The organism is Parachlamydia sp. AcF125 (genome assembly GCF_018342475.1).
Taxonomy (GTDB): Bacteria; Chlamydiota; Chlamydiia; order Chlamydiales; family Parachlamydiaceae; genus Parachlamydia.
The window spans coordinates 115,343-173,013 of sequence record NZ_JAEMUD010000005.1 but is presented as its reverse complement, the minus strand read 5'-3'; the positions used below and the strand labels follow the sequence as shown (position 1 = coordinate 173,013).

The following is a 57,671-nucleotide window of genomic DNA, read 5'->3' as shown; positions in this document are numbered from 1 at the left end:
AAGTCAGCAGCTTCCAACTGCGTAAGCTGTCCAATGGTGTCAGGAAGAGCGGTCAGCTGGTTTCCTTGTGCTCTAAGCTCTTTCAGATGAGAAAGGTATCCAATTGTGGGAGGAAGAGCTCTTAGCTGATTTCCCTCCAAGTTAAGCACTACTAGCCGAGTAAGCTGCCCAATTGTGGTAGGAAGAACCGTTAGTTGGTTTTGCGTTAAGATAAGCGCTTTCAAATTGGAAAGCAGCCCAATTTCTGGTGCTAAAAAAGTTAAGCCTAAATTAAATAAATCTAGCGTCGAGACATTCTTCCCATGCTCTTTTATCCACTCTTTAAAAAGCTCTCCTTTTTGCTTTAAAGGCAAAGCTTTAATCTCTGCTTGGCCTAGATAGGCCGCTCCTCCAGGCAGCTTTTGCCAAATTAAGAGGCGGTTAATATTAAGGAGATAAGAGGCATAAGTAGCCAAGGTAAAAGACTCTTTTTTCCGATTTTTATCCTCAAATTCTAAAGGAGAAAGGGATTGGGCCTTTTTAAAGAGGCTCTCAAAGATGGAGGTTACTTTGGCTTCATAAGAAAGGCGGGGATCCAGGTTGTAAATTTTTTCTAAAATGGAGGCTTGTTCTCCCCGATTTTCCTCCTTTTGAGGAAAATGAAAATGAAGGATCCCATCATAAAGGGAGGCCATCGGCTCCGAAGAGGGATTTTGCCCTTCTTTAGCACGGGCGCCAGCTAAAGCAGGCTCAGAAAGAAAACAAAAAGAAGTAGTAATAGAAAGAGAGTTGTGCTGCATTTGCTGCAGCTTTCGCGCAACAAATTGCCTCACTTTTTTACTTTCTCCTAGCAACTTTTCCGTCCATTTAAAACTTTCTTTCTCTTTTGCTGTCAGTTCTTTGCTTTCTTGGTTCATTAACTCTTCGAGCTGGCTTTCTAGCGTTTTTTTTAAAGGCTCGTCCTCTTGAATAGAAGGTTCGTCTAAGAGGTTAAATAAAAGCTCGAGATAATGCTCTTTGGCAAATGGAGAAGAAGATATTTTTTGCTTGCCTTTTTCCAGACCAGGCTCAGGCTTAAGCTCTTCTAGTCCGGCTAGCTTTCTAATAGTGTAATTGGGTGCATGCCCTTCAATAGGCTTCCCATCTAAGGGACAAAAACCATTAAGCTTTAAGGCTATAGTTTTTACATTAAAATTATGGCCGCAAGGAAACAAGGTAACGGCCCTGGTCATCAGCTTTCCTGAGACCGGATCTTTGAGGTTTTCAAAAACGGTAGCTTGAAAGCTTACCTGGTTGCTAGAAGTAACAGTTGGCGGCAACATGCAATCTCCTCAAATTTTACGATAAGTTGATTATCAAGCTTAGGATGGCGTGCATTTTTTAAGGCTTGCCCTAACGCTTTATTCAAAGTATTTATTCTTCTTCTCTTTTAGGCAATTTTTATCTTGCTTGCGGTAAAAGTATGCAAATCGGGACTTTGATTGGCAAAGGGAACAGAGAATTTTGCTAAAAATCATTCCATCAGCTCATTATTTTTTTCATAAATTTTAGGTTAAGAATTTTCGTAAAAACATGGCGAACAATCACTCTGCCAACACTACGCTATTCAGAGCTAAAAACATCTTTCCTTCACCGATGATGTTTATGGGGCTTGGCATCATCTTTTCATGGGCATAATCTGTTCTTATTCACTAGATGCCGGTTCTAGCAACTCTAGTTAATTAAAAGCTACTCATGCAGCAAGCGAGCGAGATAATAAATCCTTCTTCTGGAGCCAGAATCTTACCAGGTGGCCTATCAATAGGAAATAATTTGGTTCATTAAAATATCCTTCAATTTTGAAACAAATGTCCTTTCAAAGCATTTAAAATTCGCATTTACTCCCACTTTAACAAGAGCAACGGCAATTGGCCCTGAATTCCTTTATTGCTGATTGAAGGTGGCCTTTTAGTAGCAATATCGCAAAAATGCAGGCCTTTGCTAGCGACTTCAACAGCTACCATTAGGACAATATCTTCCTAATAAACAAGACATGACAACAGATTTACTCCTTTCACTTACTCTCTTTTAACATGTAAATAATGCCTTCTATTATTTTATTTTGGGCTACCTTGAATGTGAAATTTTATTTTAAAACCATTGAGTGCATAAATAAATTTAGAGTTGAAAGAGCCAAGGGCATAGCTCGCTTTGAGATCCAAAATCGGCTATTTCAGGCCTACTCTAAGTTTCTGGCTCTTCCTCTTCGCCCCACCCAAGATTAAACTCTAAATTTTCCTCCTCTATCCCTTTTTGATCCATAGCTTGCCTTATTTCAGCATGCCTCTGCTCTTCTTCAGCACGTTGCTCTTCTTTGGCAATCCTAGTTTTTAAGTTGTGGAAGTAAGGAATTACGCCTGAATTTTCTTCTTGTGGGGCTTGTACCTCATTTTCCTCAATGATATCCTTCATAGAGGAATAAATTTCCAATAAATCAGAGGGTATTGACACGCTTTGCATCTGGTCTAAAATAAAAGCAAAATCGTTGAGAAGTTCATGAGGGATTTTGAGTATTTTTTCGTAAATTGTTTGTAAATTGTGTCCTCTAAGATAAAGCAAAAATCTAGGATATTGCAATCGGTGGACTGCATGCAGGCGATTGTTTAAGACCAGGTACACTTTTTCACTCTCTTTGCTTTCCCAATCTACGTTGCTTGATTGGTCCATAATTTTTATCTCACGTGCATTTAAACACCTGACTAATTTATTCCACTCTTTTTCAGATTGTTTAGTAGGATTTTTTGCTCGTTTTTCAAAAAACCCCTTTAATTTTTCAGCGATACGCGTTTGATCAGAGTTTTTTCCAAGTAAGTCCTTATTTTTTTTGTTGTTGTCATCAAAAATCAAACAGGCAGAAAGATTAAATACCCCATAATTAGTTGGTTCAATTATTTGTTCAAACTCTCCCTTTAAACCCGATAAATATTCTTTTAAAAAGTGAGTAGCTTTGCTCGGCTTTTGTGAAATATCTACTACGGCATCCATTAATTTCACGATGGGTGAATCACCCTTTAGAATTACTTCACATGCTTCGATTTGCTGCTGAAGAAGTTGGGTTAAGCCACCTAAATTCTCGCCTTGGCTATACTTTTGCATAAGATCTTTCTTTAAATTTTCAAAAAAAACTTTTAAGGTTTCGAAGATACGCTTTTGCTCAGCTTTTTTTTCAGACAAGCCTTTATTTATTTCGCTGTTTTTATTAATAGTTAAGGAAGCTAAAAAATTAGATATAGCCGGATTAACTTGTTCAGCTACTTGCTCGAACTCTTTCCCCAACTTCGTCAAAAGTTCTTTTAAAAATTCGGCTGCCCGGATTGGCTGTTGGGAAATTTTTCCTACAACATTCATTAATTCCACGATGGGTGAAGTACCCTTTATGATTGCTTCGCATGCTTCAATTTGCTGCTGGAGAATTTTATTTAAAATACTTAAATTCTGCTCTCTATGCTGGAAAGCGCTCTCCCATGCTTGACGCACGCGTGCATAAAAAACATCGACGAGTTGTTGGCAAAAATGCCGGTCGCTGAGGAGTTGCTCGATAGGCTGATCAGCTTTAGATAAAGAGGAAACTAAACTTGTAAAAATTTTTATACACTCACTTAGATGAGGTTGAAGGTTAGGATCAGCGCTGACCTCCTGGCGGATGTAGTCAAGGCATAGAAATAAATGGATGGGATCCAACATATAGTTTTCTAAGCTATACCGTTTCAAGGCCTTTAAATTTCTGCTGCCTCCTTCATGGTTAAAGTTATCACCATCTATGAGACCAAACACAAATTGGGATAAGGGTTCGGTCGTTTGCCCTGCAATTTTCTCAATCAGTGATCTAATAGCAGAGCAGCTAGATAGCTCATCGTTATTTCCTGCGCCGTGCACTTTGAAAATCAATTGAGACTCTATCAGACGGCTGTCGTTTAAGCGTTTGGCTAGCATGGAATAAAACTGCTTATCTTTCTCTCCTTCCACAAATACTACGGCAAAGGGTTCATTTACATAGACTAAATTGCCACTTAAAATATTCATGGCTTGTTTTTTGTTGGCCACCGGCTTAATGGAAGGTTCAAAACCGGGGGCTTCATTTTCTAGTATAAATAAACATTTTTTGGGAACGAAACTCACTGTTGTCGGGTGATGGGACGTCATAATTACTTGGATCCCCAATTCGGCAACCAATTTGGTTTTAATAATGTCAATGACTTCCTTCACAGCGCTGGGATTTAAATGGGCATCAGGTTCGTCGAGTAAAATTACTCCTTTCTCTTGCATATGACGTTGGTCAAAGCGCCAAAGAAGAACGAGAAGAATGATTCTTTCTCCTGAGGATAAGCTGGTTAGCCTAATAGGGGTAAACGAGTCTTTCATCCAGCTAGAGTGACAAGCAAAAGTTAGGCAAATGCTTCCCAATTCCCCGTTATTAGCATTCCACGCAAAACTCTCTTCAGATAAAATGTATTTGAACTTACATTTTATTAAGTACTGGTTGATCTCCTCAAAAGTTTTCTTGACAGCCTCGCGCTTCTCGCCTCTTTCGCGCAAATTTTTATCTAGCAATTTATTAAAAGTGAATTTTGCCACTTGCTCAATCGAATTATATTCCATAAGATGCGGCGCAACTGTTTTCTTATATTGGTTTACCAATTCTCGCTCAAAGTCAGGGAAAGAATAACCTCCATCTTTTTTATTCATTTCTTGAAGGGTAGATTCGATCACTTCATCAAATAAGGGCTGGCCGTCTGAAGCATCAACTCCTTTTTGCAATAGCTTATGGAGTGCGTATTTGTTCAAGCGCTTGCATGATTCTTCCATCTCTCTGTCAAATGCTTCTTTAGACTGAGTATCCAAATCATCTCTTAATGAAGTAAGCCGATCTGTATTCTGTAACGAGCAGATCTGAAAGCGGTGCTCACCCAAAACTTTAACCCTTTGGTTACTATTGGCTAAACATCCAAATAAAATCGCCTGCAAAAGATTTGTTTTTCCTGCTCCATTTTTACCGGCTACCACAGAAAACATAGGAATGGCTTCCCAGGTAAAACCAGAAGGAAAATTTTGATACGGTCCCCTGACCTCTAATTTTTTTAAGTACCCTGGCTTTGAGAATTCATCTTCTTCTCGCTCTTGCGTGAGGGACCGTACTGGCATTGTGGGAGAACTAGGTGGAGTTACAATCATACTTGCGCTCTAATAAATAAGTTAAAGTTTTTTTTAAGATTTTAAAATTGTATTTTATAGGCAATAAGCAAAAAATCGTCAAATGCAATTTTCATTCGCACAAGCTTAAATACGCAAATATTTCAACTGGCTTGTTTTTTTTTAAAAATCTTAGGACGCGCGGGCAATCAAGCTCCCCCCTGCTCTATTGCTTAAGAGAAAAGTTTCTTGCCGGCTCGTATGCTGCTAAAGTCAGGTATGACCATCTTATATACAGACAGCCATGGCTATGGGCACTCTGGGGAAAATCGCACAAATTCAGGTAAAGAGGAAGGGTAGCAAAGCTTTGTTAAAATTGGCGCAGAGAAACCGGGCGAATTATTCTATTTTGTGAAGCATGCAAAAGGGCCAGATTCGCGTTGTTGTTTTGCAAAAGCGTAAATCTGGCCCTCTAAATCTAAGCATTAACTGCTGATTTTATTATGGGTTGCTGTCGCTAGACTCAGGAGTAGGAGCTGTGACAGCGGCTGGTGCTGAAGGCACCGCAGTTTGGTTGGAAATACGTTTGTAGTAATATTTTGGTACATATTTGCATTCCCGATCACACACATAACGAGGAACTTTTTTTGTTTCTGTAGTGGTGTAATATTGAGGAACATAACGTACGCAGTCTACTTTGTAGTACTGGGGTACATATCTGACACGTGTCTTTTGGTAAGTTTGAGGAACTTTTTTGCATCTTTTAACTTGATAGCTTTTGGTATCCCACTCACAACGCCATTTATTGCGATATTGGGGTTCATATTTGCAAACTAAACAGTAACACTCACCTGCAAAATATTCTTGACCGGGTTCAGCTGGAACGCCTCCTTCTGCTTGAGCTGCCAAAGAGGTTTCATCTGGCGTGGGAAACACGCATCCCTCAGGTCCGCATTGAGCATATCCATTATTAGAAATAAAAGCACAAAGTGCAAAGAAAAGTATTAAAGAAATTTTTTTCATAGTTACTCTCCTTAACAAAAGGTTAAAGAATTGAAGAGATGCTAGTAGCATCCCTTACTTATGATAGAAAACATCGTTCTTATGGTTGAGTCTCTGTGTTCGGAGACTTGTGAATTTTGCTTTCTTAACTTCAACTTCTTACTTTTCTGAATTAATTTCAAACACTTTTTCAGTTTTTTTAATAAAAAGATTGTTTCACACTGAGTTTCAGACTCTATATTCGTGCAATAAACCACAGACAACGAACTGATTAAAGAGAATTACAAAAAATTACCGGCCAGCAAATATTCTCAACCAATTCCCCTATTTGTTAAGCTTAAATTCAATTGAATAAGTGCGGATTACTTAACCATATGAATGAAAAAAAATATCAATTTTTATTTAAATTGAATTATAACTAAAAGAAAGGATGGCATTCATTTCCTTACAAAACTGAGATATTAAGAAGTTTTCAATAAGCCTTTTCTCCAAACCTCGAGCAAATAGACTGCTTTTTTTTAAGCTTCAAGAGGAAAGTTTTTGAGAAAATGCCTATTTCACTGGGATAAAACAAGCTTGCTAAATATAGGGATACAAGGCTGTTAAACTCCTGAGCACTTGCCATGCCAATTCTTTAAAAGTTGCTTCAAACGTTCTAAGGAGCTGACTCTCAACAATCCCCTCTTATTGTGGAAAAAGTCGCCTGGCCTTGAAGTTGCCCCAGTTTTTTTCTAGGCTATGGGCCATGTATCCCCCCCCTGCCTCTTTAGCCTTGATTTCATTAGATTGCCCTGTGGTTGAAGTTCAGCATTTTAAGCCTTTCCAGATTAGCTATCCTTGCCTTAATTTTACTCTTTCTGGTAGGCGCCACGGCACCTTTATGGCAGCAGATATTCCATCACAGGAAAGTTGAAACTGGGCCCTTTGACTTTCCAGGCAGTGGTGTGAAGTGATCTGCCATCCCAGATGACCATTATTTGTTATCACAAAATTTTCCTCTGGGATCTTCAAGATATAAGAGAAAAGGGCTTTCTGGTTGTTTAGTATCCGTTACTCTTAATACTGGACAGAGCATCCGATCGAGCGATGGGGATCAACTGAACGGATTAGAAGCGATAGTTTCCAAAATAAAAAGGGGAAGGGTTGCATTCCTGTGTAGTGAAAAAGAGCTTCCTTTTACCCTCTCAAAAGCTTTGCGCAGCGAATCCACCCGAGTCCTGTGCAAACGGATTGATCGGCGATGCTGTTTTCCTGAGAAGGCAAATTCGCTAATGGACTCACTTGATAGTCTCATCCTCTGCTTAGGGGATGTTTTCTTTTTACGGTAAATTAATTTTTTTATTTAAATAAAAAAGGGATGCAGCTACATGTTTGTTAATGACCCAAATCGAGACCGTTTTAAGGCAATGCGAGTTAACAGATAAACCCAAAGGAATTTTCGTTCATGCGCAGTCCAACTTCCGTTTATGATCACATGCGAACTTCACTAAACACCCTAGTTCCTTTCTTATTAATCGCCCTATGCCCTCCTTCTGCAATTTTATTTTGGTATACCAATGTCGCTCTTGATGGCTCATTTCTCCAGTTATTTCAACAGATACAGGAACAAGGTTTTTTCAAGTTGCTTTACGAAGTTTGGGCTCCCTTTTTCTGGGGAACAAAAACTGCTTGGTCAATTTTAGCCATTTTCGCAGCTTTGCAACTTTTCTTCATGAAAGCTTTACCTGGAAAAACCTACTTCGGTCCCATCACGCCAAAAGGGAACATTCCGGTTTATAAGGCTAATGGTCCGTTAGCTTATTTTTTAACGCTTGCCTTATTTCTTGCCGGATCCTATGGCTTGCATTGGTTTTCGCCTACAATCCTCTACGATAACCTAGGACCTTTATTAGGAGCCCTCAATATTTTCAGCCTATTGTTTTGTTTATTTTTATATGCCAAAGGACGTATTGCCCCCTCTTCGACAGATGCTGGAGCTTCGGGAAATCCTATTTTTGATTACTACTGGGGAACAGAGCTTTTTCCACGCCTGCTAGGATGGGATGTTAAGATGTTTACAAATTGTCGTTTTGGGATGATGAGCTGGCCCCTACTTCTCCTTTCTTTTGCCGCTAAGCAACAAGAGCTTTATGGGCTAAGCGATTCGATGGTTGTGGCAGTTGCTTTACAACTCATTTATATTACCAAATTTTACTTTTGGGAGACAGGCTATCTCCGTTCCCTAGATATCATGCATGATCGCGCTGGCTACTACATTTGTTGGGGATGCTTAGTTTGGGTTCCCGGAGTGTACACTTCTCCAACTCTTTACCTTGTTAACCATCCTAATCACTTGGGACTCCCATTGGCACTCTTTGTCTTTGCCCTGGGAACAATCTGTATTATGATTAACTATCTTGCCGATAGGCAAAGACAAAAAGTACGGGAAAGCAGCGGAAATTGCACAGTGTGGGGGAAAAAGCCTTTCTTCACTTTAGCGCGTTATATCACAGGCAAAGGAGAACGCAAACAAAATATTTTACTTGCTTCCGGATGGTGGGGAATTTCGCGTCATTTCCATTATATACCAGAAATCCTAGGGGCTTTTTTGTGGAGCGCTCCCGCGTTATTTACCCATTTTCTTCCCTATTTTTATGTCGTTTTCTTAACCATTCTATTAATTGAACGGGCATTTCGGGATGATCGTCGCTGCGCCCTTAAGTATGGAGAGGATTGGGAAGCTTATTGTAAGCATGTCCCTTATAAGATCATTCCTTACATGATATAGGTGGCTATCGGCGGACCGAGTCCGCCATCCCTCTTTTAAGGGTTTCTTTTATCCGAATTTATGGCACAAGAATTTTTTCCTATCCATTGATAAAAAACGCACCAACTTGCTAAAGCTTCATAAAAACAGAACAACGCAAAAGCTAGCATGAGCCAACTGTTAGCCCACCATGCACATGCCAAAAGCACCACGCCAAAAGTTAATCTTATTAATCGATCTTTTGTTCCTATATTTTTTTCAAAGCGCATCTTTACCCCTCCTGCCATCTTAAAGCTTCACAGAGCTTTAGCAATGATTCCAAGCTACTGCCTGAGCTATTTTTTCCTCTATTTTATTTGCATTTTATAAAAAAAAGGTTTAGCTATAGGGAAGAAATCATTTTAAGGAGAGTCCTATGAAATCCTTCTTTCCTACCCTCATGCTTTTACTCTTCTGTTTTTATACAAGCTTAAATGCTACACCAAAAGCTCATTTAAATACGATAACTCCTGGAGTCTTAAGAGTGGGAAGTTCGTTTTCTAATCCCCCTTTCATTAATAGACAAAAAGCCGGTTTAGAGGTCGATTTACTCCATGCAATTTGCAAGCAACTCAAATTAAAATGTGAATGGGTCGAAGTGGCCCCAGATCAAATGATGGCAGGCCTTGAAAACCGTCAATTCGATTTAATAGCCGGCGGTCTAGTTGCAGAACAACCGTCACAGTTTATAGATTTTTCTGTTCCTTACTTAGTCACGCCTTTAAGTTTGGTGGTGAGTAAACTTAAAAATGCGGGGATTAAAACTATCCAAGATTTAAAAGGAAAATCGGTGGGTGTCGTAAACCGTAAAGCCGAAGAAGAAGCTGCGAAACAGCTGCTCAATGACGGGCAAATTGGTAAGCTGGTGATTTATCCTTTTGAAGAGATGAATACCTCTCTTAAAGACCTTGAAAAGGGCCACGTGGATGCCCTTTTGCTTCTCTATCCCCATGCTTATTTACTTGTCAAAGAAAAAAGAAGTTTAAAAATTCTTGGATCTTTGTCCAAACCCCTTCAAAAAGTGGCCTTTGGGTTTAACAAAAAAGATCCCCAGCTTCTCACTCTGTTTAATCAAGCTTTACAACAAACCCAACGAGACGGAACTTATACTAAAATTTACAAAAAATGGTTTCATGAAGTTCCTTCGGAAGAATCCCTAAACCTCACACCTTGAAGCTGAACCGTCACAAGTGTGATTTCCACTCCAATAATTAAAATTATTTATTGATAATATTTAACGTAATTTCATATGGTAAGCTTAAAATGGAGAGCTTAAATTTTTGCTCTCGTTTTAAAGAGGTCACATGCAGCATCCCCTATTTGCCATTTTGTTCGGTATGTTTTTTAGCTTAAGTGGCCTGTTTATACCCCTTTTCTCTCCCCCTATTTTTTTGACAATATGCCCTCTCAAAAATCAAAGCTTACCCCTGAAGAAGCCCTCGCCGATCCCGGGGATATTGTCACTTCCCAATCTGGACAAAATTCTTGAATCCCAATAGCGAGATGAAATAGATGCTTACAAACCAAAATGAGATTGATTTAGATCAGATTGCCTTTCAAGCGATGCTTGACCGCGGTTTTATCCCCGATTTTCCACCCCCGGTTTTAGACGAGCTTGGCAAGATAGGTTCCCCGCCAGCCCCTCATTTTTCTTATCGAGACCTACGGCACCTGTTATGGATTTCGATTGATAATATAGATTCTCAAGATCTTGACCAGTTAACGTTTGCAGAAAAAACCCAAAATGGAACCTATAAACTCTATGTAGCGGTCGCAGACGTTTCGGGAACTGTTCAACCAGACTCTCATAACGATTTGCGCGCCCAAAATAACACCACTTCTATCTATACGCCTACTGTTAACTTTCCCATGCTACACCCTAAACTCTCCACCAATATGACCTCATTAAATGAAAAAGTGGATAGAAATGCGGTCGTAGTAGAAATGGAGATTGATGCAGAGGGAAAATTTGAACTTTTAGAAGTCTATCTGGCGGTCGTTTACAATCATGCCAAACTCGCTTATCCTACGGTCTCTGAATGGCTTGAATACGGTAAGCCGCTGCCTTCCATTTCTGAGGAAGTTCACGACCAACTAAAATTGCAAGACCTTATCTCAAATAAAATTCAACACTACAGGGATCAATTAGGCACTTTAAATTTTGGCACCATCGAAGTTCAACCGATCATTGAAAATCGTGTGCCAGTCGCTTTAACAAAAGTCGTGGCGGATCGCGGCCATAAACTCATTGAAAACTGCATGATCGCCGCCAATTCTTGCCTTTCCAAATACCTGACAAGCCAAAACATTCCTATCCTTAAACGTATCGTAAAGAAACCGCGCCGCTGGGAAAAAATCGTAGAAATTGCTCAAGGTTATAAAGAATTTTTACCCGAACAACCAGATGCTAAAGCGTTACAAAATTTTCTTTTTAAACAAAGTAAAGCAGATCCTCTGAGATTTCCCGACCTATCGTTAACGATCATTAAATTAATCGGCCGGGGAGAATATGCGCCTAGTTATCCTGGAAATGAGGCTCCTGGCCATTTTGATTTAGCCTTGGAAGACTATGCCCATACAACGGCTCCCAATCGACGTTATCCCGATTTGATTATGCAAAGGCTATTAAAGAGCTTTCTACAAGGACAACCATCTCCTTATTCAGATCGTGAGCTACAAGCCCTTGCCCAGCGCTGCACAAAAAAAGAAGGAGATGCGGATAAGGTCGAAAGGCACCTAAAAAAATCGGCTGCCGCCATGGCTTTAAGAGATCAGATTGGAAAAATTTTTTCCGCAATTGTAACAGGTTCAAGCTCAAAAGGTACCTGGGTGCGTTTACTCCATCCTCCTGTGGAAGGCAAGCTAGTGCGTGGGTTTAAGCACCTAGATGTGGGTGATAGAATCGAAGTTGAGCTACTGGAGGTCGATATCGCTCATGGCTATCTCGACTTTGCACGCTATCACTGAGAAGAAAATAAGCTTCAGAAGAACTTGTTAAGGCGATTGTTTATAAAAAATTATAGGGCTTAGCGACCAAGACTCTTCATTAGTTTTAGATGGCCCTGAATGGGTCTGCCTTTTCCCTAAGCTTAAGTATGCCGATCAGGTGACTGCTCAGCCCGTCCCAAAGACGCGTAGAATCCCTCCTAATGACATACCTTTGCAAGCTCTGCTCCTTCTATACCCTGTTTTTCTCCTGATAGCTGCTGAATCGCCATGCCCTTTGTTCCAACCAGTTTCCTTTGCGTCATTTGCAAAGACCCCTAAATTCAAAACTTGGGAGCCCAATGATGGCAGTAAGGTTGCTTTCCAGTTTTTTCATAATAAGATTGGTGATAATCCTCTGCTGGATAAAAAGTTGAGGCAGGCACGAGTTCAGTCATGACCTGGATCCCAAGTTTTTCTAGCTTTCTTTTTAAATTTGCAGCAATTTCTTTTTGCTGTTCGGTGAGGTAGAAAATAGCCGAACGATATTGGCTTCCCACATCTGGCCCTTGCCTTTGCGCTTGAGATGGATCATGGATTTCAAAAAAGTACTTAGCAACCCTTTCATAACTTAATTGATGAGAATCAAATTGCACTTCAACAGCCTCTGCATGCCCTGTTTTACCGGTGCATACTTCTTCGTAGGTGGGATTGACAACCATCCCCCCTATGTATCCAGAGGTCACTTTTACTACACCCGAAAGTTTTTTCATTAAATATTCGACTCCCCAAAAGCAGCCCCCAGCGAATATGGCGCGTTCATACCCTTCTGGTGTAAAAGCCGGAATAAATGACAAAGAGAGAGAATTGACACAATGCCTGATGTTTTTAGAAGTGAAAGCTTCGCCATAAAAAACATGCCCCAAGTGAGCCTGACAAGCGCGACACAGAATCTCTATCCGCTCCCCGTCCGCATCTCGTTTACGCTCTACCGCCCCCAAGATTTCCTCATCAAAGCTCGGCCACCCACAATGAGAAAAAAATTTGTGAGAAGAAAGGTATAGAGGGGCATCGCAACGCTTGCAGGCGTATATTCCCGGCTCAGCATGCTGGTTATATTGCCCTGTACCGGGATATTCCGTCCCTTTTAGACTCATCACCTTCTCTTCTTGCTGAGAAAGCTTATGGTACCTTTTCATTTCTATCTCCTTTATTAAGTTCAAAGGCCGATTTTTAATCGGGGTTCTACCTGCCGAACCTCTTGGTCAAAATAAGCCCTCTTTTTAATCTCGCAAAATGCCCCCTTCATTCCAAAAGGCTCTTTTTTGCTCTGCATACCGCAACAGTTGTCACCGCCAAATGTCCCAAAATTTGTTTTTTGTTTCCTCTTTTTTTTAGATTAAACCATAGGCTATTCTTTCTCTATCTTACATTGGCCTCCTAAGAAAGCCTGTAAAAAAAAGAGAAAGCTATCCTAAGAGAAATTCTCAAGCTCATCCCACCGATTACCCCATCCTCTTATTATTTTTTTTAAATGGTTGACGAAATTTCCAGCATTGAAGATGCTAATATTTATTGCCTACCTGCAGATTTGGGGCCTTTCTCATCTCTGCTTTGTTTAACTTAAAAAAGGGGGATCCACTATGCTACGGCGTTATTTGCATTATTCTTTGTTGTTTTTATTAATGACAGGTGGATGGGGCCACATTGCTTTATGTGACAATCAGACACCAACTGTTAGCCGCGTGTCAAGTTCGGGAGAAAGGCTACCTTTTCAAGTTAAATTGGAGCTAGCAGACTTTTCTTTGCCGCAGGGAATCCAAGCGTTTGTTTCCGCTAAATTTAGCGGAAAATTTATCCTTTTAGCAGGCAGCGCAAATGGGCTTAATGGCTTGAATAGCAGCGAAGCTAGCTTTTCATCAGGCGAGCAAAACACCACGATTTATGTAGTGGATCCTACCGAGAAAACGGTGTATTCCAAATCCTTAAATGACGCCACTTCAGGATTAAGCCAAAGACAAATCGATCTATTATCTGTTACAAATGCTCAGTTTTACCAGCACGATGGCATGCTATATATCGCAGGAGGGTATGGAATAGATACGGCTACTGGGGAATCGAGTATTAAAGACAGCTTAACAGCAATCGATCTGCGGGGTTTGGTCCATTGGGTCCTCAAACCTTATCCCACAGAGACTTTAGCCCATCATATTCGGCAAATCCACGACCCTGTGTTTCAAGTTATGGGCGGCTATATGACACGCACTAGAAAAGGGGATACATGGCTCATGTTTGGGCAAACCACCTACACCTCGGACAATAATGGTCAATACAGTGAGCAAGTCAGACGTTTTAAGGTCCATGATGATGGAAAAAAACTTTCGGTAAAAGTGCACCACGCCCTACCAAAAAAACCTAATCCCCATTTTGCCCGCCAGGATTTAAATGTCGTTCCCATCGTCCATCATGTTTTAGGAGCGCCGGTTCAAGGGTATGGCGCTTTTGGCGGGGTATTTACCCCTACAGGTGGGGCTTGGACTGTTCCTGTTATCATTAATACGAAGGGAAAACCCAAGATGGAAAATCCCGATGATCTAGAAACCTTTAAGCAAGCAATGAATCAATATGCCTGTCCCACTTTGCCCCTCTATTCGAATCATACAGATGAGATGTATATCCTATTCTTTGGAGGGAAAAGTTACGGCTTTTTTGAGAACGGAAAATTTCAAACCGATCCGCAACTTCCTTTTATCAACCAAATTTCAGCCATCCGCTTAAATAAAAAGAAAGAATTCAAGCAATATATTTTGAAACAGCAATACCCTGTTCTTTTATCTACCGAGTCTAATGCAGGAAATCCTCTTTTATTTGGAGCAAGAGGACAATTTATCCCTGTCGATAATTTACCTACTTATGGAAATGGAGTGATTAAATTAGATCAATTGAGCAGAAGATCCACAGTGATTGGATATGTGATAGGAGGCATTCAAAGCACTCTTGCCCATCCATCTACATCCTCTGATTATGCAGCTTCACCCTACATTTTCAAAGTTATTCTGAAAAGGATCGATCGAGATTAATTTTTTGAAGCGAGCCCAAAGTTTTTGCTTTGGGCTCGCTTTTTTAAATCGTCGCAATGGCAGACCAATCGATTAAATTGCTTGGGCTATTCATTGGGATGCGCTGCTTTAAATACGTACGCCGCCGCCGCTCCCCCTAAAAAGTTAGCCACTAAGAAAACCCAAAAATTTGTCCAAGCGCTAATATTCAATAAGGAAATGCCTAAAGCCACCGCCGGATTAAAGGCTGCCCCTGACAACGAGCCAACTGCATAAGCGCCTGCCACGACCGTAAAACCGATTGCCCAGCCGTAGTGGGAATTGCCTTGAGTTGCCCTTGCTATAGCAACGTTCAATACGACATAGCAAAGCGCGAAAGTAAAAAGAAATTCTGCCATCATCGCTTTAGTCGCGTCAATAGCGAGGAAAGTAGCGGAAGATCCCTCTTTAAAATAAGCCGTAAAAAATGCAGCTATCCCGCCCCCTAAAAATTGGGCTGCCCAGTAGAGGCCTAGGTCTTTGGGTGACAGGCGCTCTCTTAGAAAAACAGCTAAAGAAACCGCAGGATTATAATGACCTCCCGATATATGGCCTCCCGCATATACCATAACAGCCAAAATGGCCCCTATAGCAAGAGGAGCGAATGGCCCAGCACCGGGTTCTAGGATTGTCATCCCCACTGTTAATACAAGAAAAAAAGTTCCAATAAATTCATAAAGATATTTCATTTTAAAATCCTCCAATCATGTTTTTTGTATAATAATTCCTATACTAAACATATTGGAGGATTTTTATACAACAAACAAACTATTTATTTAACCTTTTTACCCGATTTACTTTAGGAATGACTGGCACGAATTTTTTCAAGTCGGGCTTAGTAAGTTCCTTTGGAAAAGCGTGCTCTCCTACAGGCAGCCAAGTTTGATTGCGGCCTAAGAAAAAGATTTGCCCCCGTACAATTAAATTCCCATTTTTTGGCCACATTTGGGCATCATAAACTCTTCCATGTTCAGGATCCAAGATTTTGCCATTGGTATATTTTTCTCCATTTTTCTTAAGATTCCACATAATATCCATGCCGGAGAAAAACGGGTTTCCTTGCACCCCTGGAGCGCGTGTTTTGGGAGCTTCTATAGAATCGTCAATTTCTCCATCCGGACCATAGGTGGCAATAATTCGTCCAAAATATTTTCCTTCATATTCATAAATCGCTACAATACTCTGAACTTTTCCTGTTTCGTCATCTACGGTTTTCCAAAATCCCTCTACTTCGTTGCTCCCATAAGCGGAAGTTAGCGTGGCCATCAGAAATAAAAATAAAGTTAGGAACTTTTTCATAGATAGTCCTTTAGGTATAAAAATTAAAACAGAGGTTAAAACTTCACTGTTGCCTTTCTTTTTAAGAAAGTCAACTTTTTTTTAAAAGTTAAGCCTCCTTTTAGGGGAGAGGAAAGTTTTAACGAAAATCACCCTAAAAAATCTGAGGCTTTTTGACTCTGTGACTGGATGTTTATGAGTTCGACAAAAATAAGGGGTAAGATGGGAGGTGCTATTAATTCCCTTTCACAAGCTAAGCGCAGAGGACGGAATCTAGGCCTTTTAGCGGAAGACATTCCTAACATAATGCCTAAGCCTCTTTGCCAACAGATCGTTCCCTGGCGCCAGCTTGTGACAAGGAATTGATAACACCTCCTCTTGTCAGAAATCAGCAACCGAAATAAAAATTAAAACGTTTAGTTTAACTATAGCAATAAATAATTTTATTTGATAATCTCTACAATTTTACTCCTACCCTAAACAACATTTGATAACAATGTGATTTCTCTTTATAATTTCATCTAATCAAAAATAATTAATATTTACAACAGTATAAATCTGTCCTTCACCATTTCGCATGATTAAATTTAAAGGTTAGTTATTTAAGAATTAATCTCTAATTCAAAGGAAACTCAAAATGAACCCCTTTGCCAGCAGAATCGATCACTCTTTTAAGTGGGTGGTAAGCGCTCCCGAAGATACAATTATTAAAAAATTAAATACATCCCCTCAGATTTTAAAGAAAATTATTAAAAATTTACCTTTCCCCCTAAACAAGCAGATTTTTAATAAAATTATCGGATGCGTAAAAAAATCTGTATATAGCCAAATCGATTACAAAACTTTAAGGATATTTCTTCGCCTAATAGACCAGCAAGAGGACATGAAAAAGGAAGATTATTACGAAGCCTTGAAAGAGATCGTTTCTTTTGACAATATCCTGCGTTATTCTTCTCTCGAAACGATTAAGCAATTACGTGTTAAAGATTTTTTCAACAACGTCTCCTTGGAGGCATCTCTAACTAACTTATGTGCTAACCCTCAGGCAAATGCGGATCTGCTCGACCAATTTATTGGAAGCGATGTGAGTCTCCATCAGTTGAATCAATCTCTCTTGATCCAAGCTGCCCAACATAATCCGACACTTATTGAAATTCTTTTAGAGCGGGGCATTCCCCCCTGCGAAATCGCTTTATATAAAGCTTGCGGCAATCCCCATACCGCACCTGCAGTATTGAGCATGTTGATCGAAAAGTTAGCCGCTCAACTGGGAAGTAAAGAGTTTATCAATTCTGCGCGGGAAGAAGGGAATACACCGTTGATCTATGCCTGTAAGAAAGCCCCCCATCTTATCCCCGTTCTCCTGAAACATGGAGCAGATCTTAATAGATGCAATACTCGTTTCCAATATCCCCTTTATTTTCTCTGCGCAAGCGAGTCGATATCAATTGAGTATCTTCAATCATTACTCGCGCCCGAGACCGATAAAGTAAAAATATGCAAGGCTGTATTCTTTCTTTGCACTAATCCTAAAGCAACCCCCGATCTCCTACAGCTCTTGATCGCGCGAGGGGGGGAAGTAAACCTAGAGGATGACCAACAGCTCACTCCCTTAGACGCTGCTTGTGAAGCAAACCCCTCGCTTATCCCATTTCTTTTAGAAAAAGGGGCAATTCCTAATATACAGGACTTTATTTGGGCTTGTGGCAATCCCCATACCCCGCCTGAGGCGTTGGCAATTTTAATCGAAAAGTTGGCCACTCAGCTGGGAAGTAAGAAATTTATCAATTGCACAGTGGAAGAAGGCACTACCCCTTTGATGTATGCATGTAGAAGAGCCTCTCATCTTATCCCTGTTCTCCTGGAACACGGAGCAAATCCTGATATGCGCAATAACCATTTCCACTTTCCCCTTCATTTTCTCTGCTTAAGCGAGTCAATATCGATTGAGCATCTTCAATTATTACTCGCGCACGAAACAGATCAAGCAAAAATCCACAAAGCCTTATTCCTGCTTTGCGCTAATCCAAAAGCAAATCCAGAACTTCTAGAATGCTTGAATGTCCAAAGGGGTAAATTAGACGTAGTGGATACTCAAGGACACACTCTTTTAACGTTTGTCTGTAAAAAAAACCCCCATCTTATCCCCTTTATTTTAGAAAAAGGGGCAACTCCTAGCATAGAAGATATTGAGCTTGCTTGCAGCAATCCACACACTCCCCCTAAAGCGCTGGCAGTCTTGATTAAAAGTTTGGCCACTCAACTGGGGGGCACTGACTTTATCAATTCTCCAGACAATCAAGGCAATACCCCGTTGATGCATGCTTGTATGCATGCTCCGGCGCTGATTCAAACTCTTCTTGTGCATGGGGCAAACCCTAATATTAAAAACCAAAAGGGCCTAGCAGCCATTCATTTTCTTTGCATGAGTTCTTTAGCTGATTTCTCCCATTTTAGATGGCTTATTGAAGCGCGAGCGGATATGGAAGCTTTGGATGCCAACGAAAATTCCATCCTGCACTATTTGTGCAAAGATCCAACCACAACAGCAGAATTTGTGGCCTTTATTTTTTCTGCCCTTTCTCCCCATGAAACTGCAAAAAATTTATTTTTGAATCATACAAACCAAGAAGGGAAAACAGCTCTTAAAACCGCCCTCGAAACACAAGCAAGTGCAGGAGTTATTGAGTTTTTACTGGACAACAAGGCGACCATTCATCCTGAAGACCCTCTTTTGCCTTACGCCTGCTTGCATCCTCACATGACTGTATCCTGTTTAGCAAAGCTCATTGAAGCTGAAAGGTTAGAAAGAGAGGCTTCTGAATACCTTAATGTTCCTTTCAACGGATTAACACCTTTAGAATGGGCCTGCCAGGCCGCTCCTCTCAATCGAAGTGTGATTGATTTCCTATGCAAAAATGGAGCACAAGTGACTAACGGGAGTTTGCTTCATCATCTCTGCAGCAATCCGAATTTAAATCCGCGCCTTTTAAATTACTTTATCGAAAAGTACGCCTTACAAGAAGAAATTAATAGCTTAAACCACGAAGGGTTATCTCCACTTGAAATCGTCTATTTAAACAATCCTCTTAATCGCGCGATTATCCCCCTATTGATCAACCATGTGGCAAAATATATGGAGGGGCATCCTGACAGCGGCATTCCACAATCTCTTTTATTTAAAGCATGCGCAAATCCAGATTTAGCCCCGGAAGATTTAGCTCATCTTATTTCGTGGATTAAACAAAGCGATCCCGATGTGGTCAATTTGCCCAATGAATTGGGAGAAACGGCTCTTAGCATAAGCATACAAGCTTCCTCCTCCCTAGAAAATATCGAATTGCTGCTTCAACACGGGGCGAACGTTTTTATTTCCAATCTTGAAGGCAGCTCTCCCTTACATCTAGCTTGCGCGAATTCTCGTTTAAATCCCCAGATATTAGAACTCTTGCTACAAGCTGCTAGAACACAATGCCCAGAAAAAGACCTTATCAATTCTCAAGACGCTGCAGGTAGAACCGCCCTCCACATCGCTTTATTAAAGGAGGAAATTAAGTTAGAATTCATCGCTATCTTACTGAAATTTGACGCCAATGTTCAAATAACCGATTTTAGAGGCGAATCGCCCCTTCATTTTGTTTGCAAAAATCCTGGCATGACGGTTTTTTGCCTTGAGAAGCTTATCTCAGCAAACTTTGAACACACCACTTTAGGTGCTTATCTCAATTTGAAAAATATTCAAGGCCAAACACCTTTACATTTATTATGCTTAAACTCAGAAGCCTCATTAGCTCAGCTTAATATCTTGCTGGGTAGAGGCGCAATTGTAGAGAATGAAGATATTCATAAAAATACTCCTCTTCATTATGCTTGCAAAAACTTGGCAAAAACTTCAGAAATGATTGCGGCTTTATTGTCCCATAGCCATGATAAGAAAAAACTAGCCCTAAGCCAAAACAATGCCCAACAAACCCCTTTACACATCCTCTGTGCAACTCATTTCGCTTCAGCTGAAATTCTACGCCTCCTCATAAATCAAATAGAGGATATCGCCAGCTATATCGAAGCTCCAGATCATGCAGGCCTAACAGCCATTCAAATCGCTTGCAGAAGCAGCCTGATTAATGAACCTTTGGTTGAGCTTTTAATTGACCTAGGAGCAAATCTTAATCTTTCATACCCCGATGGAGATTCCCTTTTACATGCTCTTTGCTATAAGCAACCTTCCTTACAGCTTCTCTCGAAAATTCTAGAGAAAGCCCCAAGTATTGCTTCAAGGGCAAACCAAGAAGGATTAATTCCGCTTCATCTCGTCTGTAAAGAACGTCCATTTAATCCTGAAATTTTTAAGCTGCTTTCTAAGGAAAAATCGCACCTTGAGATTGTAAACCCTAGAAATCAAACCCCTATCGAACTTTTATTTAAAAATCGCTCTGTCACTCCCCTGGATATTGTAAAAGTATTTGCAAAGGAAACATTGCCACTTTTTGCTTCTCGAAGATTTAATCATGGCGCTACCTTGCTTCACTGGGCTTGTTTAAAAAATACCTCCCTTATTCCCATTCTTTTAGACAATGGTGCTGATGTGCAAGCGCTAAGTGACAATAAATCTTCAGTGCTACATTGTCTTTGTCAAAATTTGGAGGCGTCGCCTTCATCCCTAGGCCAGCTGATAAAGGCCTTTCTTAACCAAGTCTCAGGAAAACTTTCTCTGGAAAAATTTATTAACGTTGAAAATCAAAGCAATGCGACTCCTTTACTTATTGCCTGCCTGTACAATTTTGGCCTCGTTGAAGAGCTTCTAAGGCATGGGGCTAATCCAGCTTACGTCAATTTATCCCAAGTGTGCCTTAACAAAGAGCTCCCTCCGCAGATTTTAAGGCTTTTCCTTGAAGCCTTAAAGGAGTCGCCCGATTTTGAAAGATTAATGGGTGCAAAAGATCCTGAGGGCTTGACTGCTTTACACCGTGCTTGCCGATCTAATCGGGCTTTAATCCTCGAATTACTTAATTATGGGGCTAAAGTTGAGATACTAGATGCCAAAAATTGCAATGCCCTTCATTATGTATTTTTGAAGCGCAAAATTTCGCTCAAACTTCTCTCCCGCCTCCTTGAAAAAAATGCGGTAGCCATTGTCAACCAAAAAAACTTAGAGGGCCTCACACCTTTTCATCTTGCGTGTGAAAATGCTTCATTTAATCACATAAAAGAGCTCTTGCCTTATGCGGAGCTTAGGGAAAAAGATGGTCAGGAGCGCTCCCCCTTTTTCTTGCTTTTTCTCAATAAACGTCTTTCTTTGGAAGAAATCTATGAACTCGTTAAAAAAGATATCCCCCTTGATTCTCTAGATCATCCAGAATTTCCTATCGCTACTTTTTTAGGAATGATGATTCGTTCCAAAGACTGGAGAATTTTAATTTCCGCCATTCAAAATAGAATGAGTATTAGGAAAATCCATGAGACGCTCAATACTTCTAATTATTTTTATGATCATGCCTATTTCTCTTTTATTCGCCCCTACCTATTAACTCTATTAAACTTAGACCCGGGTATTTCCCTCTCCGAAAAAGAGTTTAAGCAAACTATCCATTTTTACCTGTCCGACTTTCTTAAGTCCTCTTCTCTTCCTGAAAGTCTGCTAGAAATTCCCCTCCTATTACAAGATCGGCAATTAATGATTGCCGTAGAAAGAGAGATAGAGAAACAATGGGGAGAATCTGCGCTAGAAACATGGCGTCATGCTTTAAATGCAAAAAATTATGCTCGACATGACCTCCAAAACATGAATTATGAAGTGGATCCCACCCATTTTACTACTACCAGTTCCGAAGATAAAGAGATCCCCCCTGCACCAGAGTTTGACCTTCACGAGTTGGAGGAAAGGTTTTTAGAAATCAACTTTACAGATCCCTCTCTCCCCGGCTTCCGAGATCCCGCTAAACTTACCTGTGATGGCTATCCCACAAGCATCCAAGTCCTCCATTCAGGTTTCCAACTTGATGGGAACGGGGGAATTCAGGGATTAATTAAAAGGATAATCGAAAAACCAAAAGATTTTGCAGGAGTGCCAAAAGAGGAAGCCGAATACAAAAAACATTACGATGATTTTGAGAATATTCTGAAGCACCTCGGCCATCTACTGCGTAGTATGGAGGATGCCGATTCTAAAACTTCCATCCTCCTCGACATAGCGGCTATGGGTTTATTTTGCGGAGGAAGAATCGTCGAAGCAAAAAGGATGTATGCACTTTATTGCACCCCCCTCAAAGGCTTAGAACAAACATTAAAAGTGGCAATTTGTGACCATTTACAGGGCCATCGTCAGGGCATTTTAGAAAATTGGGCGAAAAAAATTCCTGATGCAGTTTTTGAAACACATCGATTTAACCAGCTCATGTACCTGGTGGGAGGCCTATTAAATCTGCCTTTTGCAGAGACATACGCAAGAGATCCTTATTCTAACATTCAATTGGACCAAGAAGAAGTTTATGCAAAATTTCAATATGAATATACCCCCATGGAAATCTTTAAAAATGTTAAAGATTTTCTAGAAGAAGGGTTAAAAAATCCTAGGCTCCGCGATGAGATTTGTGAGTGGTTCGCTGATAATGCTCCCTCCCATTTTTTAGAGGAACCCTACCTCAAAATTTTAAGTAAAATAGAAGAGTTACAAGCTTCGAAGAAATCATGGGAGCAAATTGACGAAACTTTGCTCAAAGAAAAAACTCGCCTTCTAGCAAACAATGATACAATTAAAATAGTTCTAGATTGGTTCAAGGTTGGCACCCCCTCTAACTCTTTAAAAATAAGATTCTTAAAAGCTTTCCAAAAAGTAGAGGAGCTAAAGCTTTCTAAATCTAGAAAGGAAATACGGCAAATTTTGCAACAAGAGGACGAGATTTTTTTAGCGGGAGACCAAACAATCGAAGAAGCCATTGCAATCCACCAAAAACAAGATTATTTAGCCCATTATAAGCCCCTGCCTCTAGAAGAGTGGCAATCTTCTTTCTATCAGCCTCTATTAAATGAGATTCAAGAGAGACAAAAAACAGGCCACAGCCTCGAGAGTATCTACTCTTATTTAAAGGAAAAAGGTATTGATTTAGCAAATTTATATGACAACGACATTCCTTTAGAGGTCACCCCCGAAAAAGCTGTTCTCGAACATCGCAGGCAAACGTATTTTCTCGCTCAACCTAATGAAAGCAATTGGAAAGCCGCTTTTTACAAAGAAATGCTTGACCATACAAAGAAATTGCCCCGTTCAAAGGCTCGACAGTACCTTTTAGAAAAAGAAATAGTACTTAAAAAAGATAGAAAGCTTAAAACTCTTTTAAAACAAGCCTTTGCTTCTGAGTACCTACATACCATGATTCAGTTTGAAGAAAAGACGGAAGTGGACCTTGTGCATGATAAAATGGTGGAGAAAAAGATTCTCACTTACTCTATTCAGGATGAGGCAATTTTTGATCTGCTAAAAAGGATGCAAATTTTGAAATAAATAATTCCAACAGGGGCTTCCAGGAATTTTTCTGCTGCTAGAAGGCTGGCTGTTCAGTCTCCCCTGCACAAAACCCAAAGAGGGGCAAAAATAGGGGAAGAAGAAGTGGATAAGCCCATTGAAGATAACCAAACAGCTGACCTTAACCAGGATGCCCTACGTGTCTAGGGGCAAAGCTCGGCTAAGCGGAGCTTTTTTAATGCTGAATACCCATCTTTAAAATTACCTAAACCCATAAACTTTAGCCCCTTTTATAAAAGCTACTAAAAGGGGTTCATTCGTCTTAGCAGGGGAAAGATAAAACGTTTGGCTAAATAGGGGCTTTTTCTCTAGCTGTAACTTTTAAGTGCTTTAGGGTTTGCAGTGAATAGCTCCTATCTTATCTGCTTTTGCAAACGTCATCCTTCTTTCGCCAAACCTCCTGCCGGCCATCATGTTAAGATTTTCTAGAAGGAGCGGATCTACGCTTTCCTGGTTGTGTTGCTCGTACGGTCGTGCAATATTCGCCATAAAAAGCATTTATAGGGGATTTTGCTCTCGATTCCCCTTTTTTGTATGGGAGTGAATCGACGAAAAGCTCTCGATGATTTAAAATCTCCCCTTTCATTCTAAAAACAGGAAACGACCTCTACAAAATCCGTAAGACAGCGCCGATATTCTCAGGGATTGCCCAATCGGTCAATAAAAAAATCTGGGCGATCGAAAAGGGTTTGCATGGCGCTTTCTAAACCTTGGGTTGCGATTCGATCCCCCATGATGCCGGTTTGAAGAATGAGTGCAGAAGAAATCCCGCATTGATGGGCACCGCGAATGTCTGTTTCAGGGGTATCGCCCACCATCAAAATTTCTGAAAAAGGCAAAATTTCCCTTTCAAAAAAGCGCTCCAAGGCTTTGGCATAGGCAACCGGATAAGGTTTACCTATGTAAAAGACTGTACCCCCTAGCTCTTCGTACATAGCGGCAATACTGCCTTGCCTGACAACTGCTTTGGGGGGGATTCCTTCATGAGCAAATCGATCGGGATTTGCGCACATTAACGTTAATTTTTTCTTCACTACTCTTTGAATTTCATTCCGAAAAATTTCCGGATCTCGTTGATCCTCACCCTCGATATGCGGGACCCCCGCATAAATAAAATCAGCTTCATCGATATTAGAGGTTTCTCGATAACCCGTTCCTTGAAAAATCGATTCATGAGAAGAAAAGGCTGGATGAGCACCTCCCAATACCCAAAATTTTTTATGCAAAGTTTGAATAGGAAAGCTCCCCTTCAAAAAAATTTCACGAGCAATCTCCCCGGAAGTAAGGAGAAAATGGAAGTGTTTGCCTTCGATAATTCCATGGCTTTCTAATTTTTTTATCTCTTTCCAAGCAAGCTGAGTAGAATTTGACAAGACACCTACAATCTTGCCGCTCGCCACCAAATTTTCCATCGCTTCTTTAGCCCCAGGAATGGGTCCCATGTCGTTCCCCCCCCAGAAAACTCCGTAAGCATCTAACAAAATGCCTTTAAAAGGTGAAACGATAGAAGATAAAGTGGGAAAAATGGGAGAATTAACGGAATGCATAGGTAGACCTTCTTCAAATCCCCCATTTTAGCCAGCTCCCTCCTCCGTGGCAAGCCTTTAATTGCCTAAAATTCTTTTCGTTTGCGCATCGATAGGCGCTCACCCTCTTTTTGTAAATTTTGGGCTTTTGCTTCTCTTTTCAACTCCACTTCAGCATTTTGATCTCTTTGCTGTTGAGCTTCAATGCTCGCGCGCTCTTGCTTGTCTACTATCTCAGTAAATAGGGTGCCCTCCCCGACTTTTTTCTGAGGAATAGAAAGCTTTTCTTTTTTGGTTTCTAAATCCTGCTCATCATTTTGTTCTTGGCGTTGTCGCACACGATCGCGCATTTGGTCCAACTTTTTCTGGGAACTCTTGTAACTTTTATCAATCGCGGCTTGTTGTTCCTTTTCCGTCTCTTTTAAGCTTTGCTGGTTCCCTTGAAAAAATTCAGCTAATTCCTCTAAGTCATGTTTTTCGAATGCTCCCATATCCTCTAAAGAATATTTTTCCGTCTGCACAGCATTGCGATAATACCCTTTCGCTTGATTTTCCATTGTCACAGTAAACTCATGGACAGGATGGTCATGGATTAAGCGATTGACTTCTCGAGAGAATTTAAACACAGGAGGATTCGCCTGAGAAGTTTCAATCATCACCGCCGTATTATTTTTAATCGCTTCCATAAATTCCCGTAAATCCTGAGTCAATCGAATTTCTACATGATCCGTTTCTCCCCGCGCAACTTTTTGCAAATTCTCTGGCTTTAAAATCCCTGCTAAAAAGGGAAGGCCCGCCGTTTTTGATTCGCTCATTAATTTGTTAAAAGGGGGAGTTATAGGGGGTTGGTTAAGAGGAATAGAGGAACTTGTAGGATCACTAGGTAAATGGCCATTAATATCCATCCTTATCACTCCTTTTAGGTTTAATTTCATTTTATAAAATATATTTTTAAAAATAAATATAAAGATTTTATGTGTGGCTCTTTACTTTCCATCAAAGCTTGAATAAAAAGAATAACTTTGCTACGAACTACTTAATTAAAAGCTTGGGGAGATAAGAATGTTTTATCGATCTACTTTGTTCACCTTAGTATTTATTTCGGCTTTATTTTCTTTATGGGCTACCGATGAGAAAATAAATAGCCTGATTAAAGCCTTTGAAGAATATGCAGAGGAGCAAAGAATCCTTTGGAAAATCCCGGGAATGGCCATTGCCATCGTGAAAGATGAGCGGGTTATTTTCGAAAAAGGATTTGGGCAGAGAGGAATCAAAAATACAGAGCCTGTTGACCAAGACACCCTTTTTCAAATAGGCTCACTCAGTAAAGCCTTTACTTCCACTTTGCTAGCTATTGCTAATGACCGAGGATTATTAAAGTGGGAAGATAAAGTAATCGATCATTTTCCTTCTTTTCGATTATACGATTCATGGGTGAGTGCGGAATTTCAAATAAACGATTTGTGTAGCCATCGTAGTGGATTGTACCCTTTTGCGGGGGATTATCAAGTACTTTTTGGCTTGTCACCCGAAGAGATTGTCCATCATCTCGCTTATCTTTATCCTGCCACAAGTTTTCGCTCCCGCTATGCTTATCAAAATACCCTTTTCTTAGTTGCTTCTAAAATCTTGGAAAGTAAGCTACTTTTACCCTTTCCCGCTCTACTAAGCAGAGAGATTTTTGAGCCTTTAGAGATGAAAAATTCTAGCGTTTCTCTGGAAGAATTTTTAGCTTTCCCTAATCGCGCAGAGTGGCATAGAGGTTTAAAAGATGGAAATATAGAGGCCTTGCCAGAAGAATTTCCCTTTAATAATTTCACTTACGTTCTCGGGCCTGCCGCGGGTATTAACTCAACCATTAAAGATCTGTCTCATTGGATGATTTTACAAATCAATCAAGGGAAATTTAAAAATAGAGAGATCATCTCCAAAAAAAATATGCAATTTTTAAAGCGGCCTAACATTTATGTCGGGGAAATTGATGGGCAGGACATCTACTATGCCCAAGGTTGGTTTCATATAGATAATTCTCCTTACCCGATTATTTGGCATGATGGAAGGACTTTGGGCGCCTGCAGCATGGCAGGGTTTATTCCTCAAGAAAAGCTAGGAATTGTGATTTTAACAAATGTGGGAAATGCCAGTTTATTACCTTTGGCTCTTGCGCTGCAATTTTTTGATCATTATTTTGACAAACCGGATAGAAATTGGGGCTCCCGCTTTCTAGAACTAACAAAAAATCAAATACTTACACAAACAGAGGCTCTCCCTCAAGAAACCTTTCCTCCTATGCCCCTTCGCTTATATACAGGAACGTACACCAATCCCATCTATGGCGAACTGATTGTCAAAGAAGAAAATCAAACTCTTCTCCTTTCGCTTGGAAAAATTTCCCACTCTTTTTCCCTAAAACATTGGGATCGAGATATTTTTACTTTAGAATTTCCCTTTAACATAAGTCCTCCCTCAAGAGTGTCTTTTGGCTTGGACCCCAAGGGGGAAGTTTTTGCTATTCGCCTTTATTGTTTGTTTTATGAAGGTGCCGGAGATTTTAAAAAACAATAAGTTTAGACAGTATGAAGGAGAAGAAGTATGCCATTTGCTCTAAATAGGCGATCCCAGCAGCAAAAAGGAGCGGGAAATAAACTGATCGCAGCCGGTTTAATTATCCTTTTTGGGCTATTGATGTTCCTGACCCAGAGGCAGGAAAATCCGGTTACAGGTGAAAAGCAGTATGTTTCCCTCTCGCCCGCTCAAGAAATCCGTTTAGGCCTCGAATCTGCCCCTCAAATGGCCCGAGAAATGGGGGGAGAGCTGCCTATGCATGATCCCCGCACCCAAGCGGTTCAAAAAATAGGAAATTGGATTGTCAATCATACTGAAGCCAAAAAAGGTCCTTGGAAGTTCCAATTTCATGTGTTAACGGATGCTGAGACCGTAAATGCTTTTGCTTTGCCTGGGGGACAAGTTTTTATTACCTGGGGATTGCTCAAGCAGCTACAAACAGAGGCTCAGCTTGCCGGGGTCTTGAGTCATGAAATGGGTCATGTGATTGAAAGGCATGCCGCTCAACAAATGTCAAAAAGCCAGCTTGGACAATTCTTCGTTCTTGCTGTCGGCGCAGCAGCGAGTGATTCACAAGATAGCAGTTACCGCGCCTCCATGCTAGCTTCTTTGGTTAATCAGATGCTGCAACTGCGCTATAGCCGACAGGATGAATCGGAGGCAGATCAATGGGGCTTAAAATTAATGCGGCAAACGGGTTATGATCCGAAAGCCATGATTGAAGTGATGGAAATTTTAAAGAAAGCTGGAGGCAAAAGCTCATTACCGGCTATATTTCAAACACACCCTAATCCAGGTCTGCGGATTGCACAAATCCAAGCTTACTTGAAAAAATATCCTCCAGGCGCTGGCGTGACTGAAGGAAAAAACCTAAAAGAGGTATTTCGCCATTCAAACTTATAAGTACAATCACCTCAATCGAATAGGCTAGCCCTTCTTTCATAACTTTAAAGATGATGTTATCATGCTTCCTCCCTTATCTGAACGCTTACGTCCCTCTTCTTTTAAAGAAATTGTGGGGCAACCTCATCTTTTAGGGCCCTCAGGGTTTATTACACGCGCAATCAAGCAAGGAAAACCTCTTTCCATCATTTTATGGGGTCCTGCTGGTACAGGCAAAACATCGATTGCCCGTTTATATGCCCAGGCTTTTGACATCCCTTTTCAATCGTTAAGCGCGATTTTTAGCGGAGTGGCTGATTTGAAAAAAGTGGTGAAAGAAGCTGAAGAGCGCCCTTTATTTAAAGGAACCCTCCTTTTTGTGGACGAAATTCATCGTTTTAACAAAGCTCAACAAGATGCCTTTCTCCCCTTCCTAGAAAAAGGATCCATCATCTTAATTGGAGCAACCGTTGAAAATCCCTCTTTCTATCTGAATGACGCCCTTCTCTCCCGCACGCGCGTCTTAAAACTCAACCCGCTAGATGAGATCGCTTTAGAGCAATTGCTGCAGCGGTATGAAACACGCGTAAAAAAGTTAAATGTGGACGATCAAGCGCGCCGGTATCTGATTCAATTAGCTCAAGGGGACGGCCGCTACTTGTACAATCTTTTAGAGAATATTGAAAATATTGAAAGTGTAGAGCCGCTCGATGTGCACCACTTGCAAACTATCTTGCAAGCTCGCGCCCCTGTTTATGACCGAGCTTCTGATCAGCATTACAATTTGATTTCTGCTCTTCATAAAGCCATTAGGGGGTCTGATCCTGATGCCGCTCTATATTGGTTTGCGCGCATGTTAAATGGGGGTGAAGATCCTCTTTATTTAGCCAGACGACTCATTCGAGTCGCCTCAGAAGATGTGGGACAAGCAGATCCTCAAGCACTTCCACTTACCCTAGCGGCTAAGGATGCTTATCAAATGTTAGGCTCACCAGAAGGAGAGCTAGCTCTTGCTCAGATTGTCATCTATTTGGCTCTAGCTCCTAAGAGTAACGCCACATATACGGCGTTTAAGCAGGCTAAACAGATAGCACAACAAACCTCTCACCTTAATCCTCCTGCAACGATTTTAAATGCCCCGACACGCGTGATGAAAGAGCTAGGTTATGGCCAAGGTTACATCTATGATCATAACACCCCGCAGGGTTTTTCCGGCCAAAACTATTTTCCTGAAGGAATGGAAAGACAAAATTTTTATGAGCCTGTGGAAAGAGGATTCGAGCGGGAGATGAAAAAACGGTTAGAGTACTTTGCTAACTTAAGAAACAAGCTATCCCCTTAAGCAGTTTTTACAATTTTCCAGCATCGATGGATTTTAGGATCGTGAAAATCAAGCGGTAAGGTCTTTGACGATACCTCTAAAATTTTACAAGCAGGAAAGCACGACTCGTCAAAAACAAATTTGCGAGAATTTGTGCTAAAGTAAATGACCCCTTCAGGAAATAGAAGGTTTAAAGACTTGGAAATCAAATAGACATAGTCAACTTGCACATCAAATAACTGATCCATTTTTTTAGATCGAGAAATAGTGGGAGGATCGATCACAATGATGTCATATCTTTCGCCCGCTCGCATTTCTTGGTCCAAAAACTTTAAGCAGTCAGCCCGAACAACGGGATTATTTTTAAGAGAAAGCCTGTTTAACAAAAAGTTTTTCTCTCCCCATGCCGTGTAAGTATTGGACATATCGACGCTTTTAGTGAAGCTTGCCCCAGCCGCGGCTGCCTGCACACTGAATGAGCAAGTGTAAGCAAATAAATTTAGAAGCCTTTTTCCCTGCGCAGCTTTAGCAACTAACTGACGCGTTTCTCGGTGATCGAGGAAAAGACCTGTATCCAGGTAATCGATCAAATTGATTCTAAATTTGACCCCATATTCTAAAACATTAAAAAACTCTCTCGAATCGTCCTCTTTTTCATATTGCCGCGTTTCTTTATGCTTAGCCCTCATTTTCCAAAAAATTTCATCGGGATGAATGGCAAAAATTTTCGATAAAACGCGTGTGGTCTCTTCTTGCAATTCCAGAGGTAAATCTTCTTTTTCACGCGTCCGCGAAAAATAATGCACACAAAAGCGGCCGTCGTAAAAATCAATCGTTAAAGGATATTGAGGAATCTCTCGATCGTAAATGCGAAAGCAATTTGTATGGGTGCGCTTGGCCCATTTGCGAATATGGCGATAATTTTTGCGAATCCGGTTTCCCAAAATAGAGCTTTTATCTTCCCCATCGGCAATATTAGGTAGAGTGACAATTGGTTCGTTCATATTTTACTGAAAGTGTTAGGAGAAAATAGGCTATCACAATAATGGCAAACATACAATAAAAAGAAAAGTCAGTACCCCTAACTAAGCACACAACTTTCCGATGATTTCTCTGCCAAAACGGGATTAAAATAGAGGGATTTAAACTATTTTGCACCCTGTCACGTCCTGTAAGTTCTTCATAAACGTTACCTCTCTCGCTCACATTATCGGAAGTTGCCGTACTGACTTGGCTAGCAATCTTCTTCTCATGCTTACCCGTATCTCCACTAGAGGGAGAACCGCGAATAGGTTGGGGAATATCCAAAATTTTTAACCCTTTTATATCTTTAAGGATTGCATTAAAAGCATTCTCTTTTCCTTTAGCATATCTTTGGCCTTTGATCTCAGTTCTTCTGACTATATGTGCTAGCACGTCTTGATCGTGTTTTGTTAAAAATCTGTGGTTTTTTTCAGCAAATTCATAAACGGTTTTAGCTACTTTTAAGGGAGTTGTTTGAGCGAGATGAATTTTAAAAAGCCAAGCAATCATATCCTTAAACCAGCTGATAATTCTCCCATCCAGCTTTTTGCTACCGGTTAACTTATTCGTCAAATAAAGATTGTCAGCATCGCTAATTGATTGAATACTTATTAACTTTTCATGAAATTCAACAGAACTATCGGCAAATAAAGGTGACATAAAAACCCTCCTGTTAGAAAGCTTATAAATTCAAATTAATAAACATCGGGTTTTACAAAAATAAAAAAAACAACGGCATTATCTCAGAATAAATAGGACTATATCAAGTTATAATTTTAACAAAACTAGAAATTGCAAAATAATTAAACAAGCTATAAATAGCAGGTTTAACCTTGTAAAAAACCAATAAGAACTTTTGAATCATTAAGAATTCAAAAATAAGCTTAAGTAGCCCTTCACAATTAACTTTAAAGAAGGATTAAGGCAACTCAGGGAAATCAATAATCACAGCATCTAAAAAAAAGAAAAAGAAAATTAGCAGGGCTTAAAAACAAGGAAGATAGCGACAGCAGCTTATCCAACCTCCCCTCGTGGCCGCCTTCTCCCCATAAAAAAAGGAAAAAAGAAGAGTAGCCTAGGCTTCTTATTTTTTTAAAATATCCTTGAAGAAAAAATGGCCCTAGATCGCTATGCTAGCTTCTTAGATAATTTTTTAAATAAAAAGGCTGATTAATTTTAGCGTCTTTCAGGGAAATTATCAGATTTGGATTCATCATGTTCCATTTAGACTGCTCTGTGACCTTTATAGGGAGAGCATCCTTTTTATTATCTCTTTTAAATTATAACCTGAATTGCTCGCCAAAGTATCCTCGGCGGGCTTCGGGATTTTGTACGAGCTCATCCACTGTTCCGGAAAGCATCACTTTGCCTTCAAAAACAAGATAACTGCGGTCCACAATCGAGAAAATCTCCCGTGCATTGTGATCAGTGATTAAAATACTGATATTTTTGTTGGAAAGGTGGGAAATCATTTGTTTGACTTCATCCACGGAAATGGGGTCAATATTAGCAAAAGGTTCATCCAACATCAAAAAAGTGGGATTTGTTACCAGAGCCCGAGTAATTTCTAAGCGCCTACGCTCACCTCCCGAAAGAGCAATAGCCTTTTTCTTTGCTAAATGCTCAAGGTGCAGCTCTGCCAAAAGCTGGTCGAGTCTCAACTTCTGTTCTACCCGGCTCAATCCCAGCCCTTCTAAAATACTCAAAATATTTTGTTCAACACTTAAGTAACGAAAAACCGATGGCTCTTGCGCCAAATATCCCATTCCCATGCGTGCACGTATATGCATGGCTTGGCGGGTCACATCTTGCCCTTGAAAAATGACCTCTCCTTTATCTGGCCGAATAAGGCCAACGGTCATATAAAAAGCAGTGGTCTTCCCTGCACCATTTGGGCCTAGTAATCCGACAACCTCACCCTGGTTGACTTCAAAAGATAAACCATTGACAACAACTCTTCCACCATAGGACTTGACTAATTTTTTAACTTGTAAACACGGCAAGGCTGCCATTTATACCCCATTTATTTTTTATCGAGCAAAAACCGGCTTTTTAACTTATCAAATTCATGTTCCATAAAGCTGAAACGGACATCCCCATATCCTTGGATTGAATCTTTTTTCTTGTGGCGATCACGCTTAATTTTGAGAGAAGGGGCGCTAACTTGTAAGTTATCAATTTTATCGTAAAAAAGGACCCGCTTTCCATGAAGAGCAGAAAGGTACATCTCTTTAGTTTGCGGATGATATTCTACCTTATCAGCTAAAACATATTCTTTTAAGATGTTGGTCCCCTTTCCCTCCTCAAATTGATTAGAAATATAAACATTTCCCTCAAAAACAAGGAGAGAAGGGACAGCAATAGCCTGCTTTTGGGCATAAGAAATAGTGATAGTGTCTGCATAAATCTCTCCCAGAGGATCGATATAATGAATTTGCTGTTCACGCAATACGTTTCCCTTACTATCTAAAGGGCTTTTAAGAAATGCTTTAAGTATTAACCGATCAACCTCTAGGCTTCCATAACAAATTAAAGTATGAGTTAAAGCATTTTTTTTTGGATTATGATGATTTAAAGTGCATTTGCCTGGAACTCGGATCGTTCGAATTTGCCATTTCCCGTCGAAGTAAGCGCGATAAAGGATAACCTGGTGATCCGTTGTCATCTCCCCAATCCCTGGTTGGAGAATGTTAACATTTCCTTCCAGAATCAGTAAATGTTGAGGATCGTTCCACTGCAAGGAATCGGCAGAAAATACAACGCCTCCCCTGGCAATAGCTTTTAACTCTCCATGCGGTTGGGTGAAAAAAGAACATCTTTTTTGCATATCAAGAGTCATACGTTGGGCTCTAATAAAATCTCCTTCCCCCGTTAAAAGATAGCATTCTTGCTCATTTGTCAACCCCTGCAAAGTCAGGTTTCCTTGATTTTTTTTGGATTTAGAGAGGCCCGGCTGATCATAAGTCAAAAACTCTCCAAAAGCCGTGAAAATGTTGTTGTAATGAATAGAGACTTTCTCTTGGGCTTGAATTTTTTTAAACGCCCAATCCTTTCCTTCTCGGGTTAGTTCAGCAGCCATTTCCCCACTTTTAACAATTAAGCAAGTATCAGGGGTGGTTGCCTCTGTATAAATGACTTGAGGCTGCTTCTGAGTAGATTTAAAAGTTCCTTTCATTTGGTTACAGAGAATTTCAGCATTCCCGCATTCAAGCTCAACTCCCCCTTTTAAAATGAGCTTGACTTGCTCATCTAGGTTTAGCTTATAGAGTTTTTGATCATGAAGCAGATCCATGCGTTGCGCTGAGATTCGCCCTAGAGGGTGCTCTACAACAGCATTGCCTTTTAAGAAAATTTCTTTGCCATGATAGGAGGCGATCTCAGATTCCACATAGAGTGTTTCAAAAGCTGTTAAAAAACCCCTTATCACTAGAAAAATAAGCGTAATTTTTTTCCTAAAAGGATTCATAAAGCAGCCTCAGCCACTTCAAACCGCCCTTTGAATTGGCTTGCTAGTATGTTAAATTTTCTATTTTTTAATGAAAATTCTACTTTTGAAGCTACTCCTGTCATGATTGGGGTGGATTCAGTAAAAGGATACATTAAAATGTGTGAGGGTAAGGTATAACGAATCATTTGGACCTGTTCTGCCATAAACCTTTCATGGCGGAAGGTATAAGTTGCCATATCCGCTTCAAAATAGTTGATGGTTTGCATGGGAATGGCTCCGGAATCCTTCAATAAGATTTTTTTGCCTCGCACATCCAATTCTTCAATCTGAAAAAAATGGTTAGGAATGCCGTATGCTAGCCGCCCATCGGGTAAGACATAATACAACTTTTCTTGCATCCTCCCAATCACGTCATACATCCGCTCTTGGATTTCCCCTTTTCCTTCTTGCTCTACAAACAAAATGTCTGCTTCGCAACATTCTAAGCGAAGTTTACGTAACTGTGTCCCTTCGTTAAAAAGGATTTCTTTCACCATCCCCTTTCGTTGTTGCTGTAGCTTATACCCATTTTTCTCGGAATTTTTCTGAGAGCCAGTCAAATGATGATAAAAAACTTCGGCTTTTGGATCTGGTTTTAATAAATAAACCGCTAATAAAAGAAAGGTGATAAAGAAAGCAGTAAACAATAACCAAGAAGCCTTTAAAAAAGAAAAAGGGCGTTTACTCATCCAAATCCTGTCGCACGAGTTGATACATAGGTTCAAGCAATTTAAGCAGCTTAGGCAGATCTTTAAAATGCATAACAGACGCAGCATCACTTTTAGCCTGTTGTGGATCAGGATGAGATTCAATAAATAAACAATCCACACCTACAGCTACCGCGGCTTTGGCCAAGACGGGAATAAATTCTCTTTGCCCACCAGAGGCGTGACCTTGTCCTCCTGGCAATTGAACCGAATGGGTTGCATCAAAGCAAACAGGGACTCCCATCTGCTGCATGATAGGAATGGCACGCATATCGCTGACAAGGTTATTGTAACCAAAGGAGGCTCCCCTGTCAGTTAGAATGACTTTTTGATTTCCTGTGGAATGCAGCTTGTCCACCACATTCTTCATATCCCAAGGAGCCATAAATTGCCCTTTTTTAATATTGACAATGGCACCTGTCTTGCCCGCTGCCACCACTAAGTCCGTTTGCCTACATAAAAACGCCGGGATTTGTATAATTTCGCAAACTTGGCTTGCAGCCACCGCTTCTTGGGGAGAATGAACATCTGTCACCACAGCCAATCCGGTTTGCTCTCTTACTTTTTGAAGAATGCGCAATCCTTCTTCTAATCCAGGTCCTCGGAAGGAATGAACAGACGTTCGATTTGCCTTATCATAGCTAGATTTAAAAATGAGCCGCACATTTTTAAAAGGCATAAATATTTTTTGAAGCGCTTCCGCTGCCTTAAGGGTATGTGCTTCACTTTCGATCACGCAGGGGCCCGACATAATGACGAGATGTTTTTGGCCAATATAAAAGTCTTTGACAGCTAACTTGGGTGTAGTTTTTTTCATTTTGCTCACTTAAATCGCTATTTTTTCTTGCAGTAAGGATACGGTTTCTTCGTGTATATTGGGAAATGCATGCAAAAGATGGCGTAAATTCACACGTATCCCCTTTCCATCTTTTAAAGGAACCTCTAATTCCTCTACTAAATCCGCTAAAGGGGCTAGAACAAACAACCGCTCTCTCCACCTTGGGTGAGGAACCTGAAGACAAGAAGAAGTATACACTTCAGTGCCAAAAAAGAGCAGGTCCAAATCAATGATGCGAGGAGCATTCTTTGGTTTTTCCACTTTTCCTAACGCTTTTTCAATGCCTTGAAGATGGGCCAACAAATCCTCCGCAGAATAGGTCGTTTCAAAGCAACATACAGCATTCACAAAATGGTTTTGTAAAACGGGACCAACGGGAGTGGTTAAATAAAACGAGGAAACTTTGAGGTGTACAATACCCGAAAGTTGCTCAATATGCTTCAGAGCCTGTCTTAGGATTGAGCAGCTATCTCCAATGTTCCCACCGAGGCCTACAAAAGCTTTCTTCACGTGGATCTCTCCTCAAACACAAATCAGCTATTTAGCGTAAATAATTGATTGCTAAACGGATTAATTAAAATTCAGATTCATCATACCCAGGCTAATACATATTTATCCAGAAAAAATCATTCCGAAGCTAGTATAAGAAATTTTCTCAATTGGCGAGAAAGCAGGCATGCTAATAAGGGCAGCTAAAGGGAAAGGATTAGAGAATTCATGCGCAAACCTAGTAAGTGAAGAAAGCAAAATTCTTTGTTTGGCCGCCATTAGTCTAGCAGCTTTTTTAAACGATTTAAGGCAGTTTGCATATTCACACCGCTGCTAAAAATAGGTTTAAAAATATCCCCCATTTTTCCCAGGCGTTCTAAGATAGTCTGCATGTTAAAATCCTTTGGATCTAATCCCGTTTTAACCTCTTCCCAAAGCAAGGGAGTAGAAACCGATGCTCCTGGGCGCGGACGCACTGAATAAGGGGCGACAATAGTTTGCAAAGGGCTATTTTGCAAATAATCTAAGTAAATTTTTTTTTGCCTATTTTGTGGGCTTCTCTCCAACGAAGTAATAGAGGGGAACTGTTTATGAATGCACAAGGAAATAATATAGGCAAACTGCTTTGATTGCTCATAGTCATACTTGGAATGTAAAGGAATAAAAATGTGTAATCCTTTCCCCCCCGATGTCTTACAGTAATTTTTTATTTTGGCCTTCTCTAAAAATTGGTGGGTGGCAGCCGCAACTTCAATCACCTCTTCAAAAGCTATCTCCTCAGGGTCTAAATCAATCACACAATAACTAGGCTTCTCTAGGTTTCGGCAAGGAGACATACAGGGATGCAAATCAATGCTTCCTAAATTAACGGCGTAAAGCAAAGAGCGTAGATCGGGAATCAACAAATAGTGGTCCACTTTTCCATCATGCTTAACAGGGTATGTTTTTAACCAAGCTGGATGGGAAAAGCTTATATCCTTTTGATAAAATTCCTTTCCTTCAATTCCATCGGGGAAACGGTGCAAAGTGATAGGGCGATTTCTAAGGTAAGGCAATATATAAGGAGCCACTTCATGATAATAAGCAAGTAGGTCTCCTTTCGTGTAATTTTCTTGGGGCCAATAAAGCTTATCCAAATGAGTAAGCTCGAGATCTTTTATTTTCCTTATACCCTCCTTTTTTTCTGCCTTTGGTGTGGAGACTTCCTTTTTAACTTCTTCAGGTTCTTTATCTATTCTAACACCTCGAAAAATAGGTTGGCGCATCATGTTATCCTTGGTCCATTCTGCAAATGAAACTTCACAGATTAATTCTGGTTTGACCCATGTGACAGGCATATTAGGTTTAGGAGCATTTTTAAATGGAGAGTTGGTTTGAGTTAACGGGGATAATTGCTGGTAAACCTCCTCTAATAAACTATGGCTAAATCCTCCACCTACATGTCCTACATAATGTAAGGCTCCCTGATCATCGTAGACGCCCACTAAAAGGGCTCCAAATTTTTTTCGGGAACCTCGCGGTTGTGTAAAGCCACCCACCACCACTTCTTGCCTTAGTCCCGTTTTAATTTTTAACCAATCCTGGCTTCGTTGCGATCGATAGGGGCTCGAGATTTTTTTAGCAATAATTCCTTCTAGTTGCCTCTCGGAAGCTTCTTTGTAAAATTCTTCTCCCTCGTTAATCACATGATCGCTGAAGCGTATAAGAGAAAGAGGCGCTTTGTTTAAGATTTTTTTCAAAATGTTTTTGCGTTCAATGAGAGGAAGATGACGCAAATCTTGCCCATCTGCATATAAAAGGTCAAAGACGTAGTAATATAAAGCTCCTTTGCGCTTTTTTTGATAGTTTTGCATCAGCTGAAAATCAGATCTGCCTTCATGATCTAAAACAACCAGCTCCCCATCTAAAATCACTTTTGCAGGAATTTTTTTCAAATTATCTACAATGGAAGGAAACTTCTCATTTAAAAGGAGGCGATTGCGTGACTTTAGCTGGACCCCTTTTTCATCCACAAAGGCCAAAGCGCGATAGCCATCCCATTTAATTTCAAAAAGCCAATCCTCTCCATTAAAAGGGCGATCTGTTAAGGTAGCCAGCATGGGCGAAATAAATTCGGGCATCTCTGCTTGCTTAGCAGAGTTTTCGACGGCTGCTTTTCCAACTGCATAAGCGTCTTCTCTCTTAATTAATAGCCAACTCTTATCATCCTTAGATGACTTTAATTTTTGAAAAAAAAATTCGCCTTTTAACTTATTCCCCTGCAAAATGACAGTAAAATGCCCTTTCCTTAATCCTTCTTCGAGGTGCTTTTCGATTTTCTTAGGCGCTTTTCCATTCGGAACGGCAAAAGTCCCATGATCCCATATTTCGACGGTGCCTGCTCCATAATGGCCTTTTGGGATGGTTCCTTCAAAATATTGGTAGTCGAGAGGATGATCCTCTACTCGGACTGCCAATCGCTTGTCACGAGGGTTGAGTGAGGGTCCCTTTGGAACGGCCCAGCTCAAAAGAACGCCTTTATATTCTAAACGGAAGTCATAGTGCAATCGGCGGGCTGCATGCTTCTGCACGCAAAAATGCAAAGGTCCAGCTTGCGCTTTTTGACCCCCAACGGGTTCTTTGCTTTCTTCCAAATCCCGCTTAGAGCGGTATTCTTTTAGGCTCATAGATCGCCTCGCTTTTTAGGGCTTTTTCTTACTTCCTAGAGATAGCTGAAGAAATAACGCGATAGTGTGTTCCTCTATTGAATTTAGTTATTCTAAACCTACTATAACGAGGGGGTTTCTTCTCACCTCCATAAAACACCTAACGCTAAAGTGTTAACCAATCACAGCTAGCCCATCCACTCATTTCCCCATTTACAAACTCATCTTGAATGAGGATATAAGAAATACAGGTAACCTCTTGTGGGGTGTGGATGCCAAGGCATCCTCTTGCTAAGGGCCTCCTCTACCCCATCTATCCTTCCCGTTTGTCAGGCCAGCATTGGGGATACATTTTTTTCCGATACTTTCTCGCAATAAGTTCCCTGGCCTTCCCCAACAGCTCTCTTTATTAGAAGTTGTAAAGGACTTTCACCTTCTAGTTTAAGGACATACCGGTGCATTTTGTCTCCTCCCTTTATTGGGGCATGTCAAAAGCAAAGAAAAAAATCTTAGCAACTCTACAAAATTTAAAAGAGAAGAGTTTTCAAAAGGGAAAGTTTTTTATTTAAGCCTTTTCCAGCTTTGCCTCATAAACCCTAAAGCCTGAGCATAAGGAGCTAATCTTTTTTTGGCAAACTGCACCCATGTGGGGTCGGAGATTTGCGTGTTAATTTCCACCACGGCATAGGGTACAGTGGATTGAATCTGCAGCCTGATCGAATCGCATAAAAGTTTGACAGAAAATCCTTGGTGCTGAAATTGAGGTTGTATAAAAAATGCATGATAGCGAATCATCCCCGAGGCAACGCGATGAGTGAGAAGCCATCCCACAATCTCTTGCTTCCAATAAAGGACAAGGCTATTAATTGGCTCAATGTTTTCTATTTGGTTAAAAGGGGAAACGTAAGAAGGATAGGCTCCTTGCTCTTCGAGTTCTCGCAAGGCAGATAAATCGGCATGCGGAACATCTTTCCAAAAAACTTTCCGAAATGGCTCTACCAAAGGCTCTACAGAATGTTTTAACCAAGGTGGATCGAAAAGAGCAGAATGAAATAGAAAAAATTGGGCCGAATGAATGCTCTGATTCCAACCTTTAGCTAATAAAAACTTTTCATTCGCTTGATACCTATAAGGGTCAAAGCGAAAAAATAACGAACAAGATTTACAACCCTGTCTCATTAAATTCTGTTCTGCATGATGAAGCAACTGGCTTCCTAATTTCTGCCCTCGATAGCTTGGAAGGACAAAAAATGAGTGCAATTCAGCAAAAAGGGCTAAAGTGGTATTAATCCCTACAATAATCCCTACAGGGTTTTCACCATCAAAAGCTATATAAGCCCAGCATGGTTCTCGTTGTTTTTCAGTAAAATATGCCCAGTCTCTAACATCTATTAAAAATTTAAGTTTTTGGAAATGCTCATCCGAGAGGGGGAGATCGAATTTCTCTATCCGAGGCATGATCTTCCTTTGTTTCGAAGGTTCTTTTAACTGATTAGCATGCCATTTTTTTAATGGCTAGGAAAAGTTTTGCATCGAGAGGGGGAGTTAATGAGCTTTCAAAGCATTTAGCCAAAGCTGAGGGATGAAATAAGGTGTATGTTTAATATTCGTCAAGATAAAGGTGCAGTTACATCTTTGGAAGCCATTTCCCTAGCTTTTAGAGAGAGCACTTTTTTAAATCCACTAAAAAAAGGTTCCATCGATTGGAGGATCGGATTAAAATAAAATTAGTTTTCCCTATCGCTTAACTTATTGAGTTGGAGGCAAAAAATGAGCAAAAAGGAAGCCCCTATTCTTGAGACAACTATTCAGCTTGAATCCATCCTTGGGAGGATTCCCTATCCTTGCCTCAAGCCACCTATAAAGTCGATGACCGAGAGTATATGGGAACCCTTCGGGGCATGTAAAGTAAATGCCTGCAGAGCCTATCGCCGCGCTGAGGTCACTTTAACAAGACAAAATATAGTCGGGCAGGCCATTTAAAAAGCGAGTAAAATTTAAGGTGGCTGCTTATCTCTTCAAAAAGTAGCCACTCATTCATTTAAGAGAGTGCGATTCAGATAAATAGCGTATCGCCATCTTCTGTAGAGGCAAAATTTACTTAAATGGGAGGGTCATATGGATTCAAAAATCAAAGAAGCTAAAATAACTTTAGAAAACATTTTGGCAGAGTTAGATCAATCCTCAATGCGACTGTATGATATTAAAGAACCAGAGCTAGAAAAAGATTTATTTACCCAGCTCGACCTTCTATCCCAGCTGGATAAATCACAAGCTGTTATCTTTTCTCAGCTGCCCAAGCTAAAAAAATACCATGAGGAGCTAAAGACCCTCAAAAATAGCTCTCTCTCTAGCGATCAGCTTTCCCACCTTAACTCCTTTCAGGCAGAATGTCAGCAGGTATTAGACCGTATCTGCCCTAAGTTGGAGAGTGTGGAAGAATGTTACCAAGATTTGGCGGAGGAAGTCCTTTACCGCTGTCAAAACCACATCAATCAGCTGATTGATAAAATCTTAGAGCATCGCAAAGCGTCAGCCTCCTTAAAAGACATCATCGGTTTAGAGCTTGATGAGGAAAACGAACTGAGGGAATTGCGAGATAGCTTAGAAACTTACAGGGAGATAAGATTAGGGGATATAGGAGAAAGCGAAGATGATCAAGACGATCCCCTTATTACTCAATTAGATTCTCAAATAGTTGCCTGTGATAATGCTTTGCTGATTGACGAAACAAGCCTGTGAGGACTGATTTATTCCACCCACCTGAGCATGTTATATGCCAAAAGGATAAGTGTCCGCTGCCCCGGGTTTAGATTGGATAGAGAGCGGCACGACAGCATGGGTGTGGTCGAACCAAATATACTCGTCAAACTGATAAGGTAAAACAGCGTGTAAATAATGGCTTCTCAACTCATTTTCGGGCAAATAGATCACTCCTATAGCGCGTTGAGGCAGCCAAATCTTCAAAGTTTGCTCGAGCTCACCTTTTAAAGGGAGGAAAAAAGAGGGAATATGGCTATCGTGAAATAGCCGTTCCACACTTTCGGGATGAGAAGCCCTGACTTCTTTTATTTCAGTCTGTCCACCCCATGAAGATGCAGCGGCTACTGTGCCTTTATGAGTGCCAAATCCAATAAGATAGGCGTCGTCTCCATACTTTTCTTTGCACAGTTCTCCGAGATTAAATTCGCCCCGCTTGCGGCTGTCAGTGGCAGCTGCATTGCCAACGTGAGAATTGTGGGCCCACACGATAACCTTAGCAGAATTTCTTGGAACAGAAAGGATCGTTTCGACTGTTTGAAACATGTGCCGATCTCTGATATTCCAACAGGAGGCTTGTAATTGGTAAAGATTGCGATAATACTCCTCGGCATCGACAATTGAGACAGCATTTTGAAAGATGGAGACAAATTCTTCCCCATATGGAATTCTATTTTCTGCATAGCTCTCTAGTAATTTAATTAAAATGGAAACCACTTCGTTCTCACACCCCTTTGCTAGGCCTGCGGCGGTGGCCAACCCATAATGAGAGGGATCATTTCTCCAAGAAAGAAAGCATGCATATTGCTTGCGTGCGGTTTGAGCAAGCTGCGGGTCTTTTTGCTCCAAATATGTAAGAATTGTTTCTACGGATTGATAAAAATTGTAGAGGTCTAATCCATAAAGATTTACAGGCGATTGAGGATGGCTCGACTGTGAGTTATAGTGCCTAAGCCATACAACAAACGCATGGAATTCTTCATTTTTCCACATCCAACTGGGAAAGCGTTTAAAAATCTTTTTTTCAATTAGGCCGTGAGGCAGGTGTCGAACAAACCGATTTAATTGCTCTACATCAGGCCAATCGGCCTCGAGGGCGACATTATTAAACCCTTTTTTTAAAATAAGCTCCTGTGTGATTCGCGCGCGCATCCGATAAAATTCAGAAGTGCCATGGGTGGACTCTCCTAATAAAACCAGGCGAGCATCTCCAATTCGAGCGAGTAGATCTTCTAAAAAGGCGTCTTCTATAGAACCAAATGGCTGGGCGGCTTTGGAAATCAATTGGACTACTTCTGCCCTCTCATGAGAAGAAGCAAATTTATGTGGAACGTTTAATTCTTCTAAATTTAGTTTTTCCATATGGCCTCCACGCATGATAATTAACATGAAAACTCTTTTTTTAGTATAACCCCTTAAGTTAAGTCTTGAACAAGCAATCAATTTCAATCAAGTAAGAGTTAACAAAAAAAACAAACCCTAAACAAAAATCTCTATTTTTATAAAGTGAGAGAAGAGAAATTTGCCGGCAAGCTACCTGCTAAGTACGCTAGCAAAAATGGTTGAAAAATGCCCTATCTTGTCTCATATGAAAAAGCAAGAAAATATCTAAAGTGCTTTTGTTTTAAAATGCAAACAATAAAAAAATAGTAAAACTAAAACAGGGAGATATTTATGAAAGGGTTCATAGGCAACCATTCAAATCCACGTGGGATAAAAAAAGCTAAAAGCGTTTGAAAGTTTACAAAATAAAAAGGAATAAAAATTGAAAATCGGTTAACTTTTTCAAAAATACCAGGCTCTTACAAATCCTGAAACCAGGAGGCGCGAGTATTATATAGACGTGATTAGGGAGACAGCAAGTGTCTTTCGGGAAGTAGACGAACTCGTGAACCTTTTGCAAGGCCAGCTCATAGTAAAGCCTTGTCGCACATAAGGCCTACCAAAATAAAAACATCCCCTGCAAGCAGCAGCTATAAGCATTCGTAAACCTGATGGCGCAAGACAAGCTGCATTATACGCGAGAAATAGCAGAAGCTGAATAGAGTGCTTTCAACTCACTTAGAAGATAAGTAAATTTTGTCGCCTTCAAGAGAAAGGGAGCCGCGTAGAAGCGAGGAGGAACTGCGGAGGATTTTTAGGAAAAACGATAGGCTTCTTTGCCCCCTCATAAAACACCCTCTTGGCCTACGCCATACAAGGGCAAAAACCCTAAGTTGTACAAAAAGAAACGCCTGATTTATTCGCTATAAAATTTAAGTTAATAGATGGCCTATCCTCTGCATAGCAGAGGATAGGCTGTGATTAGCTGCTAGGCAATCTTTTCATCGTCCGTCGTACGTTTAATGATCGGCTCTTTTTTGCCAACGACGACATCGTGATCGATCACAATTTCCGTGATAGTGGGGTCTGATGGCACATCAAACATGAGATCGCGCATGATAGTTTCTAAAATCATACGCAAAGCCCGGGCTCCCGTTCCTGCTTGAATTGCTTTTTGTGCGATTGCAGCAAGAGCTTCATCCGTAAATTGCAAATTGACCCCTTCCATTTCAAACATGGCCATGAATTGCTTAACAATCGCATTTTTAGGCTTGCTCAAAATAGAAACTAAGTCTGTGACGGTTAATTCATTGCAGTTTGCAATGGAATTAAATCGGCCTACAAACTCTGGGATCATTCCGAACTGAATGAGATCTTCAGGTTCAACTTTTGCCAACAATTCGCTCTTTTTATTGGGATCCACAATTTCTTTATCTTTGGTTGTAAAACCGATTGTACTCCTTCCCAAACGTTTTGCGACAATTTTCTCCAGATTGACAAAAGCGCCGCCCACAATGAACAAAATATTCTCTGTGTTCACTTTAATGTATTCTTGATTCGGATGCTTTCTTCCCCCTTTTGGAGGAACATTCGCAATGGTCCCTTCTACAATTTTTAAAAGAGCTTGCTGCACCCCTTCTCCTGAAACATCTCGTGTAATGGATACGTTAGCGGTTGTGCGATTAATCTTATCGATCTCATCGATATAAATAATCCCAAGCTCCGCTTTACTCACGTCATAATCAGCCGCTTGCAATAAGCGTAAAATGATATTTTCGACATCTTCCCCTACATAGCCGGCTTCAGTTAACGTGGTTGCATCGGCAATAGTAAAAGGAACATCTAGAATACTAGCTAACGTTTTAGCAATCAATGTCTTGCCAGATCCTGTGGGCCCAAACAATAAGACATTCGATTTATTAAATTCGACAGGATTATTGTCCGTATTGGCCGAGCGAATCCTCTTGTAGTGATTATAAACAGCGACGGAAATTGTTTTTTTCGCGTTCTCTTGTCCGATGATGTATTCATCTAGACGTTCTTTAATCTCTTTTGGTTTTAAAACTTTAAATTCATGATTTGTTCTCGATTTTTTCTTTTCCAAAATCCCAGAACACAAGCTAACACATTTGTCGCAGATGTAAGCGCTTGGACCAGAGATTAATTTTTCAACTGCATCTTCTGTTCGCCCACAAAAAGAACAAGATATATTTTCTTTATTTGTTTTTTTTGCCATTCTTAATCATTTATGTTGCTGATTTTGTTAACACTTTTATTTTTTCATGGTTGTCACAACTTCATCAATAATCCCATATTCTTTGGCTTCCTGAGGACTCATATAAAAATCTCTCTCAGAATCGGCCGCGATTCTTTCAACAGGTTGGCCTGTTGCTGATGCCATGATTTCGTGCAGAGTGCGTTTGAGCACTAAAATCTCTTTGGCTTGTAACATGATATCGGAAGAAGTTCCTCCTACCCCTCCAGAAGGTTGGTGAATCATGATACGGCTGTTCGGTAGCGCAAAACGCTTCCCTTTTGTCCCTGCCATGAGTAAAAGTGCTCCCATAGAAGAAGCTTGGCCAATGCAATAAGTATTGATGTCACATGTCATCCAACGCAATGTATCATAAATGGCCAGACCAGACGTGATATATCCACCCATGGAATTAATATACAGATGCACATCTTTTTTTGGATCTTCCATCCTTAAAAACAGGAGCTGAGCCACCACTACATTCGCTATTTGATCCGTAATATCGGTGCCAATAAATACAATACGGTCTTGGAGCAAGCGGGAAAAAATATCCATCGAGCGCTCTCCGCGTGCTGTATCTTCAATGACATAAGGCGTTAGAGAATTAATAGGTCTTTTATCTGACATAGCGAATCCTTAGCGTGCTGTTTGAATAATGCCTTTGTTGTACATGAATTGACTATTTTTTTGCTACGATGCAAATTGAAAATTTAAGCTCTTCATTTTCAATTTGCTAGGCTAATTAATTTTTTTGAGCTTGCTCGACAAGGAAGTCCTTGACTTTCTTTGACATCAAGAGTTGACGCACACGGTTATGCATCTCAGGCGAATTGAGTAAACCACGCGCGTCAGGCAAGGATTGGGAATATCGGTAAACTTGCGTAAATAGCTCTCTAAATACTTCCTCATCAGATACTTGGACCTTAAACTTCTGGATAAGATCGTTCTCTAAAAAAATCATGCGGATAGAGTCTACACATTCTTTCTCAATCTGTGGGCGCATTTCCTCTATTTTTTTAGAAGCTTCAGCAGCAGATAAGCCCGTCTCTTTTAATTCTTCTGTTTTGGCGGCAATCAGTCGCTTCATCTCTTGTTTTGCGATAGAGGCAGGAACCTCAAAAGGATATTTTTCTAAAAGAAGGGAAGGAATTTGCTCGCGTAATTCAAATTTGCGCTCTTCCTCTGCATGTTTGTTGAGTTGATCTTGCATTTTGTTCCGCATATCTTCTAGGCTTTCAGCCCCTGATTTCTTCGCCAATTCATCATTTAGCTCAGGAAGGATAGGCGTTTTAATCTCTTTGATGGTAATGCGCATATGCATAGGAGGCTCTTGATCTGCGATCTGAGCCTCAACGCTTTCACCTGTCTGGTGGCCAATTATGGCGGCTTTAAACCATCCAGCCATCCCCTGTTCATCTACTTTAAAAGATTCATTTGCGTAATAAACTTGTTCAGGATTCTCCACTGAACAGGCATCCACTACAACAGTGTCACCTTCTTGAACCGCACGGTCTCCTACAACTTTCCAGTCCGCATAGTGAACGCGCACGTTTTCAATCGCTTTATCCACATCTGCTTGTGTAATCTCTTTCTTCTCAACAGGCTTAAGCTCTAAGGATTGAGGATCAACTTCAGGAATAGCAGGCGCAGATTCAAATTCAATGACTAGATCAGCCCCTGCTTCAAGAGGAGCATTTTTAACCAATGCTTTTTGCACGCTTTCCTTAGTAAATGGATAGATGCGAGTCATTTCCATAAATTCGCGCAACGCTCGATTCAACAAAATATCGCGCCATTCCTTTTCCACATGAGAGTTAAAGTTTTGCAAAATCATCGCTTGAGGCACTTTTCCTTTGCGAAATCCAGGCATGGACACTTCTTTAGCAATAACCTTGATCGCTTCTTGATAAGCAGCTTGAGTGGCTTGAGGGGTTACATGAACATCTAACTTAACAAGACATCCATCTTCTTTTCTGAGACTAATTTTTACATGTTCATTGCTGACTTCTGTTTGATTATTAGACACCGTAACCTCATTTTTTGGAAGTTGTTTGAGAGCACCTCTTTGGCGAGTGTGCCTATATCATACTCTATAAGATAAAGCGGGTGATGAGGCTCGAACTCACGACCCTCACGTTGGCAACGTGATGCTCTACCACTGAGCTACACCCGCATTTGAAAATCGCAAAGCGGGTGATGAGGCTCGAACTCACGACCCTCACGTTGGCAACGTGATGCTCTACCACTGAGCTACACCCGCACACTTTGCGCTATATTTGACCTTGCATTGACTTGTATAAGCGGGTGATGAGATTCGAACTCACGACATTCACCTTGGGAAGGTGACGCTCTACCAACTGAGCTACATCCGCAATTACATCTAAATTAACTCTGTAGGGCTTTACCTACACCTCATTTGATTTAAGCGACGAGTATAGGAGGGCTAGATTTTTTCGGCAACATTTTTTGATTAAGGTTTTAAAACAACGAAAAAAAGTGTCGGTTCTAAACCAAAGAATGGAGGAAACTTTGACTTAGAACCGACGGTGGGGAATTTAAGAATTTTGCTCTTTAATTTTCACCATACTGACCCTGCTAATTATCTTTCAAGATTTTTTTAGATATTTCTCAAGACGTCTTAACTTCAACGCTTTTTTTAAAAAACCTTCCTAAAACATTTATTTATATCCCATTAAAACCACATCCCAATCCTGGCATGCCTCCTTACCCACACCCAAATGTTTTATACCAAAACTTACCAAAAGTATTCTTTTCCCAACTTATTCCAAACAAAAATCCTTTTGCTTGCAATTAAGTCTAACAAATTGAAAATTAATACCAAACACAAACCAAACCCCACAAAAAAATCCTAGAAAAAAAATGGCATTTTTTTTTAGCCTCTTCGCTTTTTTTGATTGCGTTCACATAGGAAAAAAGCTAAAAGATAGTGAAAAACTGCAAATTTTCCACTAAATTTCCCGTTGTATGAGCACTTTTAAAGGCTCTTTAACCTAAATTTTCAGAGAGTGACAATGCTAAATTTTCGCAAATTAAAAAAAGACTATTCGCCCAATATATTAAATGAAGGAAAAGACTTGAACGCCAAGGGCATGGTTGTTTCAGCAAAAATTGTCAGTCTCACCCCCCAAACTGTTCGCGTTCACTGTGGCGTTCTTGGTGCGTTTGACAATAAATATCAATGTGAAATCGAGATTAGTCGGCACGACTCCTCAACCTTGGATTCAGATTGCGATTGCCCTTATAAATATGATTGCCAGCATTTAGCTGCCGTCCTTTTTTATCTTGAAGAACAATTTGACGGAATGGTGGTGGAATACTCGAAAGAAACAGACTTGGAAAAAACGCATACTTTCAATGAGAAAGAAAAAGACACTTTGCGCAAGACATTCAAAGAGGCTGCCCAAAAAGAAGGAGTTAGAAAAGGAAAAAAACAACAAAAAGAGTTATTAGAAGAATACATAAGCGCCTCACAAGTTTTAGGACAGTCTCCTTTTTTTCTACCTGAAGAAGAGCTCACTCTAGATAAAGCCGAGCTAGCTGTTGTCTTTACCACCTCTGGCAATGCGTCGGATACTTTCCATGCGGCCGAAATACAACTCGCCTTACGCTTACCCTTTCGATCAAAGCCTTTAATCATTCCGGTAATTCGGGATTTTTTAAATGCCGTACGCTATAGCGAACCGCTCTATATTGGAAATAAACGCTATTATTTTACTCTTCAATCATTTGATGACGAAAGCGCCTTCCTCCTTAAAAGCATTATGGATTTTGCCCGCTTTCCTGAAACCCATGTAGACAGAGCCCAGCGCCTTGCCACGCTTGACAGCGAAACGTTTGGCACAATTTTGGCGCAGGTGTATGAATCTGTCATACAACGATTAAGCACTACAGGATCCGTGTTGACGGATGATTCCAAGCTGAAAACAATGCCATGTCTCTACAGCGGAAGCCTAGAAGAACCTCTCCGATTTTCCCCAGCCCCCGCTAATCTCCAATTTGAGCTTGAGTATTTTACTGCCTCAGATCCCAAAATCCTCTTTAAACCCACTCTTCTCATCGATCAAGGGATTGTGACTTTACAAGAAGCACGTCTTTTCGAATGCTGCAAACCCGGCATGATTTTAAACCACACCTACTATCGATTTCCTACCTTGATCAAACGCAAACATTTGCGCAACATCTCAGTCGTCCGAGATATCACTATTCCTGAACCTCTCTTCGGCACATTTGTCGAAAACTCGCTACCAGAACTCATGCGATTTGCCAATGTCAGCAACAATGAAATCATCGAGAAATTCGTGACCCTTCCTTTTACGGGAAAACTTGTCGCCGAATGCGATATCCACTATCTCAACGGTGTATTAGAAGCTACCGTCGAGTTTGTATACGGGCAAACAAAAGTGCCTTCTTCTTCCAGCCAACTCACTATTCAAGAGATCATGTCTTTCGTGAAGCCAGAAGGGATCTTGGCACGCAATTTAACGGAAGAACAGAAAATTTTAAACGATCTTTTCCAAGACTTTACCTATGATGGGGCCCAACACTGCCACGTTTGTAAGTCCGATAAAAAAATTGTGGAATTCATGACAGAAGTCATTCCGCGCAATCAACATCGAGTCAAATTTAACTGCCCATCTAATTTGCTCGATCAGTTTATCTACGACAATACCACATTCAAATTGCATCTTTCCGAAACAGAAAGAATGGATACCTATAAAGTAGACCTAAAAGTAAACGGCTATTTAAATGGCGTGACTGTTGATTTACTTTGGGAATGCTTATCTTCTAAAAAAACATTTATCGAACTTTCCCGCGGAAAAACTTCAAAAAGAAAGACGCGGGTCGAGGATGAGAGCAGCTTTAAGACTCTCAAAATTCTAGTACTCGACCTAGATAAGCTCGCTCCAGTGGTCGAAATATTTGATGAAATTGGCATAAACCTTCTCACAAACCATGAAGAAGAAAGACCTTTATGGAGTTTGGCAAGTCTGGATGCAAGCAATTTCGAAGGGCTCCCCATTGAGTTTTCTATGACAGATAAATTGCGCGAAGTTCAGCAGCAAATGCTTGGTAAACAAACATTTCAAGCTAAACAAGTTCCCGAAATTATCCATGCTAAATTGCGTGAATATCAAGTGGAAGGGGTCAATTGGCTCGAACGCTTACGCCATATGCACCTTAACGGAATTTTGGCTGACGATATGGGGCTTGGAAAAACATTACAAGCGATTATCGCAGTGACCCAAAGCAAAATTGACTATCCAGATTCTATTTCCATTGTCGTTTGTCCAACTTCTTTAGTATACAATTGGAAAGAAGAATTTTCTAAATTTAATCCCCAGCTGAAAACTCTCCCTGTAGATGGCTCCCCCGCGCAACGTAAAAAGCTCATTAAAAACATTAAAAACTTTGATATCGTTGTTACCTCTTATACTCTTCTACAAAAAGATATTGAACACTACCAAAATTTCAAATTTAGATACTGCATTCTCGATGAAGCCCAACACATTAAAAACAGAGGGACCCGCAATGCTAAATCTGTCAAAATGTTGCAGGCAACCCACCGATTAGTCTTAACAGGAACTCCTATTGAAAACTCACTGGAAGAACTTTGGAGTTTGTTTGACTTCTTAATGCCTGGCTTATTAAGCACTTTCGACAGATTTGTGGAACGCTATATTCGCAATCCTCATACCAATCAAGGGAAAAATCTGGAAATCTTGCGCCGCAAAGTTTCTCCCTTTATCTTGCGCCGCATGAAGCAAGATGTTTTATCTGAGCTTCCACCTTTATCTCAAATTGTGTATCATTGTCATCTTTCAGAAACACAGCAGGAACTTTACCGCTCTTACGCTCAATCTGCTCGAGAGGAACTCTCCCAGCTTGTCAGAAAAGAGGGATTTGATAAAGTTCAAATCCATGTATTGGCTACTCTGACACGTTTGAAACAGATTTGCTGTCACCCTGCGATTTTTGCCAAGGAAAAACCTGAAGGAGGCGACTCTTCTAAATATGATATGTTAATGGAGCTTATTCCTACGTTAATCGAAGGAAAGCACAAGACAGTTATTTTTAGCCAGTATACACGAATGCTCAACATCATCCGTGACGATTTATCTTCACAAGGTATTCCTTTTGAATACTTAGATGGCTCGAGTAAAAATCGTTTGAATATTGTAAAAAAATTCAACGAAGATGAAAATATCCCCATCTTCCTTGTTTCTCTCAAAGCTGGAGGTACAGGTCTCAACCTTATTGGGGCGGATACAGTGATTCACTATGATATGTGGTGGAATCCTGCCGTTGAAAACCAGGCCACAGACCGAGTACACCGTTTAGGGCAAAAGAAATCGGTATTGTCCTATAAGCTGATTACCTTGGGAACCATCGAAGAGAAAATCTTGCAGCTTCAGCAACAAAAAGAAGGCCATGTCAAAAAAGTTGTCAGTTGCGACGAAGAAGCGATTGCCAAATTGACCTGGGAAGAAGTGTTGGAGCTTTTGCAAGTTTAACTTAATCAGATTCACTCTTTGGAATAAATTATGAGTAAAAAAAACCCATCTGGATTGAAAGAGTCATTTGACACAATGTACCGCTCTGCTTTCGGGCATCTCAATAAATTTAGAGGAGCATTTTCAAATGATATCGGAATCGATCTAGGAACCGCCAATACCCTCGTCTTCGTCAGAGGCAAGGGAATTGTGCTTGCTGAGCCCTCTGTTGTGGCAGTAGATTCCTCCACAAACGAAGTCTTAGCCGTCGGCCATAAAGCAAAAGATATGCTAGGTCGTACTCCACGCCGTATTCACGCCGTGCGCCCGATGAAAGACGGGGTCATAGCAGATTTTGAAATTGCTGAAGGGATGTTAAAAGCCTTAATTAAGCGCGTGACGCCTTCTAGAAGTTTGTTTCGACCTAAAATTCTCATCGCGGTCCCTTCTGGAATTACGGGAGTAGAAAAACGTGCCGTTGAAGATGCTGCTCTACATGCCGGAGCTCAAGAGGTGATTCTCATCGAAGAGCCCATGGCGGCCGCGATCGGAGTAGACCTCCCCGTTCATCAACCTGCAGCTAGCATGATCATTGATATTGGAGGAGGAACAACCGAAATTGCTATCATCTCTCTGGGGGGAATTGTCGAATCCCGTTCTTTGCGCATCGCCGGAGATGAATTTGATGAATGTATCATCAATTACATGCGTCGCACCTACAATTTAATGATTGGTCCACGCACAGCTGAAGAAATTAAGATGACCATTGGTTCTGCCTATCCTTTAGGAGAGAATGAACTGGAGATGGAAGTTCGCGGTCGCGACCAGGTAGCAGGTCTTCCTGTCACCAAAAGAATTAACTCGGTGGAAATTCGGGAATGCTTAGCCGAGCCTAATCAGCAAATTATTGAGCATGTTAAATTAACGTTGGAAAAATGCCCTCCAGAACTTGCAGCAGACCTTGTAGAAAGGGGGATGGTTATTACGGGGGGAGGTGCTTTGATGAAAGGGTTAGATAAACTGTTAATTAAAGAAACAGGTCTTCCCGTTATTACAGCTCCCAATCCATTACTCTCTGTTTGTTTAGGAACTGGCAAGGCTTTAGAGTATTTGGACAAGTTTAAGAAACGTAAATCCATGGCAAATTCCTAGATTGAAATCTCTGCAGGTAGAGGTAAGGAAACATAATGGCTCTTAAAACCGATTTTTTGGAGAAATGGACAAGCAACAAAGCTCTCATTCAGTGGGTTCAAGATGCCATTCAACTTTGCCAGCCAAAACATGTACACCTTTGCGACGGTTCAGAACAAGAATATGAAACCCTTTGCCAAAGCATGATGGCAGAGGGGAAATGGCAGCAACTTAATCCCATTTTACGCCCTAATAGCTATGTGTGCAGTTCCGATCCAGCGGATGTGGCGCGCATCGAAGAAAGAACCTTTATTTGCTCCGAAAAAAAAGAGGATGCAGGTCCTACAAACCATTGGAAAGCTCCTCGTGAAATGCTTGCAACCCTTAAAAATTTATTTAAAGGTTGTATGGCTGGAAGAACGATGTACGTGATCCCTTTCAGCATGGGCCCCTTGGGATCCAATATTGCTCACGTTGGAGTTCAGATTACAGACTCACCTTACGTGGTTTGCAATATGCGCATTATGACACGTATAGGTAAAAAAGTTCTAGACGTTTTAGGCCATGGGCATTTTGTCCCTTGCATGCATTCGGTAGGCTATCCCCTAACAAAGGGAAAAAAAGACATTCCATGGCCCTGCCATCCAACCGAGAAATATATCGCTCATTTTCCTGAAAAACGTGCGATCTGGTCTTTTGGCAGTGGATATGGGGGGAATGCCTTATTGGGGAAAAAATGCTTTGCTCTGCGTATCGCCTCCGTCATCGCCCGAGATGAAGGTTGGCTAGCTGAGCATATGCTCATCATGAGCCTCACAAATCCTCAGGGAGAAAAAAAATATTTCGCTGCAGCTTTTCCCAGTGCCTGCGGAAAAACAAATCTGGCGATGTTAACGCCCACCCTACCGGGTTGGAAGGTTGAGACGGTAGGAGACGACATTGCCTGGATGAAATTTGGTGAGGATGGGCAGCTGTATGCTATAAACCCAGAAGCCGGCTTTTTTGGAGTCGCTCCTGGCACTTCGGTAGAATCAAACCCGAATGCCATGAAAACTATTAGCAAAAACACCATTTTTACAAATGTAGCACACACACATGAGGGAGACGTATGGTGGGAAGGGATGACAAAAAGCCCTCCTGCACGTTTGGTTAACTGGCTGAAACAGAGCTGGACTCCTAGTTCAAACGAGAAAGCGGCGCATCCAAATGCACGCTTCACAGTGCCAGCTTCCCAATGCCCCATTATGGATCCGGCTTGGGAAGATCCTAAGGGTGTTCCTATTTCTGCTATCCTTTTTGGCGGGCGTCGCTCCTCAGTCGTTCCCCTTGTGTATGAATCTTTTAACTGGAGCCACGGGACTTTTCTTGGAGCAAGCATTTCCTCCCAAACAACCGCTGCAGCTACAGGCGAAGTGGGGAAATTACGCCATGATCCTTTTGCCATGCTTCCTTTTTGTGGATACAATATGGGAGATTATTTTGCACACTGGCTAAATATAGGGCATTCCAAAAAAGCAAAAAAACTTCCTAAGATCTACTATGTAAATTGGTTTCGTCAAAATGCGGAGGGAGAATGGCTCTGGCCAGGTTATGGCGAAAATTGCCGTGTTCTTAAATGGATTTTTGACAGAACCTCTGGAAAAGCAAAAGGGCTTGAAACTACCATTGGAATTACGCCAACCCCTGATAGCTTGGACTTGACTGGATTAAATATTTCCAAGGAGGCTGTCGAAGCTTTATTGCATGTCAGCCTAGAAGAATGGAAAAAAGAAGTAGCAGAGCTAGCAGGTTACTTCAATTTATTCGGGGATAAACTTCCAACAGGTATTCGCGATGAACTCCATGCCTTAGAAGAAAGATTAAACGCTGCATAACTATTTTTGGCTCTCTCTTAACCCATGTCCACAACTAAAAAATACCTTCATCAAATTCGAAGATTAAGCCAAGCTTTGATTCTCAGTTTTGCCTTGAATATTGGCCTTACTGCCCTATTTATCTACTGGGTTGTCAAAGAACGCCCGCCCACTCCTTATTGTGAATTAAAGCCTGCCGATTTGCACTCTCTTCAACCCCCTTTAGCTATGGACAAAAGCAATGGCGAAATGATTCGCCATTTCCAAAAAATGTCCTTACAACAGCTTTTAACCAAACTTGGAAATAAACAACTGGTCGAAAATGGATACACACAAAGAGATTTGGCTGTAGGCTGCCTTGTCACCTTTCATTATTTCGATCTCACTAAAGCTTTATTGGGCCTTCCTCAACCCGCCCAACAAAGGACGATCGCTTTTGAGAGTGAATCAGGAAAAAAAACAGAAAAAATTTACGTCTACCCTGGGCTAACAGATGTTCATTATCAGGCTATTATGCGCTACGCTCTCACTGAACAGTGGCCGATGACTTCAGAGGGGCTTTTTCTTTTATTGCAAAAAGCAAAGGGACAACATGATCCTTCCCTAGCTGATGCCTTTTATTTAACCCAAGAATTTTTAGCTGTCGAAATGCTTTTCAATCGCGCTGAGGTGGCCATTCCAAAGAAAGAGCTTTTGCAAGTTTTGATTGAGGGAAACTGGCTATTGCTTTCGGCTTTTTTACAACAACAAAAAGTTTCTCAGGACCTTTCTGTAGCTCGCAGGCAACGGTTTTTACTCGATTATATTCAGCAAAACTCCCCTACTGCTGCTCAATTGATTTTAAAGACAGATGGTTTATTTGCGCTGAAAAAGCTCAATGATTGTCATGTATTAGAAGTTTTACGGCTACTCAAAGAAAAGAGCCCTCTTACAGAGCAGTTCGCCCTTGACCTTCTGGCTAGCCCTAGAAGCGATGCTGTGTGGGAGCTCGCCGCTCGCCGTCTCTACGAGCAGGCAGGTGAACCAATTCCCGAAAAATACACGCATCAAGCCGCATTAGCCCGTTTTATGCCCCAAAAAAGTGGGACCCAGGAAGTAGCCGAAGTAAAAATAAAAGAGCCTACGATACCCCCCATGATTGAAAAAACCTCGATTGCTAAAGAGGTACCGATAGCGCCTATGGTGAAACAGCCACCTGCAAAAGTCGTGGTCAAAAAAGCCACTCCCACTTCTCCCAATCGGTTGTACTTTGTACAAGAAGGGGATACTTTATGGAAAATTGCAGCGCGCTTCAAGGTTGATGTGGAGACTTTAAAAAAATACAACCGTTTAAAATCCGATGCATTAAAAGTGGGAGAGCCCTTACGAATTCCCACTTGAATTTAATCTTGATACCCGAACTTTAAAGAATAACCTCGAGCTAGTAGGGGTTAAATTTTTTACCAGCGGGTTGAAAAAATAAAGGGCTTTTTCCTACGTTCCTACATCTTTTGCCTACCCTTTGGATGAAATTTTAAGGGCGAAATTTTTGTAGCAAAAAGCTAAAGATAAATCCACCATGCTATAGCCGCTTGAGTTCAAACAAGAATGTTAGCCTCAAGCTTATCTTCGACAGGAATTAACTTTACTTATAAAGTGAGTTTATTAATAAAAAAATCAACTCAATTATTTAAATCACCCCTTACTCTCAACTAGCTTGCCGAATAAAAAGGTAGGCAAAAAATATTAACGTCGAGTTATACTGCATTCTGAAACAAACGGTATGCCATCGCATATTCAGAGAGAGGTGAAGAGGATGACAGTTTTAGTCGATACAAAAAAATTCGAAAATTATCTAGACCAAATTCAAACCTATGCCATCCGCCTTAATAAAGAAGAAGGCGCTCTAGAAGAATTATTAAGATACATCGAAGAGCAGCAGGTAGAGTGGACCGAAGACCCTTCTTATCAGGAGTTCTTTAAAGGAGAATATGCCTTTTTTAAACAAGAGTTTGACTTAGCTTTAAAACATTATTTGCAAGCCAGAGCCATTCCTCTTTTCCAATTTTTTTGCTATCGTGCCTCTGCCTTTGTGTCCAAGTCTATTGGAAATCAAGAAAAAGCGATTAGCTTTAGCCGCAAAGCCCTTAAATTTTTTCCAAATGACTATTCTTTGCTTAACCTTCTTAAAGAATTATTGCCTTCCGATTCTCATCGAGAAAGTGTTCAGGAAATCCAGCAGAAACTTCAAACTTTAGAAAATGGAGACTCCTCTGCTTCCCTTTTATCCTCTACAAACGATTTAGCTATCCCTCTTGGTGAGAGAAGGGCACATGAGCTTCACTATATTTTTGAAAGTCATTCGGATACTTCGGAAGATTTATTTTTGGACGAAGAAGAAAAACCTGTGAGATCTTTTGTTATTTCCGAAGGAGATGTTTCCTCCTTCTCTAAAACCTCCTCCCAAAAAGAGACTCCCAATTTGCAAGGAGAGGAGCCTTTGCGTCTTCAAATTCAAAATTACTATGACTTACAAGCGAAGTCTTTAAACGAATATAAGAATCTCTTAAGTAGAAGAAAACAGCTTGAGGATGGTTGTCTAGTTCTTTTGAGCGGAA

The 57,671-nt window shown here is 40.7% G+C and carries 38 protein-coding genes and 3 tRNA genes (2 of these 41 running past the window's edge); 14 read left to right on the top strand and 27 right to left on the bottom strand.

The window, feature by feature from the left end; all coding sequences use genetic code 11:
• From PARA125_RS09510 to PARA125_RS09495, 4 genes are all read right to left on the bottom strand, one after another.
• On the bottom strand, positions 1 to 1,301 hold the 5' portion of the coding sequence (locus PARA125_RS09510) for a leucine-rich repeat domain-containing protein (RefSeq protein WP_213158648.1). It extends 724 nt beyond the left edge of the window; the window shows 1,301 of its 2,025 coding nt (coding positions 1-1,301); it begins with the start codon at positions 1,299 to 1,301; its stop codon lies beyond the left edge, outside the window.
• Positions 1,302 to 2,202: 901 nt separating this feature from the next.
• Positions 2,203 to 5,190, bottom strand: coding sequence for an ATP-dependent nuclease (locus PARA125_RS09505; RefSeq protein WP_213158647.1), 2,988 nt, complete (start codon positions 5,188 to 5,190; stop codon positions 2,203 to 2,205).
• Positions 5,191 to 5,649: 459 nt separating this feature from the next.
• Positions 5,650 to 6,171, bottom strand: coding sequence for a hypothetical protein (locus PARA125_RS09500; protein ID WP_249274322.1), 522 nt, complete (start codon positions 6,169 to 6,171; stop codon positions 5,650 to 5,652).
• 810 nt (positions 6,172 to 6,981) lie between these two features.
• Positions 6,982 to 7,137, bottom strand: coding sequence for a hypothetical protein (locus tag PARA125_RS09495; RefSeq protein ID WP_213158645.1), 156 nt, complete (start codon positions 7,135 to 7,137; stop codon positions 6,982 to 6,984).
• A gap of 457 nt (positions 7,138 to 7,594) precedes the next feature.
• Here PARA125_RS09495 and PARA125_RS09490 point away from each other — a divergent pair, with 457 nt between their 5' ends.
• Entirely contained in the window at positions 7,595 to 8,917 is a 1,323-nt protein-coding gene (locus PARA125_RS09490; protein ID WP_213158644.1) for a phosphatidylethanolamine N-methyltransferase family domain-containing protein, read from the top strand.
• 35 nt (positions 8,918 to 8,952) lie between these two features.
• Here PARA125_RS09490 and PARA125_RS09485 read toward each other — a convergent pair whose 3' ends face one another.
• A complete protein-coding gene (locus tag PARA125_RS09485) occupies positions 8,953 to 9,165 on the bottom strand; it encodes a YgaP family membrane protein (protein WP_213158643.1) in 213 nt (70 codons plus the stop codon).
• Positions 9,166 to 9,311: 146 nt separating this feature from the next.
• Here PARA125_RS09485 and PARA125_RS09480 point away from each other — a divergent pair, with 146 nt between their 5' ends.
• Both PARA125_RS09480 and PARA125_RS09475 read left to right on the top strand, forming a co-directional pair.
• Complete coding sequence (locus PARA125_RS09480) at positions 9,312 to 10,109, top strand: substrate-binding periplasmic protein (protein WP_213158642.1); 798 nt, start codon at positions 9,312 to 9,314, stop codon at positions 10,107 to 10,109.
• Between the two features lie 338 nt (positions 10,110 to 10,447).
• Positions 10,448 to 11,902 carry an RNB domain-containing ribonuclease gene (locus PARA125_RS09475; protein WP_213158641.1) on the top strand — a complete coding sequence of 485 codons (1,455 nt, stop codon included), beginning with the start codon at positions 10,448 to 10,450 and terminating at the stop codon, positions 11,900 to 11,902.
• Between the two features lie 302 nt (positions 11,903 to 12,204).
• Here the strand turns inward: PARA125_RS09475 and PARA125_RS09470 are convergent, their stop codons facing one another.
• Entirely contained in the window at positions 12,205 to 13,059 is an 855-nt protein-coding gene (locus PARA125_RS09470) for a bifunctional methionine sulfoxide reductase B/A protein (protein WP_213158640.1), read from the bottom strand.
• A 444-nt stretch (positions 13,060 to 13,503) separates the two neighbouring features.
• Here PARA125_RS09470 and PARA125_RS09465 point away from each other — a divergent pair, with 444 nt between their 5' ends.
• Positions 13,504 to 14,940 carry a hypothetical protein gene (locus PARA125_RS09465; protein WP_249274321.1) on the top strand — a complete coding sequence of 479 codons (1,437 nt, stop codon included), beginning with the start codon at positions 13,504 to 13,506 and terminating at the stop codon, positions 14,938 to 14,940.
• Between the two features lie 86 nt (positions 14,941 to 15,026).
• On the opposite strand, the gene PARA125_RS09460 is transcribed toward PARA125_RS09465, so the two are convergent.
• Together PARA125_RS09460 and PARA125_RS09455 are read right to left on the bottom strand one after the other, a co-directional pair.
• Positions 15,027 to 15,647, bottom strand: coding sequence for an MIP/aquaporin family protein (locus tag PARA125_RS09460; RefSeq protein ID WP_213158639.1), 621 nt, complete (start codon positions 15,645 to 15,647; stop codon positions 15,027 to 15,029).
• A 79-nt stretch (positions 15,648 to 15,726) separates the two neighbouring features.
• Entirely contained in the window at positions 15,727 to 16,257 is a 531-nt protein-coding gene (locus PARA125_RS09455; RefSeq protein ID WP_213158638.1) for a DUF2147 domain-containing protein, read from the bottom strand.
• A gap of 616 nt (positions 16,258 to 16,873) precedes the next feature.
• On the opposite strand from PARA125_RS09455, the gene PARA125_RS09450 reads away from it, so the two are divergent.
• Positions 16,874 to 23,737, top strand: a complete 6,864-nt coding sequence (locus PARA125_RS09450) for an ankyrin repeat domain-containing protein (RefSeq protein ID WP_213158637.1) — start codon at positions 16,874 to 16,876, stop codon at positions 23,735 to 23,737.
• A 351-nt stretch (positions 23,738 to 24,088) separates the two neighbouring features.
• Here the strand turns inward: PARA125_RS09450 and PARA125_RS09445 are convergent, their stop codons facing one another.
• The 3 genes from PARA125_RS09445 to PARA125_RS09435 form a co-directional block, all read right to left on the bottom strand.
• Entirely contained in the window at positions 24,089 to 24,247 is a 159-nt protein-coding gene (locus PARA125_RS09445) for a hypothetical protein (RefSeq protein WP_213158636.1), read from the bottom strand.
• A gap of 149 nt (positions 24,248 to 24,396) precedes the next feature.
• On the bottom strand, positions 24,397 to 25,305 hold the full coding sequence (locus tag PARA125_RS09440) for a TIGR01459 family HAD-type hydrolase (protein WP_213158635.1): 909 nt from the start codon (positions 25,303 to 25,305) through the stop codon (positions 24,397 to 24,399).
• 65 nt (positions 25,306 to 25,370) lie between these two features.
• Positions 25,371 to 26,189 carry a hypothetical protein gene (locus PARA125_RS09435; protein WP_213158634.1) on the bottom strand — a complete coding sequence of 273 codons (819 nt, stop codon included), beginning with the start codon at positions 26,187 to 26,189 and terminating at the stop codon, positions 25,371 to 25,373.
• Between the two features lie 157 nt (positions 26,190 to 26,346).
• Between PARA125_RS09435 and PARA125_RS09430 the strand changes: the two genes are divergently transcribed.
• The 3 genes from PARA125_RS09430 (at position 26,347) to PARA125_RS09420 (ending at position 30,073) form a co-directional block, all read left to right on the top strand.
• The gene (locus tag PARA125_RS09430; RefSeq protein ID WP_213158633.1) at positions 26,347 to 27,849 is read left to right on the top strand and encodes a serine hydrolase; all 1,503 of its coding nucleotides are present in this window, start codon (positions 26,347 to 26,349) and stop codon (positions 27,847 to 27,849) included.
• 27 nt (positions 27,850 to 27,876) lie between these two features.
• Entirely contained in the window at positions 27,877 to 28,752 is an 876-nt protein-coding gene (locus PARA125_RS09425; protein WP_213158632.1) for a M48 family metallopeptidase, read from the top strand.
• A gap of 61 nt (positions 28,753 to 28,813) precedes the next feature.
• On the top strand, positions 28,814 to 30,073 hold the full coding sequence (locus tag PARA125_RS09420; protein ID WP_213158631.1) for a replication-associated recombination protein A: 1,260 nt from the start codon (positions 28,814 to 28,816) through the stop codon (positions 30,071 to 30,073).
• Here PARA125_RS09420 and PARA125_RS09415 read toward each other — a convergent pair.
• From PARA125_RS09415 to PARA125_RS09375, 9 genes are all read right to left on the bottom strand, one after another.
• The gene (locus tag PARA125_RS09415) at positions 30,070 to 31,056 is read right to left on the bottom strand and encodes a class I SAM-dependent methyltransferase (protein ID WP_213158630.1); all 987 of its coding nucleotides are present in this window, start codon (positions 31,054 to 31,056) and stop codon (positions 30,070 to 30,072) included. The genes PARA125_RS09420 and PARA125_RS09415 overlap by 4 nt on opposite strands.
• Positions 31,028 to 31,735: a hypothetical protein gene (locus PARA125_RS09410; RefSeq protein ID WP_213158629.1), complete on the bottom strand. Its 708-nt coding sequence runs from the start codon at positions 31,733 to 31,735 to the stop codon at positions 31,028 to 31,030. Before PARA125_RS09410 ends, PARA125_RS09415 begins: the two co-directional genes overlap by 29 nt.
• 620 nt (positions 31,736 to 32,355) lie before the next feature.
• Entirely contained in the window at positions 32,356 to 33,087 is a 732-nt protein-coding gene (lptB, locus tag PARA125_RS09405) for an LPS export ABC transporter ATP-binding protein (protein ID WP_213158628.1), read from the bottom strand.
• Positions 33,088 to 33,098: 11 nt separating this feature from the next.
• Positions 33,099 to 34,541, bottom strand: a complete 1,443-nt coding sequence (locus tag PARA125_RS09400; protein WP_213158627.1) for a hypothetical protein — start codon at positions 34,539 to 34,541, stop codon at positions 33,099 to 33,101.
• The gene (locus PARA125_RS09395; RefSeq protein WP_213158626.1) at positions 34,538 to 35,251 is read right to left on the bottom strand and encodes a hypothetical protein; all 714 of its coding nucleotides are present in this window, start codon (positions 35,249 to 35,251) and stop codon (positions 34,538 to 34,540) included. The genes PARA125_RS09400 and PARA125_RS09395 overlap by 4 nt, the downstream gene beginning before the upstream one ends.
• Positions 35,244 to 36,086 (bottom strand): 3-deoxy-8-phosphooctulonate synthase, encoded by an 843-nt coding sequence (kdsA, locus tag PARA125_RS09390; protein WP_213158625.1) that lies wholly within the window; start codon positions 36,084 to 36,086, stop codon positions 35,244 to 35,246. Before kdsA ends, PARA125_RS09395 begins: the two co-directional genes overlap by 8 nt.
• Before the next feature lie 9 nt (positions 36,087 to 36,095).
• Positions 36,096 to 36,617, bottom strand: a complete 522-nt coding sequence (gene folK, locus PARA125_RS09385) for a 2-amino-4-hydroxy-6-hydroxymethyldihydropteridine diphosphokinase (protein WP_213158624.1) — start codon at positions 36,615 to 36,617, stop codon at positions 36,096 to 36,098.
• Between the two features lie 257 nt (positions 36,618 to 36,874).
• Positions 36,875 to 39,262 carry a DNA ligase D gene (ligD, locus tag PARA125_RS09380; protein WP_213158623.1) on the bottom strand — a complete coding sequence of 796 codons (2,388 nt, stop codon included), beginning with the start codon at positions 39,260 to 39,262 and terminating at the stop codon, positions 36,875 to 36,877.
• Positions 39,263 to 39,802: 540 nt separating this feature from the next.
• Entirely contained in the window at positions 39,803 to 40,699 is an 897-nt protein-coding gene (locus PARA125_RS09375; protein WP_213158622.1) for a GNAT family N-acetyltransferase, read from the bottom strand.
• A 660-nt stretch (positions 40,700 to 41,359) separates the two neighbouring features.
• Here PARA125_RS09375 and PARA125_RS09370 point away from each other — a divergent pair.
• On the top strand, positions 41,360 to 41,983 hold the full coding sequence (locus PARA125_RS09370; RefSeq protein WP_213158621.1) for a hypothetical protein: 624 nt from the start codon (positions 41,360 to 41,362) through the stop codon (positions 41,981 to 41,983).
• Between the two features lie 30 nt (positions 41,984 to 42,013).
• Here the strand turns inward: PARA125_RS09370 and PARA125_RS09365 are convergent, their stop codons facing one another.
• The 7 genes from PARA125_RS09365 to PARA125_RS09335 all read right to left on the bottom strand — a co-directional run bounded on the left by PARA125_RS09365 (position 42,014) and on the right by PARA125_RS09335 (position 47,950).
• Positions 42,014 to 43,363, bottom strand: a complete 1,350-nt coding sequence (locus tag PARA125_RS09365; protein ID WP_213158620.1) for an erythromycin esterase family protein — start codon at positions 43,361 to 43,363, stop codon at positions 42,014 to 42,016.
• Between the two features lie 949 nt (positions 43,364 to 44,312).
• Positions 44,313 to 45,560: an ATP-dependent Clp protease ATP-binding subunit ClpX gene (gene clpX / locus PARA125_RS09360; protein ID WP_213158619.1), complete on the bottom strand. Its 1,248-nt coding sequence runs from the start codon at positions 45,558 to 45,560 to the stop codon at positions 44,313 to 44,315.
• Positions 45,561 to 45,596: 36 nt separating this feature from the next.
• Positions 45,597 to 46,205, bottom strand: a complete 609-nt coding sequence (locus PARA125_RS09355; RefSeq protein ID WP_213158618.1) for an ATP-dependent Clp protease proteolytic subunit — start codon at positions 46,203 to 46,205, stop codon at positions 45,597 to 45,599.
• Positions 46,206 to 46,320: 115 nt separating this feature from the next.
• Positions 46,321 to 47,604: a trigger factor gene (gene tig / locus PARA125_RS09350; protein ID WP_213158617.1), complete on the bottom strand. Its 1,284-nt coding sequence runs from the start codon at positions 47,602 to 47,604 to the stop codon at positions 46,321 to 46,323.
• Positions 47,605 to 47,679: 75 nt separating this feature from the next.
• Positions 47,680 to 47,751: transfer RNA gene (locus PARA125_RS09345), tRNA-Gly, on the bottom strand.
• Between the two features lie 15 nt (positions 47,752 to 47,766).
• Positions 47,767 to 47,838: transfer RNA gene (locus PARA125_RS09340), tRNA-Gly, on the bottom strand.
• 39 nt (positions 47,839 to 47,877) lie between these two features.
• A tRNA-Gly gene (locus tag PARA125_RS09335) sits at positions 47,878 to 47,950 on the bottom strand.
• Positions 47,951 to 48,610: 660 nt separating this feature from the next.
• Between PARA125_RS09335 and PARA125_RS09330 the strand changes: the two genes are divergently transcribed.
• From PARA125_RS09330 to PARA125_RS09310, 5 genes are all read left to right on the top strand, one after another.
• On the top strand, positions 48,611 to 52,111 hold the full coding sequence (locus PARA125_RS09330) for a DEAD/DEAH box helicase (protein WP_213158616.1): 3,501 nt from the start codon (positions 48,611 to 48,613) through the stop codon (positions 52,109 to 52,111).
• 75 nt (positions 52,112 to 52,186) lie between these two features.
• Complete coding sequence (locus PARA125_RS09325) at positions 52,187 to 53,242, top strand: rod shape-determining protein (protein ID WP_213158668.1); 1,056 nt, start codon at positions 52,187 to 52,189, stop codon at positions 53,240 to 53,242.
• A gap of 35 nt (positions 53,243 to 53,277) precedes the next feature.
• Positions 53,278 to 55,095, top strand: a complete 1,818-nt coding sequence (locus tag PARA125_RS09320) for a phosphoenolpyruvate carboxykinase (GTP) (RefSeq protein ID WP_213158615.1) — start codon at positions 53,278 to 53,280, stop codon at positions 55,093 to 55,095.
• Positions 55,096 to 55,119: 24 nt separating this feature from the next.
• Positions 55,120 to 56,454 carry a LysM peptidoglycan-binding domain-containing protein gene (locus PARA125_RS09315; protein WP_213158614.1) on the top strand — a complete coding sequence of 445 codons (1,335 nt, stop codon included), beginning with the start codon at positions 55,120 to 55,122 and terminating at the stop codon, positions 56,452 to 56,454.
• A 415-nt stretch (positions 56,455 to 56,869) separates the two neighbouring features.
• Positions 56,870 to 57,671, top strand: partial view of a hypothetical protein gene (locus tag PARA125_RS09310; RefSeq protein WP_213158613.1) — the beginning only. It continues 932 nt past the right edge of the window; 802 of the gene's 1,734 nt are visible here — the first part of the coding sequence; its start codon is at positions 56,870 to 56,872; the stop codon falls past the right edge of the window.

Excerpts from the sequence above, each read along its gene's own strand:
- PARA125_RS09480 (WP_213158642.1), top strand. The coding sequence starts at position 9,312 with ATGAAATCCTTCTTTCCTACCCTCATGCTTTTACTCTTCTGTTTTTAT.
- PARA125_RS09410 (WP_213158629.1), bottom strand. The coding sequence starts at position 31,735 with ATGTCACCTTTATTTGCCGATAGTTCTGTTGAATTTCATGAAAAGTTA.
- PARA125_RS09425 (WP_213158632.1), top strand. The coding sequence starts at position 27,877 with ATGCCATTTGCTCTAAATAGGCGATCCCAGCAGCAAAAAGGAGCGGGA.
- PARA125_RS09445 (WP_213158636.1), bottom strand. The coding sequence starts at position 24,247 with ATGGCGAATATTGCACGACCGTACGAGCAACACAACCAGGAAAGCGTA.
- PARA125_RS09320 (WP_213158615.1), top strand. The coding sequence starts at position 53,278 with ATGGCTCTTAAAACCGATTTTTTGGAGAAATGGACAAGCAACAAAGCT.
- PARA125_RS09370 (WP_213158621.1), top strand. The coding sequence starts at position 41,360 with ATGGATTCAAAAATCAAAGAAGCTAAAATAACTTTAGAAAACATTTTG.
- PARA125_RS09325 (WP_213158668.1), top strand. The coding sequence starts at position 52,187 with ATGTACCGCTCTGCTTTCGGGCATCTCAATAAATTTAGAGGAGCATTT.
- PARA125_RS09470 (WP_213158640.1), bottom strand. The coding sequence starts at position 13,059 with ATGAAAAGGTACCATAAGCTTTCTCAGCAAGAAGAGAAGGTGATGAGT.
- PARA125_RS09420 (WP_213158631.1), top strand. The coding sequence starts at position 28,814 with ATGCTTCCTCCCTTATCTGAACGCTTACGTCCCTCTTCTTTTAAAGAA.
- PARA125_RS09415 (WP_213158630.1), bottom strand. The coding sequence starts at position 31,056 with ATGAACGAACCAATTGTCACTCTACCTAATATTGCCGATGGGGAAGAT.
- clpX (WP_213158619.1), bottom strand. The coding sequence starts at position 45,560 with ATGGCAAAAAAAACAAATAAAGAAAATATATCTTGTTCTTTTTGTGGG.
- PARA125_RS09490 (WP_213158644.1), top strand. The coding sequence starts at position 7,595 with ATGCGCAGTCCAACTTCCGTTTATGATCACATGCGAACTTCACTAAAC.
- PARA125_RS09465 (WP_249274321.1), top strand. The coding sequence starts at position 13,504 with ATGCTACGGCGTTATTTGCATTATTCTTTGTTGTTTTTATTAATGACA.
- PARA125_RS09475 (WP_213158641.1), top strand. The coding sequence starts at position 10,448 with ATGCTTACAAACCAAAATGAGATTGATTTAGATCAGATTGCCTTTCAA.
- PARA125_RS09315 (WP_213158614.1), top strand. The coding sequence starts at position 55,120 with ATGTCCACAACTAAAAAATACCTTCATCAAATTCGAAGATTAAGCCAA.
- PARA125_RS09430 (WP_213158633.1), top strand. The coding sequence starts at position 26,347 with ATGTTTTATCGATCTACTTTGTTCACCTTAGTATTTATTTCGGCTTTA.
- lptB (WP_213158628.1), bottom strand. The coding sequence starts at position 33,087 with ATGGCAGCCTTGCCGTGTTTACAAGTTAAAAAATTAGTCAAGTCCTAT.
- PARA125_RS09355 (WP_213158618.1), bottom strand. The coding sequence starts at position 46,205 with ATGTCAGATAAAAGACCTATTAATTCTCTAACGCCTTATGTCATTGAA.
- PARA125_RS09435 (WP_213158634.1), bottom strand. The coding sequence starts at position 26,189 with ATGGATATTAATGGCCATTTACCTAGTGATCCTACAAGTTCCTCTATT.
- PARA125_RS09505 (WP_213158647.1), bottom strand. The coding sequence starts at position 5,190 with ATGATTGTAACTCCACCTAGTTCTCCCACAATGCCAGTACGGTCCCTC.
- PARA125_RS09485 (WP_213158643.1), bottom strand. The coding sequence starts at position 9,165 with ATGCGCTTTGAAAAAAATATAGGAACAAAAGATCGATTAATAAGATTA.
- kdsA (WP_213158625.1), bottom strand. The coding sequence starts at position 36,086 with ATGAAAAAAACTACACCCAAGTTAGCTGTCAAAGACTTTTATATTGGC.
- ligD (WP_213158623.1), bottom strand. The coding sequence starts at position 39,262 with ATGAGCCTAAAAGAATACCGCTCTAAGCGGGATTTGGAAGAAAGCAAA.
- PARA125_RS09395 (WP_213158626.1), bottom strand. The coding sequence starts at position 35,251 with ATGAGTAAACGCCCTTTTTCTTTTTTAAAGGCTTCTTGGTTATTGTTT.
- PARA125_RS09330 (WP_213158616.1), top strand. The coding sequence starts at position 48,611 with ATGCTAAATTTTCGCAAATTAAAAAAAGACTATTCGCCCAATATATTA.
- PARA125_RS09500 (WP_249274322.1), bottom strand. The coding sequence starts at position 6,171 with ATGAAAAAAATTTCTTTAATACTTTTCTTTGCACTTTGTGCTTTTATT.
- PARA125_RS09460 (WP_213158639.1), bottom strand. The coding sequence starts at position 15,647 with ATGAAATATCTTTATGAATTTATTGGAACTTTTTTTCTTGTATTAACA.
- PARA125_RS09455 (WP_213158638.1), bottom strand. The coding sequence starts at position 16,257 with ATGAAAAAGTTCCTAACTTTATTTTTATTTCTGATGGCCACGCTAACT.
- PARA125_RS09450 (WP_213158637.1), top strand. The coding sequence starts at position 16,874 with ATGAACCCCTTTGCCAGCAGAATCGATCACTCTTTTAAGTGGGTGGTA.
- PARA125_RS09375 (WP_213158622.1), bottom strand. The coding sequence starts at position 40,699 with ATGCCTCGGATAGAGAAATTCGATCTCCCCCTCTCGGATGAGCATTTC.
- PARA125_RS09400 (WP_213158627.1), bottom strand. The coding sequence starts at position 34,541 with ATGAATCCTTTTAGGAAAAAAATTACGCTTATTTTTCTAGTGATAAGG.
- PARA125_RS09440 (WP_213158635.1), bottom strand. The coding sequence starts at position 25,305 with ATGCATTCCGTTAATTCTCCCATTTTTCCCACTTTATCTTCTATCGTT.
- PARA125_RS09365 (WP_213158620.1), bottom strand. The coding sequence starts at position 43,363 with ATGGAAAAACTAAATTTAGAAGAATTAAACGTTCCACATAAATTTGCT.